General features: G+C 38.9%; 54 protein-coding genes and 1 tRNA gene (1 of these 55 only partly in view). 27 read left to right on the top strand and 28 right to left on the bottom strand.

Annotated elements, in window-relative coordinates:
• The 6 genes from HLV59_RS03655 to HLV59_RS03630 all read left to right on the top strand — a co-directional run.
• Positions 1 to 345 carry the 3' portion of a phosphatase PAP2 family protein gene (locus HLV59_RS03655; RefSeq protein WP_061874892.1) on the top strand. 282 nt of this gene lie to the left of the window's left edge, so the window shows 345 of its 627 coding nt (coding positions 283–627); its start codon lies beyond the left edge, outside the window; its stop codon occupies positions 343 to 345.
• A 24-nt stretch (positions 346 to 369) separates the two neighbouring features.
• Positions 370 to 1,620, top strand: a complete 1,251-nt coding sequence (gene adeI / locus HLV59_RS03650) for a multidrug efflux RND transporter periplasmic adaptor subunit AdeI (RefSeq protein WP_057106116.1) — start codon at positions 370 to 372, stop codon at positions 1,618 to 1,620.
• Between the two features lie 12 nt (positions 1,621 to 1,632).
• On the top strand, positions 1,633 to 4,809 hold the full coding sequence (gene adeJ, locus HLV59_RS03645; protein ID WP_031949160.1) for a multidrug efflux RND transporter permease subunit AdeJ: 3,177 nt from the start codon (positions 1,633 to 1,635) through the stop codon (positions 4,807 to 4,809).
• Complete coding sequence (adeK, locus tag HLV59_RS03640; RefSeq protein WP_016143337.1) at positions 4,809 to 6,260, top strand: multidrug efflux RND transporter outer membrane channel subunit AdeK; 1,452 nt, start codon at positions 4,809 to 4,811, stop codon at positions 6,258 to 6,260. The genes adeJ and adeK overlap by 1 nt, the downstream gene beginning before the upstream one ends.
• Positions 6,261 to 6,368: 108 nt before the next feature.
• Positions 6,369 to 6,719 (top strand): YbjQ family protein, encoded by a 351-nt coding sequence (locus tag HLV59_RS03635; RefSeq protein ID WP_000927245.1) that lies wholly within the window; start codon positions 6,369 to 6,371, stop codon positions 6,717 to 6,719.
• Positions 6,720 to 6,726: 7 nt separating this feature from the next.
• Positions 6,727 to 7,161 carry a YbjQ family protein gene (locus HLV59_RS03630; RefSeq protein ID WP_016143339.1) on the top strand — a complete coding sequence of 145 codons (435 nt, stop codon included), beginning with the start codon at positions 6,727 to 6,729 and terminating at the stop codon, positions 7,159 to 7,161.
• Here HLV59_RS03630 and HLV59_RS03625 read toward each other — a convergent pair.
• Genes HLV59_RS03625 through HLV59_RS03615 form a run of 3 tightly spaced genes read right to left on the bottom strand, consistent with a single transcriptional unit; the run spans position 7,158 to position 9,149 of the window.
• The gene (locus HLV59_RS03625) at positions 7,158 to 7,592 is read right to left on the bottom strand and encodes a nuclear transport factor 2 family protein (protein WP_016143340.1); all 435 of its coding nucleotides are present in this window, start codon (positions 7,590 to 7,592) and stop codon (positions 7,158 to 7,160) included. The genes HLV59_RS03630 and HLV59_RS03625 overlap by 4 nt on opposite strands.
• 53 nt (positions 7,593 to 7,645) lie before the next feature.
• Positions 7,646 to 8,452: an SDR family NAD(P)-dependent oxidoreductase gene (locus tag HLV59_RS03620; protein ID WP_171429359.1), complete on the bottom strand. Its 807-nt coding sequence runs from the start codon at positions 8,450 to 8,452 to the stop codon at positions 7,646 to 7,648.
• Positions 8,453 to 8,477: 25 nt separating this feature from the next.
• A complete protein-coding gene (locus tag HLV59_RS03615; RefSeq protein WP_061874888.1) occupies positions 8,478 to 9,149 on the bottom strand; it encodes a hypothetical protein in 672 nt (223 codons plus the stop codon).
• Positions 9,150 to 9,345: 196 nt separating this feature from the next.
• On the opposite strand from HLV59_RS03615, the gene HLV59_RS03610 reads away from it, so the two are divergent.
• Positions 9,346 to 12,243, top strand: a complete 2,898-nt coding sequence (locus HLV59_RS03610; RefSeq protein WP_171429358.1) for a valine--tRNA ligase — start codon at positions 9,346 to 9,348, stop codon at positions 12,241 to 12,243.
• 103 nt (positions 12,244 to 12,346) lie between these two features.
• Positions 12,347 to 13,726 carry a DUF4062 domain-containing protein gene (locus HLV59_RS03605; RefSeq protein WP_171429357.1) on the top strand — a complete coding sequence of 460 codons (1,380 nt, stop codon included), beginning with the start codon at positions 12,347 to 12,349 and terminating at the stop codon, positions 13,724 to 13,726.
• Positions 13,727 to 13,872: 146 nt separating this feature from the next.
• Here the strand turns inward: HLV59_RS03605 and HLV59_RS03600 are convergent, their stop codons facing one another.
• Positions 13,873 to 14,895, bottom strand: coding sequence for a molecular chaperone DnaJ (locus HLV59_RS03600; RefSeq protein ID WP_171429356.1), 1,023 nt, complete (start codon positions 14,893 to 14,895; stop codon positions 13,873 to 13,875).
• A gap of 95 nt (positions 14,896 to 14,990) precedes the next feature.
• Entirely contained in the window at positions 14,991 to 15,896 is a 906-nt protein-coding gene (locus tag HLV59_RS03595; protein WP_171429355.1) for an AEC family transporter, read from the bottom strand.
• A 116-nt stretch (positions 15,897 to 16,012) separates the two neighbouring features.
• Here HLV59_RS03595 and HLV59_RS03590 point away from each other — a divergent pair, with 116 nt between their 5' ends.
• The 3 genes from HLV59_RS03590 to HLV59_RS03580 all read left to right on the top strand — a co-directional run bounded on the left by HLV59_RS03590 (position 16,013) and on the right by HLV59_RS03580 (position 19,239).
• The gene (locus HLV59_RS03590) at positions 16,013 to 16,897 is read left to right on the top strand and encodes a LysR family transcriptional regulator (RefSeq protein ID WP_171429354.1); all 885 of its coding nucleotides are present in this window, start codon (positions 16,013 to 16,015) and stop codon (positions 16,895 to 16,897) included.
• Between the two features lie 302 nt (positions 16,898 to 17,199).
• Positions 17,200 to 18,387 carry an ammonium transporter gene (locus HLV59_RS03585; RefSeq protein ID WP_016143347.1) on the top strand — a complete coding sequence of 396 codons (1,188 nt, stop codon included), beginning with the start codon at positions 17,200 to 17,202 and terminating at the stop codon, positions 18,385 to 18,387.
• Between the two features lie 153 nt (positions 18,388 to 18,540).
• The gene (locus tag HLV59_RS03580; protein WP_171429353.1) at positions 18,541 to 19,239 is read left to right on the top strand and encodes a phosphatase PAP2 family protein; all 699 of its coding nucleotides are present in this window, start codon (positions 18,541 to 18,543) and stop codon (positions 19,237 to 19,239) included.
• 1 nt (position 19,240) lies between these two features.
• On the opposite strand, the gene HLV59_RS03575 is transcribed toward HLV59_RS03580, so the two are convergent.
• From HLV59_RS03575 to HLV59_RS03550, 6 genes are all read right to left on the bottom strand, one after another.
• A complete protein-coding gene (locus HLV59_RS03575; protein ID WP_016143349.1) occupies positions 19,241 to 20,575 on the bottom strand; it encodes a two-component system sensor histidine kinase PmrB in 1,335 nt (444 codons plus the stop codon).
• Between the two features lie 24 nt (positions 20,576 to 20,599).
• Positions 20,600 to 21,274, bottom strand: coding sequence for a DNA-binding response regulator PmrA (locus tag HLV59_RS03570; protein ID WP_003655381.1), 675 nt, complete (start codon positions 21,272 to 21,274; stop codon positions 20,600 to 20,602).
• 14 nt (positions 21,275 to 21,288) lie between these two features.
• Complete coding sequence (locus tag HLV59_RS03565) at positions 21,289 to 22,938, bottom strand: phosphoethanolamine transferase (protein ID WP_171429352.1); 1,650 nt, start codon at positions 22,936 to 22,938, stop codon at positions 21,289 to 21,291.
• Between the two features lie 178 nt (positions 22,939 to 23,116).
• Positions 23,117 to 24,433, bottom strand: a complete 1,317-nt coding sequence (locus tag HLV59_RS03560) for a DcaP family trimeric outer membrane transporter (RefSeq protein WP_163118687.1) — start codon at positions 24,431 to 24,433, stop codon at positions 23,117 to 23,119.
• A gap of 273 nt (positions 24,434 to 24,706) precedes the next feature.
• Complete coding sequence (locus tag HLV59_RS03555; protein WP_171429351.1) at positions 24,707 to 24,898, bottom strand: hypothetical protein; 192 nt, start codon at positions 24,896 to 24,898, stop codon at positions 24,707 to 24,709.
• Between the two features lie 73 nt (positions 24,899 to 24,971).
• A complete protein-coding gene (locus HLV59_RS03550) occupies positions 24,972 to 26,231 on the bottom strand; it encodes an MFS transporter (protein WP_171429350.1) in 1,260 nt (419 codons plus the stop codon).
• Between the two features lie 128 nt (positions 26,232 to 26,359).
• Between HLV59_RS03550 and HLV59_RS03545 the strand changes: the two genes are divergently transcribed.
• The 4 genes from HLV59_RS03545 to HLV59_RS03530 all read left to right on the top strand — a co-directional run bounded on the left by HLV59_RS03545 (position 26,360) and on the right by HLV59_RS03530 (position 29,421).
• Entirely contained in the window at positions 26,360 to 26,986 is a 627-nt protein-coding gene (locus tag HLV59_RS03545) for a lysophospholipid acyltransferase family protein (RefSeq protein WP_171429349.1), read from the top strand.
• A gap of 67 nt (positions 26,987 to 27,053) precedes the next feature.
• Positions 27,054 to 27,971 carry a patatin-like phospholipase family protein gene (locus HLV59_RS03540; RefSeq protein ID WP_171429348.1) on the top strand — a complete coding sequence of 306 codons (918 nt, stop codon included), beginning with the start codon at positions 27,054 to 27,056 and terminating at the stop codon, positions 27,969 to 27,971.
• 105 nt (positions 27,972 to 28,076) lie between these two features.
• Complete coding sequence (locus HLV59_RS03535) at positions 28,077 to 28,538, top strand: NfeD family protein (protein WP_016143355.1); 462 nt, start codon at positions 28,077 to 28,079, stop codon at positions 28,536 to 28,538.
• Between the two features lie 28 nt (positions 28,539 to 28,566).
• Positions 28,567 to 29,421 (top strand): SPFH domain-containing protein, encoded by an 855-nt coding sequence (locus tag HLV59_RS03530; RefSeq protein ID WP_002116544.1) that lies wholly within the window; start codon positions 28,567 to 28,569, stop codon positions 29,419 to 29,421.
• A gap of 70 nt (positions 29,422 to 29,491) precedes the next feature.
• On the opposite strand, the gene HLV59_RS03525 is transcribed toward HLV59_RS03530, so the two are convergent.
• The 3 genes from HLV59_RS03525 to prpF form a co-directional block, all read right to left on the bottom strand.
• On the bottom strand, positions 29,492 to 29,860 hold the full coding sequence (locus HLV59_RS03525; protein ID WP_125739301.1) for an MmcQ/YjbR family DNA-binding protein: 369 nt from the start codon (positions 29,858 to 29,860) through the stop codon (positions 29,492 to 29,494).
• A gap of 57 nt (positions 29,861 to 29,917) precedes the next feature.
• On the bottom strand, positions 29,918 to 30,829 hold the full coding sequence (locus HLV59_RS03520; RefSeq protein WP_062850049.1) for a polyprenyl synthetase family protein: 912 nt from the start codon (positions 30,827 to 30,829) through the stop codon (positions 29,918 to 29,920).
• Between the two features lie 161 nt (positions 30,830 to 30,990).
• Positions 30,991 to 32,178, bottom strand: coding sequence for a 2-methylaconitate cis-trans isomerase PrpF (gene prpF, locus HLV59_RS03515; RefSeq protein WP_125739302.1), 1,188 nt, complete (start codon positions 32,176 to 32,178; stop codon positions 30,991 to 30,993).
• A 378-nt stretch (positions 32,179 to 32,556) separates the two neighbouring features.
• Here prpF and HLV59_RS03510 point away from each other — a divergent pair, with 378 nt between their 5' ends.
• Positions 32,557 to 33,936 (top strand): amino acid permease, encoded by a 1,380-nt coding sequence (locus HLV59_RS03510; protein WP_016143359.1) that lies wholly within the window; start codon positions 32,557 to 32,559, stop codon positions 33,934 to 33,936.
• 55 nt (positions 33,937 to 33,991) lie between these two features.
• Here the strand turns inward: HLV59_RS03510 and HLV59_RS03505 are convergent, their stop codons facing one another.
• On the bottom strand, positions 33,992 to 34,246 hold the full coding sequence (locus tag HLV59_RS03505) for a TIGR03643 family protein (protein ID WP_171429347.1): 255 nt from the start codon (positions 34,244 to 34,246) through the stop codon (positions 33,992 to 33,994).
• Positions 34,247 to 34,556: 310 nt separating this feature from the next.
• Between HLV59_RS03505 and HLV59_RS03500 the strand changes: the two genes are divergently transcribed.
• A tRNA-Arg gene (locus tag HLV59_RS03500) sits at positions 34,557 to 34,629 on the top strand.
• Positions 34,630 to 34,642: 13 nt separating this feature from the next.
• On the opposite strand, the gene hchA is transcribed toward HLV59_RS03500, so the two are convergent.
• From hchA to HLV59_RS03480, 4 genes are all read right to left on the bottom strand, one after another.
• Positions 34,643 to 35,518 (bottom strand): glyoxalase III HchA, encoded by an 876-nt coding sequence (gene hchA, locus HLV59_RS03495; RefSeq protein ID WP_125739303.1) that lies wholly within the window; start codon positions 35,516 to 35,518, stop codon positions 34,643 to 34,645.
• Between the two features lie 208 nt (positions 35,519 to 35,726).
• Positions 35,727 to 36,737, bottom strand: coding sequence for an NAD(P)H-quinone oxidoreductase (locus HLV59_RS03490; protein WP_171429346.1), 1,011 nt, complete (start codon positions 36,735 to 36,737; stop codon positions 35,727 to 35,729).
• A gap of 32 nt (positions 36,738 to 36,769) precedes the next feature.
• On the bottom strand, positions 36,770 to 37,666 hold the full coding sequence (locus HLV59_RS03485) for an AraC family transcriptional regulator (protein WP_171429345.1): 897 nt from the start codon (positions 37,664 to 37,666) through the stop codon (positions 36,770 to 36,772).
• A gap of 158 nt (positions 37,667 to 37,824) precedes the next feature.
• Positions 37,825 to 38,643 carry an undecaprenyl-diphosphate phosphatase gene (locus tag HLV59_RS03480; protein ID WP_002116515.1) on the bottom strand — a complete coding sequence of 273 codons (819 nt, stop codon included), beginning with the start codon at positions 38,641 to 38,643 and terminating at the stop codon, positions 37,825 to 37,827.
• Positions 38,644 to 38,996: 353 nt separating this feature from the next.
• Here HLV59_RS03480 and HLV59_RS03475 point away from each other — a divergent pair, with 353 nt between their 5' ends.
• Both HLV59_RS03475 and HLV59_RS03470 read left to right on the top strand, forming a co-directional pair.
• Complete coding sequence (locus tag HLV59_RS03475; protein ID WP_081172848.1) at positions 38,997 to 39,797, top strand: PaaX family transcriptional regulator C-terminal domain-containing protein; 801 nt, start codon at positions 38,997 to 38,999, stop codon at positions 39,795 to 39,797.
• 105 nt (positions 39,798 to 39,902) lie between these two features.
• Complete coding sequence (locus HLV59_RS03470; RefSeq protein WP_081172846.1) at positions 39,903 to 40,895, top strand: fatty acid desaturase family protein; 993 nt, start codon at positions 39,903 to 39,905, stop codon at positions 40,893 to 40,895.
• A 48-nt stretch (positions 40,896 to 40,943) separates the two neighbouring features.
• Here the strand turns inward: HLV59_RS03470 and HLV59_RS03465 are convergent, their stop codons facing one another.
• Positions 40,944 to 41,969: an AraC family transcriptional regulator gene (locus HLV59_RS03465; protein ID WP_171429344.1), complete on the bottom strand. Its 1,026-nt coding sequence runs from the start codon at positions 41,967 to 41,969 to the stop codon at positions 40,944 to 40,946.
• Positions 41,970 to 42,125: 156 nt separating this feature from the next.
• Here HLV59_RS03465 and HLV59_RS03460 point away from each other — a divergent pair, with 156 nt between their 5' ends.
• Together HLV59_RS03460 and HLV59_RS03455 are read left to right on the top strand one after the other, a co-directional pair.
• Positions 42,126 to 42,824, top strand: a complete 699-nt coding sequence (locus HLV59_RS03460; protein ID WP_081172842.1) for an NAD(P)H-dependent oxidoreductase — start codon at positions 42,126 to 42,128, stop codon at positions 42,822 to 42,824.
• 599 nt (positions 42,825 to 43,423) lie between these two features.
• Positions 43,424 to 44,788: an outer membrane protein transport protein gene (locus tag HLV59_RS03455; protein ID WP_061874866.1), complete on the top strand. Its 1,365-nt coding sequence runs from the start codon at positions 43,424 to 43,426 to the stop codon at positions 44,786 to 44,788.
• Between the two features lie 71 nt (positions 44,789 to 44,859).
• On the opposite strand, the gene thrH is transcribed toward HLV59_RS03455, so the two are convergent.
• Positions 44,860 to 45,477 carry a bifunctional phosphoserine phosphatase/homoserine phosphotransferase ThrH gene (gene thrH / locus HLV59_RS03450; protein ID WP_016143158.1) on the bottom strand — a complete coding sequence of 206 codons (618 nt, stop codon included), beginning with the start codon at positions 45,475 to 45,477 and terminating at the stop codon, positions 44,860 to 44,862.
• A 184-nt stretch (positions 45,478 to 45,661) separates the two neighbouring features.
• Here thrH and HLV59_RS03445 point away from each other — a divergent pair, with 184 nt between their 5' ends.
• Together HLV59_RS03445 and HLV59_RS03440 are read left to right on the top strand one after the other, a co-directional pair.
• Positions 45,662 to 46,396, top strand: coding sequence for a phosphoadenylyl-sulfate reductase (locus tag HLV59_RS03445; RefSeq protein ID WP_005064416.1), 735 nt, complete (start codon positions 45,662 to 45,664; stop codon positions 46,394 to 46,396).
• 171 nt (positions 46,397 to 46,567) lie between these two features.
• Positions 46,568 to 47,953, top strand: coding sequence for a WS/DGAT/MGAT family O-acyltransferase (locus tag HLV59_RS03440; RefSeq protein ID WP_016143371.1), 1,386 nt, complete (start codon positions 46,568 to 46,570; stop codon positions 47,951 to 47,953).
• Positions 47,954 to 47,983: 30 nt separating this feature from the next.
• Here HLV59_RS03440 and HLV59_RS03435 read toward each other — a convergent pair whose 3' ends face one another.
• The 6 genes from HLV59_RS03435 to HLV59_RS03410 form a co-directional block, all read right to left on the bottom strand.
• Complete coding sequence (locus tag HLV59_RS03435) at positions 47,984 to 48,157, bottom strand: PA1571 family protein (RefSeq protein ID WP_125738708.1); 174 nt, start codon at positions 48,155 to 48,157, stop codon at positions 47,984 to 47,986.
• 139 nt (positions 48,158 to 48,296) lie between these two features.
• Complete coding sequence (rng, locus tag HLV59_RS03430; protein WP_016143372.1) at positions 48,297 to 49,751, bottom strand: ribonuclease G; 1,455 nt, start codon at positions 49,749 to 49,751, stop codon at positions 48,297 to 48,299.
• 113 nt (positions 49,752 to 49,864) lie between these two features.
• Complete coding sequence (locus HLV59_RS03425) at positions 49,865 to 50,425, bottom strand: Maf-like protein (RefSeq protein WP_171430573.1); 561 nt, start codon at positions 50,423 to 50,425, stop codon at positions 49,865 to 49,867.
• Positions 50,413 to 50,904 carry a rod shape-determining protein MreD gene (gene mreD, locus HLV59_RS03420; protein WP_002116279.1) on the bottom strand — a complete coding sequence of 164 codons (492 nt, stop codon included), beginning with the start codon at positions 50,902 to 50,904 and terminating at the stop codon, positions 50,413 to 50,415. Before mreD ends, HLV59_RS03425 begins: the two co-directional genes overlap by 13 nt.
• A complete protein-coding gene (mreC, locus tag HLV59_RS03415) occupies positions 50,891 to 51,748 on the bottom strand; it encodes a rod shape-determining protein MreC (protein WP_016143153.1) in 858 nt (285 codons plus the stop codon). Before mreC ends, mreD begins: the two co-directional genes overlap by 14 nt.
• 16 nt (positions 51,749 to 51,764) lie before the next feature.
• Positions 51,765 to 52,805: a rod shape-determining protein gene (locus HLV59_RS03410; RefSeq protein ID WP_000601379.1), complete on the bottom strand. Its 1,041-nt coding sequence runs from the start codon at positions 52,803 to 52,805 to the stop codon at positions 51,765 to 51,767.
• Between the two features lie 133 nt (positions 52,806 to 52,938).
• On the opposite strand from HLV59_RS03410, the gene gatC reads away from it, so the two are divergent.
• The 4 genes from gatC to HLV59_RS03390 all read left to right on the top strand — a co-directional run bounded on the left by gatC (position 52,939) and on the right by HLV59_RS03390 (position 57,002).
• Positions 52,939 to 53,253 (top strand): Asp-tRNA(Asn)/Glu-tRNA(Gln) amidotransferase subunit GatC, encoded by a 315-nt coding sequence (gene gatC, locus HLV59_RS03405; protein WP_000107699.1) that lies wholly within the window; start codon positions 52,939 to 52,941, stop codon positions 53,251 to 53,253.
• A 53-nt stretch (positions 53,254 to 53,306) separates the two neighbouring features.
• Positions 53,307 to 54,785, top strand: coding sequence for an Asp-tRNA(Asn)/Glu-tRNA(Gln) amidotransferase subunit GatA (gene gatA, locus HLV59_RS03400; RefSeq protein ID WP_171429343.1), 1,479 nt, complete (start codon positions 53,307 to 53,309; stop codon positions 54,783 to 54,785).
• The gene (gene gatB, locus HLV59_RS03395; protein ID WP_000796643.1) at positions 54,785 to 56,254 is read left to right on the top strand and encodes an Asp-tRNA(Asn)/Glu-tRNA(Gln) amidotransferase subunit GatB; all 1,470 of its coding nucleotides are present in this window, start codon (positions 54,785 to 54,787) and stop codon (positions 56,252 to 56,254) included. Before gatA ends, gatB begins: the two co-directional genes overlap by 1 nt.
• Positions 56,255 to 56,423: 169 nt before the next feature.
• The gene (locus tag HLV59_RS03390; RefSeq protein ID WP_171429342.1) at positions 56,424 to 57,002 is read left to right on the top strand and encodes a DJ-1/PfpI family protein; all 579 of its coding nucleotides are present in this window, start codon (positions 56,424 to 56,426) and stop codon (positions 57,000 to 57,002) included.
• Between the two features lie 78 nt (positions 57,003 to 57,080).
• Here the strand turns inward: HLV59_RS03390 and HLV59_RS03385 are convergent, their stop codons facing one another.
• On the bottom strand, positions 57,081 to 57,599 hold the full coding sequence (locus tag HLV59_RS03385) for a hypothetical protein (protein ID WP_171429341.1): 519 nt from the start codon (positions 57,597 to 57,599) through the stop codon (positions 57,081 to 57,083).
• Between the last annotated feature and the right edge of the window lie 72 nt (positions 57,600 to 57,671).

The following is a 57,671-nucleotide window of genomic DNA, read 5'->3' as shown; positions in this document are numbered from 1 at the left end:
TGGCTGCTCAAGTGGTGTGTTGACCGCCCAAGACCTCCACTGGCATATCATATTGTCGAAAGTTATGGTGCATCGTTCCCAAGTGCACATAGTGTTTATGCATCAACACTAGCTTGTATGGCAATCTTAATGTTATGTCATAAACCCAACATTAACTCTCCTTATATCATTTTGATCTCCTGTTTTTGGTTTATCTGCATGGGGCTTTCAAGAATATATGCTGGAGTTCATTTTCCAACAGATGTACTCGCCGGTTGGGGCATAGGTTTTATTTGGATTGCACTGCTTTGGCTCTGGTTATTACAAACACAAAGTAGGTTAAGTAGAAAACAAATATATTTTTAGATTTTATCTAAACGAGGTGGAACAATGATGTCGGCTAAGCTTTGGGCTCCTGCCCTTACTGCTTGCGCATTAGCAACAAGTATCGCACTTGTTGGTTGTAGCAAAGGCTCCGATGAGAAACAGCAAGCTGCTGCTGCTCAAAAAATGCCGCCTACAGAAGTAGGTGTTATTGTTGCTCAACCACAAAGTGTTGAACAAAGCGTTGAGCTTTCCGGCCGTACTTCAGCATATCAAATTTCTGAAGTTCGTCCTCAAACGAGTGGTGTGATTTTAAAACGCTTGTTTGCTGAAGGAAGTTACGTTCGTGAAGGACAGGCTCTTTATGAACTGGACTCTCGAACTAACCGTGCAACGCTTGAAAATGCAAAGGCTACCCTTTTACAACAACAGGCAAATCTAGCTTCACTACGTACTAAGTTAAACCGTTATAAGCAGCTTGTTTCGAGTAATGCTGTATCTAAACAAGAATATGACGACTTACTTGGTCAGGTTAATGTTGCCGAAGCACAAGTTTCTGCTGCAAAAGCTCAAGTAACGAATGCAAATGTTGATCTTGGCTACTCTACAATTCGCTCACCAATTTCTGGTCAGTCTGGACGTTCGTCTGTAACAGCTGGTGCTTTAGTTACTGCAAACCAAACTGATCCTTTAGTGACGATTCAACAGTTAGATCCGATCTATGTTGACATTAACCAGTCTAGTGCCGAGTTATTACGTTTACGTCAACAACTTAGCAAAGGCAGTTTAAACAACAGTAACAATACGAAAGTGAAATTGAAGCTCGAAGACGGTTCAACTTACCCAATCGAAGGACAACTTGCTTTCTCTGATGCTTCTGTAAATCAGGATACAGGAACGATTACTTTACGTGCTGTATTCTCGAACCCGAATCATCTGTTACTTCCAGGCATGTATACAACTGCACAAATTGTTCAAGGTGTAGTTCCTAATGCTTACCTGATTCCTCAGGCTGCAATTACGCGTTTACCTACAGGACAAGCTGTAGCAATGCTTGTTAATGCCAAAGGTGCTGTTGAGAGTCGTCCTGTTGTAACCTCTGGTGTTCAAGGACAAAACTGGATTGTGACTAACGGTCTTAAAGCTGGTGATAAAGTGATTGTTGACGGTGTTGCCAAAGTTAAAGAAGGGCAAGAAGTTTCAGCAAAGCCTTACCAAGCTCAACCAGCGAATCCACAAGGTGCAGCTCCAAATGCGACAAAACCGGCTCAATCAGGTAAACCTCAAGCAGAACAGAAAGCATCTTCAAATGCATAAGGGGTAGATTGAATGGCACAATTTTTTATTCATCGCCCCATTTTTGCGTGGGTGATTGCATTAGTCATTATGTTGGCGGGTATTCTCACGCTAACAAAAATGCCTATTGCACAGTATCCGACGATTGCACCACCGACAGTTACGATTTCTGCAACTTATCCTGGTGCATCGGCTGAAACTGTTGAAAACACCGTAACCCAGATCATTGAACAACAAATGAATGGTCTAGATGGTTTACGTTATATCTCTTCTAACAGTGCTGGTAACGGTCAGGCCTCTATTGAATTAAACTTTCAACAAGGTATTGATCCAGATATTGCACAGGTTCAGGTTCAAAACAAACTGCAATCTGCAACTGCACTTTTACCAGAAGATGTACAACGTCAAGGTGTAACAGTAACTAAATCTGGTGCAAGCTTCCTGCAAGTTATTGCATTTTACTCACCAGATAACAGTCTTTCTGACTCAGACATTAAAGACTATGTAAACTCATCAATTAAAGAACCACTGAGCCGTGTTGCTGGTGTGGGTGAGGTAACTGTCTTTGGTGGTTCATACGCGATGCGTATTTGGCTTGATCCAGCTAAGTTAACCAGTTATCAGCTTACCCCTAGTGATATTGCGACAGCTTTACAAGCGCAAAACTCACAAGTAGCGGTAGGTCAATTAGGTGGTGCACCAGCTGTACAAGGTCAAGTGCTTAACGCAACAGTGAATGCTCAAAGTTTGTTGCAAACACCTGAACAGTTTAAAAATATCTTTTTAAAGAACACAGCATCTGGTGCTGAGGTTCGTTTAAAAGATGTTGCACGTGTAGAGTTAGGTTCTGATAACTATCAGTTCGATTCGAAGTTTAATGGTAAACCTGCTGGTGGTCTTGCAATTAAAATTGCAACCGGTGCCAATGCACTCGACACAGCAGAAGCTGTTGAACAACGTTTATCTGAACTACGCAAGAACTATCCAGCGGGTCTTGAAGACAAACTGGCTTATGACACGACTCCATTTATTCGTCTTTCAATTGAAAGTGTTGTACACACATTAATTGAAGCAGTAATTTTGGTATTCATTGTCATGTTCTTGTTCTTACAGAACTGGCGTGCAACGATTATTCCAACACTTGCTGTACCTGTTGTTGTGTTAGGTACATTCGCTGTTATTAATATCTTTGGTTTCTCAATTAACACCTTAACCATGTTCGCCATGGTATTGGCAATTGGTCTTCTGGTCGATGACGCTATTGTTGTAGTCGAGAACGTCGAACGTGTTATGAGTGAAGAGCATACCGATCCGGTTACGGCGACTTCACGATCAATGCAACAGATTTCTGGCGCGTTAGTTGGTATTACGAGTGTATTAACAGCTGTATTCGTACCAATGGCATTCTTTGGTGGTACAACTGGTGTAATTTACCGTCAGTTTTCGATTACCCTTGTAACAGCAATGGTTCTATCGTTAATTGTAGCATTAACATTTACACCGGCACTTTGTGCAACCATTTTAAAACAGCATGACCCTAACAAAGCACCAAGCAATAATATTTTTGCTCGGTTCTTTAGAGGCTTTAACAATGGTTTTGACCGCATGTCGCATAGCTACCAAAATGGTGTTAGCCGCATGCTTAAGGGCAAAATCTTCTCTGGCGTACTTTACGCTGTAGTGATTGCTTTATTAGTGTTCTTGTTCCAAAAACTCCCATCTTCATTCTTACCAGAAGAAGATCAGGGTGTGGTCATGACACTTGTTCAATTACCGCCAAATGCAACGCTTGACCGTACCGGTAAAGTGATTGACACCATGACCAACTTCTTCATGAATGAAAAAGATACTGTGCAATCTATTTTCACCGTTTCAGGTTTCTCATTCACAGGTGTTGGTCAAAATGCTGGTATTGGCTTCGTTAAATTGAAAGATTGGAGTGAACGTACCTCACCAGAATCTCAAATTGGCGCATTGATTCAACGTGGTATGGCATTGAACATGATCGTTAAAGACGCATCTTACATCATGCCATTACAGCTTCCAGCAATGCCTGAACTTGGTGTAACAGCCGGTTTTAACTTGCAGCTTAAAGATTCAAGTGGTCAAGGCCATGAGAAACTTATTGCCGCACGTAACGCAATTTTAGGTTTGGCTTCACAAGATAAACGTCTTGTCGGTGTTCGCCCTAATGGTCAAGAAGATACACCTCAATATCAAATTAATGTAGATCAGGCTCAAGCTGGTGCCATGGGCGTGAGCATTGCCGACATTAACAATACAATGCGTATTGCGTGGGGTGGCTCATACATCAACGATTTCGTTGACCGTGGACGTGTGAAAAAAGTTTATGTTCAAGGTGATTCGAATAGCCGTATGATGCCTGAAGACTTAAACAAGTGGTATGTACGTAATAACAAAGGCGAAATGGTTCCGTTCTCTGCATTTGCTACTGGCGAATGGACATACGGTTCTCCACGTCTTGAACGTTATAACGGCGTTTCATCGGTTAATATTCAAGGTACACCTGCACCTGGCGTAAGCTCTGGTGACTCAATGAAGGCGATGGAAGAAATTATTGCTAAGTTACCTTCTATGGGCTTACAAGGTTTCGACTATGAATGGACAGGTTTATCACTTGAAGAACGTGAATCTGGTGCTCAAGCTCCATTCTTATATGCGCTTTCATTGTTAATCGTTTTCCTCTGCTTGGCTGCATTGTACGAAAGCTGGTCTATTCCATTCTCGGTTTTACTTGTGGTACCACTCGGTATTATTGGTGCAATCGTATTAACTTACTTGGGTATGATTATTAAAGGAGATCCAAATCTCTCAAATAACATTTACTTCCAAGTAGCGATGATTGCGGTAATCGGTCTTTCTGCAAAAAATGCGATCTTGATTGTTGAGTTCGCGAAAGAGCTGCAGGAAAAAGGTGAAGACCTCATTGATGCAACTTTACATGCTGCAAAAATGCGTTTACGCCCAATTATCATGACTACCCTTGCCTTCGGTTTCGGTGTACTTCCACTTGCCCTTTCAACAGGTGCAGGCGCAGGAAGTCAGCATTCCGTAGGTTACGGTGTACTCGGCGGCGTAATCAGCGCAACGTTCTTAGGTATCTTCTTTATCCCTGTATTCTATGTATGGATTCGTAGTATCTTTAAGTACAAACCAAAAACCATAAACACTCAGGAGCATAAATCGTGATGCAAACAGTATGGTCTATTTCAGGTCGTAGCATTGCGGTATCTGCACTTGCGCTTGCTTTGACAGCTTGTCAAAGCATGCGCGGCCCAGAACCAGTCGTGAAAACCGATATTCCACAAAGCTATGCATATAGCGCTTCTGGTACGTCTATTGCTGAACAAGGTTACAAAGAATTCTTTGCTGACCCTCGTTTGCTCGGAGTGATTGATTTGGCACTTGCCAACAACCGCGACTTACGTACAGCAACGCTTAATATCGAACGTGCTCAACAGCAATATCGAATTACGCAAAACAACCAGCTTCCAACTATCGGAGCAAGTGGTAGTGCAATTCGTCAGGTTTCTCAAAGCCGTGATCCAAATAACCCCTACTCTACTTATCAAGTAGGTTTGGGTGTAACTGCCTATGAGCTTGATTTTTGGGGCCGCGTACGTAGCTTAAAAGATGCTGCACTAGATAGTTACCTTTCAACGCAAAGCGCACGTGATTCGACTCAAATCAGTCTAATTAGTCAAGTGGCTCAAGCGTGGTTGAACTATTCTTTCGCAACTGCCAACTTAAGACTTGCAGAGCAAACACTTAAAGCACAGCAAGATTCTTACAATCTCAACAAAAAACGTTTTGATGTGGGCATCGACAGTGAAGTTCCACTACGTCAGGCACAGATTTCTGTAGAAACTGCGCGTAATGATGTAGCGAACTACAAAACACAGATTGCTCAAGCACAAAACTTGTTGAACTTGTTAGTAGGTCAATCAGTTCCACAAAACTTGTTGCCAACCCAACCTGTAAAACGCATTACGCAACAAAATGTATTTACAGCGGGTTTACCAAGCGACTTGCTTAACAACCGTCCAGATGTAAAAGCTGCTGAATATAACTTAAGCGCTGCTGGTGCGAATATTGGTGCTGCAAAAGCACGTTTATTCCCAACGATTAGCTTAACGGGTTCTGCAGGTTATGCATCAACTGACTTAAGTGATCTATTTAAGTCTGGTGGTTTTGTATGGTCAATTGGACCAAGCTTAGACTTGCCAATCTTTGACTGGGGCACTCGTCGTGCCAATGTAAAAATTTCTGAAACTGATCAGAAAATTGCATTGTCTGATTATGAAAAATCAGTTCAGTCTGCGTTCCGCGAAGTTAATGATGCGCTTGCAACTCGTGCCAACATTGGTGAGCGTTTAACAGCTCAACAACGTCTAGTAGAAGCAACTAACCGCAACTACACACTTTCAAATGCCCGCTTCCGTGCTGGTATTGATAGTTACTTGACGGTTCTTGATGCACAGCGTTCATCTTATTCAGCAGAACAAGGTTTGTTATTGCTTCAACAAGCAAACTTAAATAACCAAATCGAGTTATACAAAACTCTAGGTGGTGGTTTAAAAGCAAATACTTCAGATACAGTGGTTAATCAACCATCTAGTGCTGAACTTAAAAAGCAATAAGTTTTAAATAACTTATTCATAAAAGCTCACTTCGGTGGGCTTTTTTATTGCAACTCAACTGAATATTTTTTATCTTGAAACCTTAATAATTTAGATTGATAAAAAACAATGTTACTGAGTAATTTAGAAAGCGTTCCAGGCCACCAAATTTTAAAGCAGCTGGATGTTGTTTACGGAAGTACCGTTCGTAGCAAGCATGTTGGCCGTGACTTGATGGCAAGTTTAAAAAATATTGTTGGTGGTGAACTTACAGGGTATACCGAATTATTAGAAGAATCTCGCCAAGAAGCCATGCAGCGTATGATTGTAAAAGCTCAGCAACTTGGTGCGAATGCAATTGTCGGTATTCGTTTTTCAACTTCAAATATTGCTCAAGGTGCTTCTGAATTATTTGTATATGGCACAGCAGTGGTTGTGCAGCCTCAAGCCCCTCATCTACCCGATCCATTTAATGCATAGGTAGAAAATGGACAATCTTATTTTTCAGCTTGTTATTTTTCTCATTCTTTTCAGTATTGGTTGGGCTTTTGGCCGCCATATTGAACGAAAACATTTGAATGAACTTCTAGAAAAAGAGCAACAATTTGCCCATATCCGAATTGATACCAATCGTTTTGCAACAAGTGATCAACTGGGCCATTTTATTAGCAGTAATGTCGTGATTTCTCATGACTACTTTAAATATGTATTGGCATCTATAAAAAACATTTTGGGCGGACGACTAAACAGTTATGAAAGTATTGTTGAGCGTGCTCGCCGTGAAGCGATTGTACGTTTAAAACAACAAGCTCAAAGTGTCGGTGCTACTCATATTATGGGAGTTCGGCTGAGTACAACCGAACTCGGAATGCAAGGCGGAATGGTTGAAGTATTTGCATATGGTACAGCAGTAAAAGATTAATACTGCCCAACTTCAGAAAAATGAATGCGAGGATTGCCAATATTTTTAGTTAAATGTTGGCAAATTCGAGTAATTTTCCAATGGTCTTGTTGTTTCGCCAAAGTAAAATAATAACGACCAAAGGAATGGAAATAATCATTTTCTGAAAAACGATAAATTTGATAATTACATTCTAGCCATGCTTGATCTTGTTCAATCCGAACTAGAGGATTACTCAAATTGTGCTGTAGTCGTAAATGGGATAATGCTTGCTGCCGAGAACCTTTATATTCATGACAAGACACGACACATAAAGGCTCTCCTCTAAATTGGAAATAGTCCACCTCAAGTTGATCTGCCAACAACTCATCAAAAGCATCCCAATTTTTCTGGTCAAAGACCAATTGAAAACGCGTGACGACTTCTAAAATACGGTGATAATCCTGATCCATGGCGAACCTTCTATGCGGGTTTTTCACCAATTTAGCACGGCGAAATCACTTTTTTATTTTACTTTTGTTTTCCGAATCATTTTATAAAGAAGTTTTGGTGACATCCGAGAAACCATCACACCTATTTTTTCTTTGGTTCCCCCCACAACAATATATTCTTGCCCCTGTACTAACGCTTTTACAGCTTGCTCTGCAAAAACATCTGCCTCTAAACCATTCTCGATTGCTTCGTCTTGGTGACCTTGAGGTTCCCCTGCACCATTGAGTGCATTGAAAGAAACATTGGTTTTTACGAAACCAGGGAAAATAACTGAAACTTCCACCCCTTGATCTGAGACTTCAGCACGTAAACTATTTGCCCACATATGAATTGCTGCTTTAGCAGCGGAGTAACTTGCACGATACTGTGTACCCAACAAACCCGCTACACTCGACACAAATACAACTCGGCCAGACTTTTGTTTTAGCATCGTTGGTAGGACGGTTTTGGTGAGTGCGACTTGTGAGAAATAATCGACTTCCATAATGGCGCGTTCAGTTGCCATGGTCGTGTCTTTAATTAAAGCACGTTGGCTTAAACCCGCATTATTGATGAGCCAGTCAATACGACCTTTCGCCTTTAAAATCTGCTTATAAGCCTCTTGAACCTGCTTTTCATCAGTAATATCTGCGACCACAGACAAATGATGATCGGGATTTAATAAACCAACCCGAACCTCTTCTAATTCTTCAAAACGACGCGAGGTCAAAATCAGCTTTGCGCCTTGTAAAGCCAATTCCCCTGCTAAGGCCTTACCCAAACCAGAAGATGCGCCCGTAATCCATACCACTTTATTTTGCAAAGTATCAAGTTTGGCCATGTAATGTTCCTATTATCTTTTTAAATTATGCTGCTTGATGCATGAAGGCCAAAAAGTGGTTGATATAATGAGTGGCTGTGGTCTGATCGACCTGTGTACCTAACTTTTCCAAACGTTTATAGCCCAAATGCGTCGTCATGTTGATGACTCCGTTAAGAGTTTTATCGACAACCAAATTAAATTTTAAACGCTTTTTAGGCTCACGTACTAGGCTTGTTACGCCTAAATCCACAATTTGTATGAGGGTCTCAAATGCAGCCGTAATACTTTGCATATTACCGTCACGAATTTGCTGCGTAAGGGTTTCGGCTTGTTGCACGAGTTGAAGTGTGACCGGATAAGTAATATAAACTTGCTGCCCTTGCTCTTTCATGAGAGATGTCATGTAGTCAACTAAAGGTAAAAGACGTTCATTTCCAAAGAATGAAACTGACCAAGGCATGTATTTTCGAAAAGTCTCTAAAACTTGCTGAATAACTTTTTCAGACTCAGCTTGTTGTTTTGGAGACATGGTTGCATTTCCTGACTGTAAAAGCACAGAAAAAACCTGTTCAATAATTTCACAAGAAAGGTCAGACAATACATCCCCCAAAATTTTTGCCTGACTTTGACTTACCCCATTATGCAGTTTTTGCCGAATGGCCTCGAACTGGGTATAAGTCGAATCGGAAATTTTCAAAAAAACTTCATAACTCATCAGCAGCATCCTTTTTCAATTCTTTTGTAATTTTTGTGCCGTGTGCCTACACGATTAAATTGTGATCCATCTTTCATAAATCTACCGTTTTTTGAAAAAAATACAAAACCGTTTATCTGTTTTCAGCACATTAATTTCGAGGCATTTTTTTGCTACAATAGATGCAATTTTTTATGCATATTCGATCTAAGCTACTATGACTGACGCTCAAACCGCTCAAAATATTGCCACCACATACGATCCAACCGAGATCGAAAAGAAGTGGTACAAAACGTGGGAAGAACAAGGTTACTTCAAACCTTCTGGTCACGGTGAATCATTCTGTATCATGATTCCACCACCAAACGTCACTGGTAGTTTGCACATGGGCCATGGTTTTAACAATGCCATTATGGATGCCCTCACCCGTTATAACCGTATGATGGGTAAAAACACGTTGTGGCAACCAGGTACTGACCACGCTGGTATTGCAACGCAAATGGTTGTTGAGCGTCAACTTGGCTTACAAGGTGTAACTCGTCACGACTTAGGCCGTGAAAAGTTCATCGACAAAGTTTGGGAATGGAAAGAACAATCTGGCGGCACAATTACGAAACAAATTCGTCGTTTAGGTTCGTCTGTAGACTGGTCACGTGAACGCTTCACGATGGACGAAGGTTTATCAAACGCTGTTAAAGAAGTATTCGTTCGTTTGCACGAAGACGGTTTAATTTACCGTGGTAAGCGCCTTGTAAACTGGGACCCTAAACTTCAAACAGCACTTTCTGACCTTGAAGTAGAAAGCAAAGAAGAAAAAGGCTCACTTTGGCATTTTAAATATTTCTTTGAAGACAAATCAGTTAAAACTCAAGACGGCAAAGACTATTTAGTTGTTGCAACAACTCGTCCTGAAACATTACTGGGCGATACTGCGGTTGCTGTTCATCCTGAAGATGAGCGTTATGCACACCTTGTTGGTAAAAATATTGTATTGCCAATTACTGGTCGTTTAATCCCGATCGTTGCCGACGACTACGTTGAAAAAGACTTCGGTACTGGCTGTGTAAAAATCACGCCTGCTCACGACTTCAACGACTATGACCTAGGTAAACGCAATAGCTTGCCAATCATCAATATCTTCAACAAAAATGCCGAAGTTTTAGGCGAGTTTGAATATATTGCAAAAGCTGGCGAACAAATTTCTAAAACCATTACGGCACCTGCGGACTATGCTGGTTTAGAGCGTTTTGAAGCACGTAAAAAATTAGTTGCTCAAGCTGAAGCTGAAGGCTGGTTAGATCAAATCCAACCATATGACTTAAAAGCGCCACGCGGTGACCGTTCAGGTGTGATCATTGAGCCATTATTGACTGACCAATGGTATGTAAAAATTGCTCCTCTTGCTGAGCCTGCAATTGAAGCAGTTCAAGATGGCCGCATTAAGTTTGTTCCAGAGCAGTACAGCAACATGTACATGGCATGGATGCGTGACATTCAAGACTGGTGTATTTCACGTCAGCTTTGGTGGGGTCACCGTATTCCAGCTTGGTACGATGCAAATGGCAATATCTATGTTGGCCGTAACGAAGAAGAAGTACGCGCGAAAAATAACATCGCGGCTGACGTTGAACTTAAACAAGACGAAGACGTTCTTGATACATGGTTCTCATCTGCACTTTGGACATTCTCAACTTTAGGTTGGACTGGCGACGCACAAAAAGACGCAGCAAATGATTTCTTAAAAACCTTCCACCCAACAGACGTGTTGGTGACTGGTTTTGACATCATTTTCTTCTGGGTTGCCCGCATGATCATGATGACCCTACACTTCATGAAAAATGAAGATGGTTCATCTCAAGTTCCATTTAAGACTGTTTACGTTCACGGCTTGGTACGTGATGGTGAAGGTCAAAAAATGTCGAAGTCTAAAGGTAACGTACTTGACCCATTAGACTTGATTGACGGTATTGATTTAGAAAGCTTAGTTGCAAAGCGTACGACTGGCCTCATGAACCCGAAAGATGCAGCGAAGATTGAAAAATCAACGCGCAAAGAGTTCCCAGAAGGCATCAATGCTTATGGTACTGACGCAGTTCGTTTCACGTTCTGTGCACTTGCAAACACTGGTCGTGACATCAAGTTCGATTTAAAACGTGTTGAAGGCTACCGTAACTTCTGTAACAAAATCTGGAACGCAACCCGTTTCGTTCTCATGAATGTTGAAGGTCAAACTGTTGGTCAAGAGGCCCGCCCTGATCTTTGGGAACTTCCAGAACAATGGATTATGAGCCGTCTGCAAAAAGCGGAAGCTGCTGTACATCAAGCGTTTGCAACTTACCGTTTAGACCTTGCTGCTCAAGCGATTTACGACTTTATCTGGAATGAATACTGTGACTGGTACGTTGAGTTAACTAAACCAGTTCTAAACGATGCAGAAGTTTCAGAAGAGCGTAAAGCTGAAGTACGCCGTGTATTGCTTGCTGTGATGGAAGCTTCATTACGTTTGGCTCATCCATTAATGCCGTATTTAACAGAAGAAATCTGGCAGACGCTTGCACCAATGCTTGGTCAAGGTGGTCCAACGATTATGACTGCTCAGTACCCTATTCCTGAGCAAGCAAAAATCAATGAACAAGCTGAAGCAGATATGCAATGGCTTCAAGGTTTGATTGGTGCAGTACGTAACATTCGTGGTGAGTTAGGCTTAGGTAATGCGCGCTTGTTGCCAGTATTACTTCAAAATACGTCTGATGCTGAACGTGAACAAATTATTCGTATTGAAGCGTTGTTCAAAGCATTGGCTAAAGTTGAAAGCATTGAGTTCTTGAATAAAGATCAAGAGCCACCTTTGTCTTGCTCTAGTGTTGTTAGTCATGCATCGGTATTTGTACCAATGAAAGGCTTAATTGACCCTAAAGCTGAGCTTGCTCGTTTGCAAAAAGACTTGGATAAAATCCAGAAGCAACACGACCAAATTGCGGGCAAACTTGCAAACGAAGGCTTTGTCTCTAAAGCACCAGCAGCAGTTGTTGAAGGTGAAAAAGCGAAGCTTGCTGAGTTTGCTGCTCAGTTAGAGAAAGTTAAAGCGAATATGGAACAAATTGCTGCGCTTTAATGCAGTAATTTGATTCAAAAAATCCCCTCAAATGAGGGGATTTTTATATCAAATTTAAATAGTTATCAATATAATTAATAAAAAACTAAATGAGTCAAACTTAATGTCTGGTTTAAAAATATTTATTTCCTCTACTTGCTATGATTTATTCGAAGAGCGTGCACAAGTCCGTAATTTACTCCTTAATTTAGGCCACGATCCGATTCTAAGTGATCACAATGATGTTCATTATGATCATCATGAACATACTCATGTAAGTTGCATCAGACAAATATCAAATGCTGATATGGTAATATTATTAGTAGGAAGTAGATATGGAGGAGTTGCCATAGATGATGCTTTAAAAGAAATTAATTTAGATATTATTCAAGATCGTTTAAATAGCAAAATTAAATTAAAAGATCTAATTGAAGAAATGCAGGAACGGACTCAAAAATCGGCAAAAGCTTCTGAAGCCGATAGCACTATAAAAAAAATACGTTATGGATTTTCCATTACTCATTTTGAAATCTTGAGAGCTATTCAAGAAGATATTCCTATTTATGCATTTGTAAAAGATAAGGTATGGAATTTTAACGAACTTTACACCTTTAATAAGGATAAAATTGAAGATCTTACAATACCATCAATTGAAAAAAATCATTCAAAGTATTTATTTGAATTTATTGAAATTTTAAAAAATAGAAAATATGGTAACTCTATTCAATCATACTCAAATTATTTGGATATTGAGCAAGCTTTAAAAAAACAACTCGCCGAAAAATTAAAAACATTGATGGATGAGAGAAAAAATCTTAGAAAAGAAAGTGCTGCTCAACAAGATTATATTAATAAATTAACTGATCGATTTGATGATCTTAAAGAAGCTATACTTTCTGTGCTTCCAAAAGGTAATGAAAGAGTAGTAGCTAAAGGCGTTATTAAATTTAGGAAACTTATTTCTTCACTATCATATATGATAAGTAAAGTAGAAACTGATATAGCTAATATAAATGAGGTAATAATAACAAGTAACTTTTCATTAGAAGAAATTATTACAACCAATTTAAATATTTCTAAAATCATATCTACCGATATCAACGATAACTTCAAAGATTTATTTAATATTATTTTCAGATCCAGACATCCTTTACATCGTAATGCTATAAAAAATATTTTAATTAGTGAAAACTATTTTTTTATAATAGAAAATTCAAGAATTTATGAAGATTTAAAAGATGACTGGAATGATTTCATCAAAATAGATGAACCAACAAGAAGAACTATTGTTGAGGCTTTAAATGAAAATAATATACCTGAAATAATTAGCTATATAAGATACATTAAACAAGATATGTATTCATATGCGGAAGAGAGAATTAAAGAAGCTATCAACTCACAAGAAATAAGTGAATCTACAATAGAGCTTATAAATTCAATTCTACTTAATATACGAAAGGATTCAGATGATGACACCTTAAATATCTTTAGAAAATCATCTTAATTCTTTAAAAGTATTGAATCATATATAACCCTATTTGTTTAAACGAATAGAGTTATTTACAAATTTGCTTATTATTCAACAAATATTGATAGTTCCCTCTTCCCATGGGTGAGGGATGTTATTCTCTAAAGGAGTGAAATAAATTCTTAAGATAATAAAACCCCATGCCCCAATAACATCTCTACCCCACTCACCTTTTTCATATGCTTTAAATGCTCTTTTTCCCACTTTAACTGCTGTTTTAACTCAGCACAATCAGCATCTATAGCTTTATAAACATCACTAATATGCACATTCTCTGCTTTTACGTTTTTTGCTAACTGAAAAGAATCCAAAATCTCAGCAATTTGGCTTTCAAGCTGCTGACTTTGTGCATCCAAAGCCAGTTTATAAAATCGCAACTGCTCAGCAGATAATTCTTTAGCGCCTAGCCCCTTATTCTGTTCAAGCTGTAACTGAAGTTTGAGTAAATAAAATAAATCCTGTTTTTCATAGGCCTGACTTGCTTGTTGGAATAACTCAGTTTTTTCTTCTTTCTTTGTTTCATCTTGCTCACGGTCTGGGTGAATCATCGCAGCAATTTTTAAATAGACTGTTTTGAGTGACTGAGTTGCCATTTGCTCGGCTTGTTCACGTTTCTGTTGCTGTCTTTGCTGTTTGGCTTGTTCCCGCGCTTGTTGTTGCTCGGCAGCGTACTTTTCAAAGTCATCTTCTAACTCTGCACTTTGATGAAAGCTTTCTTGGTATTCAGATTTTATTGAATGAGCTTTTTTATTCTTTTTTACCGACTCTTGTGCATGTTGCTGATAAAAGGTATCGATCTGCTTTACCAGCTCCAACTGTTGAGCAGACAGCATTTTAGAGCACGTCAACATTTGCGCAAGCTGGGCATTTTTTTCATCGAGTTGTTGCATGTCTGCTTTAGAAAAATCATGGCTATGTAACATATTCCAAAGTTGATCCAACTGCTGAAATAGCACGGCATGTAAATCGCTATACACAGGCATCAGTTTTTGCCGTATGTGTTGTTGAATTTCAGCTTGTGCATTTTGCCATGTGCTCAGGCTAACTTTTTGCTGCTCTATTTTATCAATCAGGCGATTCAGTTTTTTCTGCTGTGCAGACGGTTCAGACCTTTGCTGCAAGCTCACTTTGAGATCAAAGGACATATTCATCCACCTGAAAAAGAAAAAAGTGTAGCAATAATCAGATGAGGAAGGTAGCAAAGCATTCTTTAAGTGTTAAGAGGCCAAAAATTTATATCTTAAGAAATCCACCAAATCACTAATGGCAAGGTTACGGCGGCACATAGAGTTTGAAAGCTAATCACGGCTGCCATAAGCTGACTATCCCCACCCAAAACTTTGGTTAAAATGTATGAAGCTGAAGCAGTCGGTAGCGCAAAGAAAATGACTAAAATTTGCGTTTGTAAGCTTGATAAACTAAACCACATGCAGACAGCGTAAGCCAAAGCAGGCAGTGCTAAAAGTCGCGCAAATGTATCTGCAGCCAATACCCCAATGTCTTTTTTAATTTGCAAAAACTGTAAAGCTGCGCCAACACATAACAAACCTAGTGGCAAACTCGACACTGAAAAAAGCTTAATAAACTGAGTAAAGCCTTCCCAAATTGGGATATGAAGTGCATTGACTATTGCCCCAATCACACACGATGCAATTAAAGGGTTTTTGAGAAGTGCAATCAAAACAGGTTTAATTGCCATGTGTTCTTTAGAGGTTAAAGCAAGCACCGAAATAACGTTCACAAGTGGAATACAAAGCGCCAATAAAATTGCCAGTATTGCCATTCCTTCACTTTTAAAAAGCGAAGTGACTAAAGCCAAACCAATATAAGTATTAAAACGAACCATACTTTGTACGTGTACACCAAAACGTGCAGGCGGTATGTGCCAAAACATTCGGAGTATGTACAAAAAGGTGGTCACAGCTAAGACCACAATCAACATCGCAATAATGGCTGTACTCAAGCTTTGTAAGTCAATTTTTGCAGTCGATAGCGTACTGAAAAGCAAAGCGGGAAATAGAATATAGTAATTCAGCTTCTCTGCCCCAACCCAAAACTCATCGCTAAAAAAACGATATTTTTTAAATAAGTATCCCGATGCAATTAATGCAACTAAGGGAAAAAGAGATAAAACAATACTATTCATTTCTTTACTCGAGTTTTGTTATGGCTTTCTGTTTTGGCAATTAGCTTGGCTTACTCATATATTAAAGATAATGAAAACTCATGATAAAATGAGTTTTTACTCATAATAAGTACAATATGACATTTACTCAGCTTGAAATTTTTGCACTCATTGCTGAACTAAAAAGCTTTACTGCTACAGCAGAAAAGCTGGGAATTTCACAGTCGGCAGTTTCCCATGCGCTTAAATCATTAGAACAACAATGGGGCATTAACCTGATTTCAAGAACTCAAAGTGATATTGAGCTCACCCCCACAGGTCAACAGCTTCTTACGCATGTAAAAGAGTTATTGAGTATTTCCGATACCTTAGAAAAAGAAGTGGCTGCGATTCATGGTTTAAATGAAGGAACATTACGTATTGGATCTTTTGGGGCTTCATCCTCTATTTATCTACTACCTGAAATTTTAGAAACCTTTCGGCAGCGCTATCCTAAAATCGAAATTTATATCGATGAAGGCGAAGATAAAGAAGTTGCTCAGTGGTTATTAGAACGGCGCATTGAGGTTGGTTTTTTAATTATGCCCGATGAGCGCTTCGATACATTCCCCTTAATTGAAGACCGTTTTGTTGCCCTAATTCCAAATGGTTACCCACTCGCAGAGCAGCTCTATATTGATCCAGCACAACTAGAAAACAGCCCTTTTATTATGACAATGGCAGGTAGTCGACATCAGGTCGAATTAATTTTAAAAAACTTTAATGTGAAACCAGACATCAAATTTTATGTTTCACAAATTTTAAGTATCGTGAGTATGGTTCACAATCAATTAGGAGTTTCGATTGTCTCTGATATGGTCATCACCAAAGAGTTGCTCGCGCTCTATCCAAACGTAGTCAAACGCCCGTTTAAACCAAACCTTAAACGTTCTATTGGTCTCGCAGTCAAGAATAAAAAGCACATGAGCCCCGCTGCGAAAGCATTTATTGAGGTTGCCCAATCAGTTTGGTCAGATCATTAAATGATTACAGATAATTTTTAGGAATTTTATAACGAACTTTTTCAGGTCAATTTTCAAGCACATTAGATGACTTTTAACGTAAAAAGCGCCATTACTGCCCCATCCTGACCAAATCAGCGCACCATTTATCGCCAAAAACTATTTATTTAATCCAAATTGGTGCGCTTATTGCATATTCACTTTTATGCAATTGAGTTTGTTTCGACAAACTTAGGTTTTTAGATTCCTTAAATCTATTTTGGTGCAATTTACAGTCCCAGATTTGTTCCAAAATGGAATTTAGCACTTTTTTCGAGCATGCTATGCAAAATGTAGATCTATTTTTCTTATTACTTGGTGCAGTTTTGGTTCTTGCCATGCACGCAGGTTTTGCATTCTTGGAACTTGGTACGGTTCGCCATAAAAATCAGGTGAACGCACTGAGTAAAATTCTGACTGACTTTGCCCTCTCTGCAATCGCATATTTTTTTGTTGGCTATTACATTTCCTATGGTCAGCACTTCTTCCATGATGGTACGGTTTTATCAAGTGATCATGGCTACAACCTGATGCGTTGCTTCTTTTTGCTCACTTTTGCTGCGGCAATTCCCGCCATTATTTCGGGTGGTATTGCAGAACGCGCAAAAATGCGTTCACAAGCAATTGCGACACTTGCTTTAGTGGCGCTGGTTTATCCGTTTTTTGAAGGCATGGTCTGGAATGGCAACTACGGTTTGCAAAAGTGGTTAGAAACAACCTTCGGTGCAGCTTTTCATGATTTTGCCGGTTCAGTCGTAGTACATGCTATGGGCGGTTGGATTGCACTTGCAGCGGTCATTTTATTGGGTGCACGTTCTGGTCGTTATAAGAAAGATGGTCGTGTAAGTGCTCATCCACCTTCTTCTATTCCCTTTTTGGCGCTTGGTTCATGGATTTTAATTGTTGGCTGGTTTGGCTTTAACGTGATGAGTGCGCAGCGTGTTGATGCTATTTCTGGTCTGGTTGCCATTAACTCGCTCATGGCAATGGTCGGTGGAACAATTACAGCCAATGCGATTGGTAAAAATGACCCAGGCTTCTTACACAATGGGCCACTTGCTGGTTTAGTCGCAATCTGTGCCGGCTCAGACATTGTTCATCCAATCAGTGCACTTGTTATTGGTGGTGCAGCTGGGGCTATGTTTGTTTATCTATTCACTTATACTCAAAACAAACTCAAAGTTGACGATGTGTTAGGTGTATGGCCTTTACACGGCGTATGCGGCGCATTTGGTGGTATTGCTGTAGGTTTATTTGGTCAACAATGGCTTGGTGGTTTAGGCGGTGTGTCATTCATCTCTCAACTCATCGGGACAGCGCTCGCGATTGCCATTGCACTTGCTGGTGGCTTTATTGTTTATGGCTTACTGAAAGCGACCATTGGTATTCGTCTATCTCAAGAAGATGAGTTCCGTGGTGCAGATTTGTCTATTCATAAAATTTCGGCAAACTCTGAAGAAGGTATGTTTTAATACTTTCTAATGTGCCCAAAGCGATGATACTTCTCGTCGCTTTTTTTATTTTTTAAGGAAAATTGGTCCCCTTTCTTCTGTATGGTTTAAGATCAATTTAAGCCTAATTTTATGTAATTAGCCGTATCCATTGTCGATTGATGTTGCATCAGAATGACTACTCAAAAACAATTTTTCCAAATTAATATCATTTTTCTTTTTCTCAGTTTTCTTCTACTTTTAATCATTTTTCCAGTGGGTGGGAAAATTGATATGTACCTCATCCAGCCTTGGATCGATTCAACGGGTCATTTTTTCAATCGAGACAATTGGTATCTGGAAAGACTTAATCATGAGATTGTAAAGCAGATCATTACTGGCATTTATGTCATATTTTTCGGTCTATGGCTTGCATCATTTAAAGTTGAGAAATTAAAGCTTTATCGCTGGCAATATGGTTATATGTTTTTTGTGAGCATGATTGGTAGCGCACTGGTTGGTCTCTTAAAATCACAATCTGCTCATGCGTGTCCTTGGAATATGATTCATCCTAACAGCTTAGGTGGCTATATTTGGGACTTTACTGCGAAACATGGACATTGTTTTCCGGGTGGGCATGCAAGCGCTGGTTTTATTTTAATGACAGGTTATTTTGTTTATCGCCTTGAGCAGCCTAAACGTGCCTATTTTTATCTCATTGCGGGCATTCTATTAGGCTTTATGATGGGATGGGCACAAATGATGCGTGGAGCACATTTCCTGAGTCATAACTTATGGACAGGTTGGGTGGTTTGGGCGGTAAATATCTTATTTTATGCAGTTTGTATTCACCGCTTTGAATTTGAAAAACAAATTAAACAAGAACGGGTCTAAATTAAATTCTAGTTTCATGAACATGTAAAATCTTTGGAAGTTTGACCAAGACCGAAAGTCCTCCAAGCTCTAAACTTCTGTCTAGTGTCAAAGTTCCACCTAAACGTTGAGTTGCTCGGTCAACAATGGATAGGCCTAAACCACTCCCCACTTCAAGATGGTGATGTACACGATAAAACCGCTTTAGAACTTTGTCATAATGTTCTGGGTCAATCCCCGCGCCGCTATCTTCAATTTGTATACATGCATCGCCATCTGTAGCAGTGAAAACAGAGATATTAATCATCCCTTCATGAGGCGTATATTTGATTGCGTTATCAATTAAGTTAAAAATGATTGAATGAACTGTTGGCTCAACACTATGCATTTCGATTGGTTCATTACGAACAAATCCCAAGTCGATTTCTTTTTGCATAGCTAAATTCACAAGCTGTTCAACACAATTTAAAGCGACATCATTAAGCTGAAAAGCCCTCGTTGGTTCAATCACACTTAAAGAAACATCCTGCTTAGCCAGCGCTAAAAGCTGTGTCACCAAGTGCTGAATACGCGCTAATCCTTTACTTAAATTTTGTAGCGATTCCTGCTCAGGAAATTGACTAATTAAAATCTTGGTTTGTAAATTCAGAGCTGTAACAGGAGTTCGGAGCTCATGGGCTGCATCTGCAATAAACTGTTTCTGCTCATTTTGTGCCTTAGAAATACGCTCAAACAGTCGGTTCATTTCATCAATTGTGGGTAACAATTCTTGAGGATAATCTACAACTTCAATGGGCGTGAGCTCTTCTGAATCACGATGAGTCAATTCATTTTTAAAGTCATCGATCGGCTTTAGGCCCCGACGAATAATTGCAGCTAAAGCAAAAATCGCAAATGGTAAGATAATCAAATATGGAATGAACATGCTACCTGCAAGTTCCCAAGCAAAAGCCTCACGAACCTTTTCTTGCTGGCTAATCTGAATTTGATAATCCTTTAACGGCAAAACATAGGTACGGATTAAGCCGTTACTGGTTTTATGTGAGTAAAAGCCAGCTTGTTTAACAGGTGGAACCAATAAATGGAGATGGTGAGATAAATGGGCTTGATCTTTATATGCCCAAATATCTACAAATAAATCTTCTTCATGATAAGTTTTATGAAAATCAAACTTACTTGTTACTGTTTTCAATGGATATTCAGCTGTTCGCTCAGCTAAATAACGCATTTGCGTATCTAAAATTTCGTCAACTTCTTGCAGTGCAACCTTATAAGCACTAAAAATTAATATACAACCTAAGATTACACTGAAAATTGAGGTGCCCCAAATCAGTCGTTTTTTTAATGAATAGTGCACTGTGATGAAGTTCCAAAATTTAAGTTACGATTGCCCTAAACGGTAACCCAATCCTCGAATCGTTCGGATAAAGTCTTTCCCGAGTTTAGCTCGCAAGTGATGCACATATACTTCAATCGTATTACTGGTCACATCACTATCAAAATCATATAACTTATCTTCAAGATTTGCTTTAGAAAAGATTTTATTTGGATGGCTCATTAAAGGAATCAGGATTGCCCATTCACGATTAGACAAATCAATACGCTGACCTTTGAAGGTAGCAATGTGTTGTTCAACATTTAAAACTAGATCGCCACTTTGTAATAGCTGCTCATGATTTGCAAGCTGAGCCTCTACCCCGCTACGGCGTAATAGCGCGTGAATACGAGCAAGTAACTCATCAAACTCGTATGGTTTGATCAAGTAATCATCTGCACCGTTGTTTAAGCCATCAACACGGTTTTGTAACTGATCTCGCGCAGAAATGATTAAGACTGGAGTTGCTGCTCTTTGGCGAATTTGCTTTAAGACCTGCATGCCATCCATCATCGGTAGCCCTAGGTCTAAAAGAATTAAATCGAATTTATTTTTAGCTAACTGAGCCAGACCATCTAGGCCATTATTAACCCACTCCACTTCAAATTGATGATATTGCAGCAACGTTATTGTTGATTCTGCAATCATAAAATCATCTTCAATCATCAAGATTTTTGTCATGTTCTAGGCTCGCTTTAATTCACATGTGCACATGAGTGCAGCATATCCAGTTGAGGGTTGATGACCTGAGTTTTTACGCCTAATAAACTCAGTAAGCTTGGGAATAAATTATCCTGACTTAACTTCTCTTTAGTTTGTTGGCTTAAACAACTTACTTGTGCAAAATTGTTCTGTTTCCAGCGATCTGAAAACCACATCATCATGGGTACATGTGTTTGTTGGGTCGGTGCGATTGCATACGGTGAACCATGTAAATATAAACCATGTTCACCCGTTGATTCACCATGATCAGATAAATACCATAAACCTGTTTGATATTTCGATAATTCTTTTAGATTATTAATGATCTGACTTAAAACATGATCTGTGTATACAATGGTGTCATCATAACTATTTAATAACTCTGTTTGAGAGCAACCCTGTATCGCATTAGTATCGCAAGTCGGTTTAAACAGTTGATATTGAGCTGGTGCGCGCTTGTAATAGGCTGGACCATGACTTCCGACTTGATGTAAAACAATCAGTCGTGGACGGGTATCTTCTTTAGGAATAGTCGCTAAATATTCATTTAAGCTATCAATTAAAATATCATCATAGCATTCGCCGTCTTTACACCATTTTTGCTTTAACTTTTCTGGTATTTTGTACTGGTCAACACGATCACAAGTGCCCTTACACCCAGAGTTATTATCAATCCAAGTCACTTGGTAACCCGCACGCTTTGCAATGTCCAATAGATCTTCACGATGACTCGCAAGTTGTTCATCATAGTCAACGCGAGGCATTCCAGAGAACATACATGGAACAGACACAGCAGTTGCTGTACCACATGAGGTGACTTGGGAAAAATTCAAAATATCTTGTTTAGAAAGTTCCGGATTCGTATTTTTCGAATAACCATTTAATGCAAAACTTTCTGCACGAGCTGTCTCGCCAACAACGAGTACCATTAATTTAGGTAGGTTCGTTTGCACTTGCTGAACTTGATGAGCATCTTCACCATAATGTATGAGTGGTAAGTTCTTCTTAGGCGCCATTTTGTGATAATAAGACATTAAAGATGAAATACTATTTTGTGGAGAAATCATACCTTTTAGATCACGATGCTCACGAAAAATAGATGCAAAATCAACATAATAAACAAATAGCAAAATACCCACGATTGCACACGAGGCAATAATTGATCCGATTTTTTTAACCACTAAATGAGATACTTTTTCTTTTTTAAGATTTATTTGAAAAATTAAAAAGACAGGTAAAACAACAAAGAAAACTGTCCAAAGCCCGAAACGTAATGAAATTAAATCAGAAACTTCAGATAAATCAGTTTGTATCATATTTTGAATCTGATCGGGTGAGATGATTACCCCCAATGTATTGACGAAATAAGAGCTAAAACCGCCAATGAAGACCAATAAAATTGCAATAATTTTAGCAGTCCATTTCCAGTTTAAAATCTGTAAAATTGCATAATAGGCAGCAACCACAATAACTACAGTAGCAGCTAAGAATAGAATAGCTTTTATTCCAACATATGGAGTTAAAAGATGTACTTCATGATAAAAACCAACATTTAGAATTACCCCTAACCAAATGGCTATAATTAAATTAAACATAAACAGTGAAATCTGTTTATGTTTTAAAGTAGAAAAAAAATTCAGCATCCCGGACGACTACAATCTTTTTATGATGCTTCACTGTAGAAATTAAAACTTAAAAATCACTTAAATAAAAATGATCTAATCCAGAAGCCTTATCACATACTTATTTTTTAAATTTTAAACAACAAAAAGGCGAGATTGATTAATCTCGCCTTTTTTAATTTTTAACTAAATATTGTTCTTAGAAACTATATTTAGCCATTAAACCAACACGGTTATCTTTGTAAGACTTACCGTCAAAAGTATCACGCTTACCGTTAACGTACTCAACACCTAAATCAATTGGTTTAACTGGCGTATAAATCACGTTAAGCCATGCTTGTTGAACTTTTTCATTCCCTGCTGCATATGCTTTTGCATAATCAGTACCGTCATCAGAGAACTGAGCACCATACGCTAGAGTAGAACGTAAGTTAGGTAAAATCTTATAAGTTCCACCCACTTGTACTGCTACAAATTCATTTTGCTCAATATCACCATTTACGATTGTATAGGCCTTATTACTACCATATAGATAGTTGCTATTACCTACTACATATGATGCATCAGCAAATAGTTTTAAAGGATCAGATACTTTAAAGTCTGTACCAACTGCTACACCCCAACCAGTTTGGTTGTCACCGCCAGCTTTTGATTTATAGTTTTCAACTAATGCACGAGCTGAAGCCGACCCCTTGCCATCTGCATAACCTTGAGTGATTTTAGCAGTTAAGACTGGTAGACTATATTTGATACTGTCATTTACCCAAGCACCATCTTCATCCTTTGTACCCGTAAGACCAGCACTATCGCCCTCTTCAGCTGCTACAAACAATTGAGTCGTTGGTCCAAGTTTATAGTTATAACGCACTTGCGGAACACGTGTTGTACCACCACCAATGTTTGTCGAGAAATCGATCATTTCTGGTGCATGATTAGACAAGAAGTTAGACGTTGTTTGACCGAACAACCAGTTGTTATAAGTTAAGTAAGCATGACGAATACGCAATCCATCATTTGTACCTGCAAAGTCAACTTCGATTTTACCCCCAACTTTGGCATTACTTACAGGAGCAGTAAAATCTAAACCTAAACGAGTCGTTTTAGGTGTTGCACGAATTTTGTCTTTTGCTTCACCTTTTGATTCAGCTACTTTGTTAAAGTCGTTATCCGCACCTTCGATAATGTAGTTAGCATCACCACGAACATAACCATATAGGTTCACATCAGCGCCAGCTTTAGATTTAAATCCTGCTAAAGGAGAAGCTGGTGCAGCAGCTTGAGGTTGTGCTTTAACTTCAGCTAACTGTACTTGCTGTTGTTGCTGTACTTGCTGTTGTTGTTGCTGAACTTGTTGCTGCTGTTGAATTAAAGCTTTCAGCGCTTCAACTTCTTTACGAAGCTGTTGAATTTCCGCTTTGTCGGAAGTCGCAGCATGTGCCCCACTCATCATTAAAGCTGTAACTGTAAGAGCCAAGCTTTTAATAACAAAAGATTTACGATTAAGGAATAGATCCATCAAAAACTCCTAAAAATATATTTTATGTTGCCTATCCATGCCAAGTTGATTTATGCCATTAAATTAGGGGCTAAAAAATCAACTATCTTCCACTTTGGCTACATTAATTTTATTACCGCAACCAAAACCAATTTCAACGTTATGCAAGACCAAAAGCCCATAACCAAAGACATAAAAAACATACTTTGGTTTACAGATTTTTACCTTAACTTCATGTTGTAACGAATCCTACACAACTCTCTTATCTTATAGAATGATTAAATCGTTATTTCATTATTCTTTTTTAGACTTTAGGCTAATAACCAATCTAATTGAACATTTTTCTGCCCATCTCGATTGATTCACATGATTTTTCTTGTTATCCAAATCCATTTTTTCTCCATTTAGCTTCCATTTGCTATCTACACAAGATGGCACAATTAATTGAGCATTTAAATAGCTAAAAATATACATTTTTAAAAACATAGACGAAGGTATGAGTTAAAGCTTAGATCACGGCTTAAGCAACATTAAAATTCTTTATTTCATTTAGTTAACATTATTTTTCCTGCAGTTTCGCATGTTTCCAGAGAAAAATAGGCAGTAAACTGATCACTCCAATAATGACAATAGCTATCAAATAATGGAAATAACCCAGTACATCTCCAATCACACCACTAAAACTATAAAGAAGACCGCTAACAGTCGCCATGACTGATACCTGAAACGTAAAATCTGTTCCCGCATATTCTTTTCGACTGTAATGCATGACCAGAGTCAACATAACCACTAACAACATTGCCGAGAATGCATCTTCTAAAGCATTGACTGAATAGATAGCCCAGACATTCAACTGAATTTTTTGTTCATGGGCATAGGCTAAATAAGCATAGCCTCCTAGGCTCATAATTTTAAAAATTGAAAAAACAATTAGTGCTGTTGGTCTGGAAAAATATTTAAGAACTCCTCCCGCTATTGCCGCCCCAGTGAGTGCCGCTACTGTACCGAGCATCGTGATATAAACACCAATTTGAGTAAAACTTAGCCCCATATCCACCATTAAAGGTTTAAGTAATGGCCCAGCTAAGCCGTCTGCTACTTTAAAAGTGATCAGTACCACTAACCAAGAGCGGATTTCTTTATTCTGAGAGAAATATCTTAAGTACGCTTTAATCTTTAGGACTAAATTTTGTTGGTCAAGTTTGAGTTCATGATTTGAATTGGAAGTGTGTTGAGGCTCTTTAAATAATAAAACGGGTAAAGTATTTAAAAATACTAATGTTACTAATAGAAAAAAAGTAGGTTGCCATGTCAGCCAGTCTAAACACCAAAGTACGGCTCCTCCACCGACAATAAAACCTAACCGCGAACCAATGACCTGAAATGTATTCCCCCAATGCTGTTGATCATGTTTCAACAAATTGACGGCCAAAGCATCGGTCGCAATATCTTGGGTTGCTCCTGTTAAATTCATAAAAAGAAGTGAAATAAAAAAGGCAAATAAATAAATGGGCTGGTCTAAAGCTTGAACGGGGAAAAAAGACAAAATACAAAGTACAGCTACCATCAAAAACTGAGTAGGTAGAATCCAACTACGATAGTGTCCTAAACGGGAAAGTGCGTGTCGGTCGACCCACGGCGCCCAAAAGATCTTAATTGACCACGGCAACATTAGTAGACCAAAACCGCCAATATGGGCAAGGGATACTCCTTCTGCTCTTAAAATCACGGGTAAAGCATGCGTCATAAACCCGACAGGCAGTCCTTGTGCCCAATATAAAGAAAATAGCAGAAGATAGAGATTTTGCTGCCGCAACATAGAAACCTACTTTTTATTTGTTTAATAAGGAATAACATCAAATGTCATTTTGTTCTTACATTTTGCCAATGAAGCATATATTTCAAAAGATTAAGATAAAACTAGGACAAGTTAAAATTTAAAAAAATATGGATCAACATTTCCCTAATTTACCTGATTTGGTACCCCAACGTGGCACTGCGTTAAGCCGAGCGCTATTTAAAAAACTTTTTTTAGCGCAAGGTTGGACAATTGAAGGCGAAGTTTCTAATTTTCCAAAAGCAGTGGCGATTATTTCCCCCCATACTTCCAATATTGATGGATGGTATGGCTTTCTAGCGATTTTCGGATTAGGTATTCAAATTACCGTATTAGGTAAAGACGCTCTTTTTAAACCACCGTTTAAACGAGCTTTAGATTGGGCTGGGGTCATTCCTGTTAAACGTGACACAGCCAATGGACTTACTGAGCAAGTCGTTGCAACCATTCAAAAATATGACAAGATCTGGATTGGAATGGCACCCGAAGGCACACGTAAAAAAGCAAAAAAAATGAAAAGTGGTTTTTACCATATTGCCGCAAAAGCTAATATTCCAATTGTGATGTTTTCTTTTGATTATGACCACAAGACGATTCACTGCTTAGGGCACCTAAACCCAAGTGGCAACTACGACGAAGATCTCACCAAGATTTTTGAGCGTTATGAAGGAAAAATTTCACCAAAAAATCGTAATTGGCTTGCTGAACCTTTACAAAATCTAGTGAAAAAAACCTAGCAAAAATTGAGCAAATCTGGTCTCATGAGCCCTCTTAATTTATCTCGACGTAGATTATTTTTTAAAGATGAAAATTGCTCAATTTGCCAGTATTGGATTTATCTCTCTAGCACTATTTGGCTGTGATAAATTTAGCAAAACACCAACACCGACAACCTTAATGAAAGCCCGTGAACCTGTGATTGCACTTGCTTTAGGTGGCGGTGGAGCAAAAGGATTTTCACATATTGGTGTAATCAAGGTTTTAGAGTCTCACGGAATTAAACCTAAAATTGTGACGGGTACCAGTGCCGGTAGCTTTGTTGGAAGTATCTACGCAAGTGGACAAACGCCTTATCAATTGCAAAGTCTAGCGCTAAAGTTACAAGAGTCAGATATCCGCGATTTAACACTTAATCGTCAGGGCATTATTCTTGGACAAAAGTTACAGGACTACGTTAACCGTAACGTAGGCAATAAACCGATTGAGAAGTTCCCAATCCGTTTTGCGGCCGTGGCAACTCGCCTTGATAATGGTCAAAAAGCAGACTTTATTAAAGGTAATGCAGGCCAAGCAGTACGTGCATCTTGCAGTATTCCAAATGTATTTGTACCAGCAACCATTGGCAAGCAGAAGTATGTAGATGGCGGATTGGTTAGCCCAATTCCAGTTAAAACAGCTCGTGACATGGGTGCAGATATTGTCATTGCAGTCGATATTTCTGCTCGTCCAGCAGGAAATCGCCCAGCCAATATGTGGGGACTACTGGATCAAACCATTAATATTATGGGCCAACAAAGTATTAATGAAGAGCTCAAGCAAGCAAATGTAGTGATTCAACCTAAAGTTGGCCACTTAGGTACGCTTGATCTCAAATCAAGTAACCAAGCAATTTTGGAAGGCGAAAAAGCTGCTCAAGCGCAAATACGCCAAGTTGAAACCGCAATTGCAAACTTCAAAAAATCTCCAGCCGCATTTAAGCCTGCACCACGTCCTAAATTCTAATTGAGTTGGTTTTTTTCTATCCACACTCTGCATCATCTGCTACAGTGGTAAAAGTGATATTGAGTCACTTTTACCCATCATAAAGATATATAAAAGAGCAGATCTATGGAGTTTGTTATACAACCTTGGCACTGGTTTGTATTGGGTATCTTACTTATTCTTTCTGAACTGATTCTACCCGCCTTTGCCGCACTTTGGTTTGGTATTGCCGCCATTATGGTGTGCTTTCTCTACTGGTTATTTCCAGATATTAGCCTCACTACGCAAGTTGTGCTGTGGATAGTTCTGTCAGTGCTGTGCACCATTCTTTGGTTCAAATTTATTAAACCATTATCAATTGATAAAACTAAAGCGGGATTACCTCGCGAAGCAACCATTGGTCAAATTGGCATGGTGATTCAAACTGGTCTCGACCACGAACAAATTATTGTTCGCTTTCCAATGCCAATTTTAGGGGCCGATGAATGGAACTGTCGAAGCACCACACCAGTTAAAGTCGGTGATCGTGTCAGAGTTATTGATATTTCGGGTAATGACTTAATTGTTCAATCCCACGGTACTTCATAAACATTAAAGATAAAGAGAGGGTATTTTCATGCCAGTCGGTACTATTATTGTTTTAGCCTTTTTGGCTTTTGTGGCTGTCACCATTTTTAAAGGGGTTCGTATTGTTCCTCAGGGTTATAAGTGGATTGTTCAACGTTTAGGTAAATATCACTCTACCCTAAATCCGGGGCTTAATTTTGTGATTCCCTATGTTGATGAAGTGGCTTATAAAGTTACCACCAAAGATATTGTGCTAGATATTCCGTCGCAAGAAGTGATTACACGTGACAATGCCGTATTGCTCATGAATGCGGTAGCCTATATTAATTTAACCACACCAGAAAAAGCAGTTTACGGTATTGAAAACTATACATGGGCGATTCAAAACCTTGTACAAACCTCATTACGTTCTATTGTCGGTGAAATGGATCTAGATGATGCTTTGTCTTCACGAGACCATATTAAAGCGAAGTTAAAAGCTGCTATTTCTGATGATATTTCAGATTGGGGTATCACATTAAAAACTGTTGAAATTCAAGATATTCAACCCTCTTCAACCATGCAAGCTGCCATGGAAGCTCAAGCTGCAGCAGAACGTCAACGCCGTGCGACAGTAACAAGAGCTGATGGTGAAAAACAAGCTGCAATTTTAGAGGCTGACGGTCGCTTGGAAGCCTCTCGCCGTGATGCAGAAGCACAAGTTGTTTTGGCTGAAGCTTCACAAAAAGCGATTGAAATGGTCACAAGTGCAGTGGGTGATAAAGAAACACCTGTTGCTTATCTGTTAGGCGAGCAGTATGTCAAAGCAATGCAAGATATGGCGAAATCAAGCAATGCTAAAACCGTGGTTTTACCTGCCGATGTTTTAAATACAATTCGCGGCATTATGGGAAAGCATAATTAATTTAGTTACTTTAAATAAGTACTTGAAATAAAACGGTGGCTATCACGCCACCGTTTTTTTATCCTTTATATTATTGGTTTTTTAATTTTTTCTGATCTTTCAAAGGAAGTTTTTTTACAACTAAATCATAAGAATCATGAATCAAATCTTGAAGTAAATCACTTGTTAAGTTCTTATGCGGTGTAATCGAAATCCAGTGCTTTTTATTCATATGATAGCCCGGAATAATAAATGAATAGAGCTCCTGATATTCCTGACTTTTATAGGGATCACATTTGACGTTAATCATTTTGACACCCGCGACTTCTGTAGTCAGCATGAATATTTTTTCTAATATTTTAAAAACTTCATATTCAGGCCCAAATGGATGAGTCTGTTGACTAAAAGGAAGATTTCTTGCAATTTCAATTGCATTTTGATGGAGTTGCGTACCATTCATTCTTTTCTCCTTTATTCATTGAATATGAATAGAAGTATGAATATTGATTTAATCTTATTAATTGGTACGAGCTAAAAGAAATTGTGAGATATCTATTAATTCTTTTGCATCGTCACCAAAATGAGCTAAGGCTTCAAAAGCTTGATCATGCAATTCTTTAGCATAGGCCTTTGCTTGTTCGAGCCCCATTAAGGCTGGGTATGTCGATTTTTGTACTTGCTCATCCTTACCCGCAGTTTTACCCAAGGTTTCAGTACTCGAAGTAATATCAAGAATATCGTCTAACACCTGAAAAGCCAGTCCAATGGTCTGTCCATATTGACGTAACTTTGGAATTGCTTGATCAGTTCCAGAGAAAATGGTCACTGCACCCATCATAATGGCTGCTTGAATGAGCGCACCAGTTTTATTGCGATGGATATTTTCAAGTTCGTCTTGAGTAATTTGCTTGCCTTCAGCTTGCAAATCTAAAACCTGTCCAGAGACCATTTTAGAGCTGGCAGTTGCTAAAATCTGCATTTGTTTTAATACAATCGCGGCATCGGTACCCTGCCCTTGTTCATCAAACAAACGGCTACCTAAAATCTCAAAAGCCATTGATTGTAAAATATCGCCTGCAAGCAAAGCAGTATCTTCACCAAACGCAACATGACAAGTCGGTTGACCACGACGCAGTAAATCATTATCCATACAAGGCAAGTCATCATGCGCTAGTGAGTAACAATGAATAAGTTCAACCGCAACCGCAGCACGACGAGCCGCAGCAAAATTCGGATTTGGCTGTAAAGATGCAGTGGCATAACATAAAGCTGGACGCACACGCTTTCCACCAAGCATGACTGCATGGTGAACTGCACTTTTCAAAGGCTCTGGAATTGAGAATGCGGACAATGTCGTCAATAAATCTTGTTGAATACGTTGTTGAGCTTGTTTTAAAACATCCGCATTAACTTGAGAGAGTGATGACACAGTCGCCTCGATAAAATCAGTAGAGAAATTTTATTGAATGTTATGAAGCATTCATGCGCTACATCATACACGATTCACTGTGAAAAGTGCGTGATGAGTTTTCGAAGGCCTATGTAAAAAAGCCTCTACAAAATGGAGAGGCTTTTTCATTCTTAACTGTTTTAGAAACTGTCACCCGGAACGCGTACCCAACCTTCCATTAACACACGCGCACTACGGCTCATAATCGCCTTTTTAACGACCCACTGGCCATTTGTAAGTTCAGCTTGAGCGCCAACACGTAATGTTCCAGATGGATGACCAAAGCGTACTGCCTCACGCTCACCACCGCCAGCTGCAAGGTTTACTAATGTGCCCGGAATGGCGGCTGCCGTACCAATCGCCACTGCTGCTGTTCCCATCATAGCATGATGTAATTTCCCCATCGACAAAGCACGAACCAGTAAATCGACATCGTTCTCTGCAACGTTTTTACCACTTGATGCCGTATAGTTCTTCGGTTTAGAAACAAATGCAATTTTGGGTGTGTGCTGACGCGCTGCTGCTTCTGAAATATCTTTAATTAAGCCCATCTGAACTGCGCCATAGGCACGAATTTTTTCAAAACGTGCCAATGCAGTTGCGTCACTATTAATATGATCTTGTAACTCAGTACCTTGGTAGCCTAAATCTTCTGCATTTAAGAAAATGGTTGGAATACCAGCATTAATAAATGTGGCTTGAAAACTACCAATCTCTGGAACATCTAATTGGTCAACAACATTCCCTGTCGGGAACATATCACCGCCTTCTTCACCATCATCGGCCGGATCTAAAAACTCAATTTGAACTTCAGCGGCAGGGAAAGTCACTCCATCGAGTTCGAAATCACCAGTTTCTTGAACTTGACCATTGGTGATAGGCACATGCGCGATAATGGTTTTTTGAATATTTTTTTGCCAGATTCGAACCGTGCATAGACCATTTTCTGGAATACGATCTGCATCTACCAAGCCATTTGAAATCGCAAAAGAACCAACAGCCGCAGTCAAATTACCGCAGTTACCGCTCCAATCTACGAAAGCTTGATCTATTGAAACCTGACCAAATAAATAATCGACATCATGCTCTGGCTGAGTACTTTTAGCGAGAATAACAGTTTTGCTAGTACTCGAAGTGGCTCCCCCCATCCCATCAATTTGTTTTCCATAGGGGTCTGGGCTACCAATGACACGTAGTAAGAGCTGATCTCTTGCTTGTCCTGCAACTTGGGCTTTTTCCGGCAAATCATCAAGCTTAAAAAAGACACCTTTACTGGTTCCACCACGCATATAAGTTGCTGGAATTTTAATTTGCGGTACTGAGCTCATATCAACTGTTATCCTTACTATTATGTTCTTCTATATCAAAACAAGCATTCTTGTTTACCCTTCTCTGCATCTTAAATTGTTTTAAGGCCAAGAGATAGCGATCTGCTTTATACATCAATCGTATTGACGCGAGCATATTTTGAGAATTTAGCAATATGCTTGCAATGACTTAATCTAAGCAAAATCTATGAAAAAAAGTCTATATGAAATTATATTTTTTAGAGTACTTTTCACCCGATATAGGAATATTAAAAGCAACATCATGATTTTAAATAATTTTTACAATTACTTTTCAGTCACTCCTTATTAATTTGTAGTCTAGGCTAAAATAACTCCATCTATTAGAATAATTTACTTATTCATTGTGAGTGAAGACCTTTGACCAACGAATCTTCTACACTGCAACGAGGACTAAAAAATCGACACATCCAATTAATTGCTATGGGTGGAGCAATTGGTACCGGATTATTTTTAGGCTCGGCGCAAGTGATTCAATCTGCGGGACCATCCATTATTTTAGGATATGCCATTGGCGGCTTAATCGCGTTTTTGATTATGCGTCACTTGGGAGAAATGATTGTTGAAGAACCTGTTGCAGGATCGTTCAGCCATTTTGCGTATAAATATTGGGGGAAATTTCCCGGATTTTTAACCGGATGGAACTATTGGATACTCTATGTTCTGGTGGCGATGAGTGAGCTCACCGCGGTAGCCAAATATATTAATTATTGGTGGCCTCATATTCCAGCGTGGACGTCTGTCTTATTTTTCTTTGTCGTGATTACGGCAATTAACTTAACCAACGTCAAATTTTATGGTGAGTCCGAATTCTGGCTCGCTATTATTAAAGTTGCTGCGGTTATCTCTATGATCGTATTTGGACTTTATTTGCTATTTACAGCAGACGTAGGTTCAAACATTTCATTTAGTAACCTTTGGTCTCATGGTGGATTTTTTCCAAATGGCTTTAGCGGCCTCTTCTATATGTTGGCTTTCTTGATGTTCGCTTTTGGTGGTATTGAACTGATTGGTATGGCCGCAGCGGAAGCAAAAGATCCGAAAAAAACCATTCCAAAAGCAATTAACCAAGTCGTTTTCCGTATCTTGATTTTCTATATCGGTTCATTGGCAATCTTACTTTCATTAGTACCATGGAACCAATTAGATCTTGGCGGTCTCGACAAAAGTCCATTTGTTATGATTTTTAGCCAAATGGGAATTGGTTGGGCTGCACACTTACTTAACTTTATTATTTTAACTGCTGCCCTCTCTGTTTATAACAGTGGGATGTTTGCAAATAGCCGTATGCTCTACAGTCTCGCTCAACAAGGCAATGCACCAAAAGTTTTTGCAAAAACCAATAAACAGGGGGTTCCTATTCCCGCTGTTCTGCTTTCTGCTTTATTAATCTTTGGTTGCGTTCTTTTAAATTACTTTGTACCTGAAGATGCTCTTGGACATCTTATGTACGTTGTAGTTGGTGCACTTGTTCTAAACTGGGCAATGATATCAATTACACATTTGAAGTATAGACGCTTTGTTAAGCACGCGAATGTTAAGACATCTTTTCCAGCGTTATGGTCGCCATTTAGTAATTATTTAGTTTTAGCGTTTATTGCTGTTGTTCTCTATATTATGTGGACTCAAGGTTTCAAAGAGTCAGTAATGATGATCCCTATTTGGATTACAGCAATGCTCGTACTTTTTGACTATTTAAATCCTAAAAAACTCGATTCGGTTGAGAATCCTGAACAATAAATAAATCTAAAAAGCCATTGTTTAGACAATGGCTTTTTTATTTATGATCAGAAAATTATGCATATTTATACTGACGCGAACAGTAAGCTCGTTCAACCTCTGGTGAACGTAATTGCTGATGCTTAGTTTTACGCCCTGCCATACGTTTACGCCAAAGTTTAAAACTATGGGTTGTGAGGTTGTATCTCATTAAACGAATAACTTCACTTTCACGTAAGCCATACTCTCGCTCAATTGCTTCAAATGGGGTTCGATCTTCCCATGCCATTTCAATAATTCTAGATAAGTCCTGTTCATCAATTTTTTTCATGTTATGCCCTTTTGAATTATAGATAGTCAAATCTGATTTTTAACAAATAACCTTCTAGAAATAACTTCATCTATCCAATTGCTCGTCTTAAACCTTTTCGTGTTTTGCTTCAGATCATAGAAAGTTCGACATGAAGTTTTTGTGATTTTTTAGCTTTATAAAATGTTTTTCTAAAAGAAATAAGCGGCTGGAAATGGTTGAGTGGTACAGGTTTATTTTTATTAGTCACTATGGCAAAAGTTTTAATACTTAAAACATGAAAAAGCCATTGCCTTAGCATTAGCTTTTTTGTTTATAATCATAAAATTATGCGCCCTTAGCTTAACTGGATAGAGCAGTTGCCTCCTAAGCGACCGACGTGGGTTCGAGTCCCGCAGGGCGCACATACTTCTAAACTTAATCCTTCACTTCAGCCAACAACGTTTCAGCTGCAAGTTTTCCTAAATTATTAGAAGCAAGTGGACTATCCCCAGTTAGCAATTTACGGTCTCTATGACATTGACCTGTAATGCCCTTATTTAAAATTTCGACACCGAGCTTTTCAAGGTTTTCCCCTACTAGCCAAGGTAAAGCCCCCGGCATATAACCGATATCAATATTTGCTCCTTTATCTAATGAATCAGGGAATACACAAATTTGATAACCTTTAAAAATATAGTTTTCTGGCTTTTCATCTACTGCTGCAGCCAGTAATGAAGCAGGACCATGACATAATGTAATAATAAATTTATCTTGTTCAACTGCCCATTTAAGGACTTTTTTGACATCTAAGCTATGTGGAATTTTAGCTAAAACACCATGCCCACCGGGAATAAATACAGCTGCATATGGTGAGTTTTCTTCCACTACATTTTCTAAAATATCAGTCAACTTTAATGGATTTTTTAATTTATCTGCGTATTTTTGAAAAGTATCTAACACCACTTGTTCTTGCTTTGGCATCGCCCACATTTCAAGTTTGGCTGGATTACCTGAAAGTGTCGCAACATCAATTTCAAAACCTGCATTATCTAAATGAAACATCGGTAAAAGCATTTCTACAGGATGGTTACCTGTTGAAAAGAACTTACCGTTTTGCATTTGGATGTAACGCTCATCAGTTGCAATCATTAAAACTTTTTTATTGCCCGCATACGGCGTTGAATAAGTCGTGCCGTCGTAATCGGTTTTAGGAGCAGTATATTGGCTCAGTGAGTATGGTGATGGGAAAAAGGCATTATCTTCAGCCAAATCTGGAGTAGGATTTTTATCATCAATATTTGCGGTATTCATTGTTACTATCCTTTTTCATCAGTATGGAAAGAAATAATAAGGTAAGAACCAATTTTTATTTCTTACTTAATTTATAGGTGAAGTTATGGAACTGGTGCAATCTGCCAATAGAATTTGGCAATTTTTATAGAGAAATAGGCAGAATCTAGAATTATAAAATTCAGTTTAGGCGAACCTGTCGTTCGCCCAAACTTCAATGATTACAGTGTTACGCATTCATTTCTAAAACGATCTTTCCAATATGATCACCTTGTTCCATACATGCGTGAGCACTTTGTACATCTGAAAAAGCATACGTTTTATAGATTTGAGGTAAACATTTACCTTGAGCCAATAATGGCCATACATGCTCATGCAAAGATTGTGTAATTTCTGCTTTTTCTTGGCTATTACGTGCTCGCATCGTTGAACCCGTAATTGTGGCACGTTTTAAAATCAGTTTTTGTAAATCAAATTCTTTTGCGATTCGACCACCCATAAAACCAATAATGACAAGTCGGCCATCACGTTTTAATAGATTTAAATTTTTTGTGAAATAAGAACCACCCACAATGTCTAAAATAACATCAACACCTTGGTCTTGAGTATGTTTCAAAACCTCTTGCTCAAAATCTTGGGTTTTATAGTTAATTGCTGTGGTGAAACTAGAGAGTGCTTCAACTTTATCTTCACTACCAACGGTCGCAAAAGTTTTAATTCCTAAAGCTTGGCAAATCGCTAAAGCTGTGGTTCCAATACCACTTGCCCCACCATGAATCAATGCGGTTTCATCTTTCTTTAAACGGCCAATATCAAATAGGTTTGCCCAAACCGTAAAAAATGTTTCTGGAATTGCAGCAGCTTGCGTAAAAGATAAATTTTCAGGTATTGGCAATATTTGAGTTGCAGTTACGGCACAATATTCTGCATAACCACCGCCATTTGTTAGAGCACAAACTTTATCACCAACCTTGAATTGATCTACTTGCTCACCCACAGCAACCACGACACCAGCGACTTCAAGTCCTGGTATTTGAGTAACACCTTTAGGCATTGGATATAATCCCATACGCTGCAAAACGTCAGGACGGTTAATTCCAGCAGCCTTTACCTCAATTAAGACTTCATCTGCTTGAGGTACTGGAAGACTAGCATCTTGAACTTTTAGAACCTCAGGTCCACCAGGAGCCGTAATTTCAATAATTTTCATGGTTGTTGGAAGGGTCATATAATGCTCCATGTTTGATTTATATTTCAAAATACTAATCTACGTTAAATAATTGAGGACTTGGGTGGAACGCCAAACAGTCGCTTAAATTCTCGGCTAAATTGTGAAGCACTGACATAACCTACTTCATAGGCTGCTTCTGCTACACCCATTTTATTGTTCATGATCAATTCACGAGCCTTATGTAACCGAGTAATTTTGATGTACTGTAAGGGCGAATAATTCGTCACCTTTTTAAAAGTCTGATGAAAAAGCGAGATGCTCATGCCTGCTTGTTTCGCCAACTCTTGAACCGTTAAGTTATGATAATAATCACGCTGAATAATTTCACAAATGGTGTAAATCACGCCATTACGACTTGCTATAGCCGATAAACTCTCGACTAGATTGCCACCTGAGGCCTGCACCACACGATAAACTAATTCTCTTTTAACTTGCTCACCTAATATAAAAGTATCTTGTTTAGAGCGAAGTAAATTGAGCAATCTGAGAGCAACCTCTGAAATGGTGGCATTCATGTCGATCACTCTAAGTCCACAGCTTAATTTTAAATCTTCCGAATGAGCATCTTCAGTAATCACTTGTTGCTGTTTATCCATTTTAGTAATGAGATCAGCCATCATTTGTGGTTCAAACTTTATTGCGATTGCCAACATGGGTTCATTATTTTCAACTACAGTATCGCAATCAAACGGTATTGCAATTGAGATAAATAAGCACTGTCCTTTTTGAAACTGAAAGATTTCTTTACCAATATATCCACGCTTTAATCCCTGTATCACTAAAACAATTGAGGGTTCTTGCAGCACGGCAATAGGTGGTGTGGAATGATCTACCCGCATTAAGGTGATGTTAGAGATAAAAGTAGGATAGAGACCTTCTGCTGGAGCCAAGTGCAAAAATGCATCGACCAAATGTTCTGTAAGATGATTTTTCGGCATAGTTTTATTGTGAGAGGTAATCTAATAATCAATATAACAATGAACCTAAAATGAAAACATCTGTCTTACGTTTACTTTGTATAAATAGGCAATTCAAATCAATTTTTAGGCATAAAAAAACCTAGAGCATTCTAGGTTTTTTCACTTTATTAGGCTATTTAAGCCGATAAATTAAAGAACATTGCTGCAATCAAAATAATTACACCAAGTACAATTCGGTACCAAGCAAATACACGTAACGTATGACGTTCTACAAACAGTACCAATGCTTTTACAACAAACAGCGCGGCAATAAAAGCAGCAACGAAACCTACCCCAATATTAACCATATTGTCTGAGGTAAGTACGTCAGCATTTTTAATTAAGTCAAAAGTTGCAGCGCCCAACATGGTTGGCATTGCAAGGAAGAAAGAAAATTCTGTAGCAGCTTTACGTGATAAACCTGCAAACATTCCGCCTACAATTGTTGCGCCTGAACGTGAAGTTCCCGGAATCATCGCCACACACTGAGCAAGACCTACTAAAAGCGCTTGTTTAAAAGTAATTTTCGTTGCATCTAGGGTCTTATGTTCAAACTGTCTAGATTCCACCCAGAAAATAATAAGAGCACCGACAATCAAAGCAATCGCAACCACAATTGGGCTAAATAGAACACTTTTAATAAAGTCGACAGCTAGAACACCAATAATGACTGCTGGAAAGAATGCAATAAGCACACTGATCGCAAAATGACGTGATTCCACATCACCACTAAAGAATCCTTTAATCAAGTTAATAATTTTTTGTCGGTATAACCAGCACACTGCCAAAATAGCACCTAACTGGATTACGACCTCAAATACACGACCGCCGTCTGAGTGGAAATCGATAATATGACCAAATAAAATTAAATGGCCTGTACTCGAGATGGGTAAAAATTCAGTTAAGCCTTCGACAAAGCCTAAAAACAGTGCTTTTATAACTTCAAAATTTTCCATAACTTGCTCAAAGAAAGTTAATCATTAGAACGATCTAAAATTTGTTTTATCGAAACTGATAAGCCTAAAATTAGACTTAACACATGTTCAATATCAGATCATTTCTAACGTTTGTGGTTATTGCCCCTAGTTAAAGGCAGTTTATTTAAAGTGCGATAATGTATCACAACATGATGACAAACTTGGGTTAACTATCGTAAAAAGATAAAACTTGGTTAAGAACTGCCAAAATTTTTCTTGTTATAGATAAAGCTTTTCGCCCTTACTTACTCTACAAAATGATCTTAAAATGTCCTTAAAGAAACATGATATTATTCTGTTCAAATGCAACTCATATCAAAAATTCTATCTGAATGAAAAATACCAAAATTAATGCACGTCATCTTATTATCGATTTATTTCTTTCCTCAGCTTATCCTCAGCTCACCATTAAACAAATATTGATTGCCGCTAAACTCTTTAATATGAGTGACAACGGTATTCGTGTTGCGACGACTCGGCTATTAAATGAAGGCATGATTGAAAGCGTCGAGCGCGGTATTTATCAACTTTCGCCTTCAACCAAAGAATGGGCAAAAGTCATTTTGAATCGTAAAAATGGCATTAAGCAGACTAAAGAATGGCAACAGCACTATCTGGCAGTATTTACTGGAACTTTAGGCCGTATAGATAGGACCGCTTTAAAAAAGAGAGAGCACGCCCTACATCAATTTGGTTTTAGAGAGCTCGAAACTGGTATTTACATACGTCCAGACAATTTAGCGTATAACTTTGAAAAAACATGTGAAGAGCTCGTTTTAGCGGGTCTTGAAAATGAAGCTAAAATTTCTATTATTCAAAAATTTGACTCAAAAACAGTTTCGTTAATTCCTTCTTTATGGGATACAAAGCAGCTTGAAGAAAATTATGAGATGTATAGCCAAGATATCCAAGAATGGCTTTTGAATTATAAAAATTTATCCTTAAACGAGGCCGCCACTCAAGCTTTGTTATTAGGACGTGAAACAATTACCTTACTCATGAATGATCCGCTGCTGCCCCCTCCATTTGTTAACGAATATGCCCGTAATCAGTTTGCTCAAAATGTACAGCAGCTCGATTCGATTGGGCAAAAGCTGTGGCAGAAAATTTATGAAAATGAATTAGCCCATTAAAGGGCGATTTATTTTTTTACAAACAAATATTACAATTTTTTAAATTTTATGATTATATTGGTAATATAAAATATGGATACCAAAATCTGATTTGGGAGAATAAAAATGAATGCACAAGTGAGTGTGACCGATCTATTTAGCAGAGAAGAAATACAGGAGCTCACACAACCCTCAGATGCATATGGTGCTTGGGCTGTTGCAAGTACATGGGCTGTTATTGGCGGAACATTTGCCAGTTTAATCATGATGTGGGATTACTTACCTAGTTGGGGCAAATTACTTGCTTGTATGCTTGCCTTAGCAATATTGGCGGGTCGCCAGTTATGCCTAGCGATTTTGATGCATGATGCATCGCATAAAAGCTTGTTCAAAAATAAAAAAATAAATGACTTTGTCGGTGAGTGGCTATGCGCCCGTCCAATCTGGAATGATCTACAAAAATACCGCGTACATCATGTCCGCCATCATGCAAAAACATCTACTCCAGATGACCCAGACCTATCTTTAGTTTCTGGTTTTCCAGTAAGCAAAAAATCTCTTACTCGTAAATTCTTACGCGACTTAACGGGTATGACCGGATTAAAGTTTAGCTTTGGCCGAGTGTTAATGGATCTAGATCTAATGAAATGGACTGTTGCAAATGATCAAGTCTGGCTAGATCGAAGTAATAAAGACTTCGTTGACTACGCTAAAAGTCTTATAAAAAACAGTAGCGGAGCCATTGCAACCAATGTAGCTCTTTATGGTGTTCTAAAAGCTTTTGGTCAACAACGGTTTTATTGGTTATGGCCTTTAGCGTATTTAACACCCTTCCCATTATTTTTAAGAATTCGCTCAATGGCCGAACATGCAGGGATGCAAACGAGTAATACCGCTTTAACCAATACCCGTACAACACGTGCAGGTTGGATTGCTAGAAGCTTCGTGGCCCCTATTCATGTCAATTACCACATGGAACACCATTTAATGGCTTCGGTGCCCTACTTCAAATTACCACGCATGCATCGTTTGTTGAGAGATCGCGGCCATGTTCCAGCACCACCTAGCTATTTTGAAGTAATTGAATCACTCTCATCTAAGCCAGAAAAATCTATTTAAGGAATTCAATTGATAAATGAAAGGCCATGAATTTAAATTTATGGCCTTTTAACTTAAATCACCCATCTTATGTTTAGTTTGGAAATATTTAGGCGTAACACCCATCCACCGCTTAAATGCACGGGTAAAGTGGGAAGTCTCGGCATAACCCAGCATTAAAGCCACTTTTTCAATCGATATGTTATTTTGAGCTAAAAGTTTCTGGGCATGCTCTTTTTTGAGAGAGTCTACCAAGATTGTAAAACTAGTATGATCAAGGGCTAAATAGCGTTGTAAGGTTCGCTCTGACATATTCATGATTTGAGCCACTTGCCCAACTTTTAATGCGTCAATATTCCCATTTAAAAGCAATTTTTCGGCAACTTGTTTGACTCTCCCTTTCCAACCACTTTTTAAGTTTAACTTCTCTATATCCCGCTTACATTGCGCATTTAACAACGGCGCTAGCATTGGGTCTGCCGTTAATACTGGTTGTGCTAAATACTCTTTTGGAAATATCCAACAATTACGCTTTTGGTTAAATAAACAAGTCACAGCCAGTTGATGACTGATTTGGTCAAAACCTATCGGCTCTGGCATTTGTAATTCAACTTTTCCCAAATGAGAAAGCCCTGTTAATTTTTTCGCAATTTGAACAAAACCGACTAACAAAAAAATGTTGGCATTTGGGCTCAGCTGAAATGCATTGATGGGCTGATGAATTGACCAACATGCATCATTATTTTCTTGTTTTAATTCTGGTTTAAAAACCTTACAACGTGAACCAATGAATTGTTCAAGTATTTTCAACGCTTCTCCTAAATTTGGAGAAACTATGGCAGCCATTCCGACTGAACCATAACATGAAGCCGTCATGCTTAAAGCTAAATACCCAGCTAATGCTGGCTCTTTGCATAATTTGATCGCCCGTTCAATAAGCTGATTTAAGATGTTGAACTCAACATACCAATATGGCTTTTTTAATTGGTCTAAAGTTATTCCACTTCCATCTAAAAGCTGCTCACTAGAGACGCCCAACTGCTTAACAGTCTCGACAATTAAATTAATATAAGTTCCGGGTAATTCTGGATTCATGAGCAACCCATAAAGCAAAATAAAATGGCGCGAAATGGTAAAAACTGTCAGTTTATGAACTATGCCATGCTTTTAAATTGATGCATAGTTATTCAAAACAAAATCCGCTGAATTGCACTAGACAGCACAATTTCTGAAAAGAATACAGGTCGCCTTATGAACATTCTGATTGTCCATGCTCATCCAGAACCACAGTCTTTTACTACTGCTCTAAAAAGTACAGCCAAGCGAACCTTAGAAAAATTGGGGCACAGCGTAGAAATTTCAGATTTATATATGATGCAATTTAACCCTATTGCATCCAAAGAAGATTTTTTAGAGCTTAATCAGCCTGATTATTTTAACTATGCTCTAGAGCAAAGGAATGCCAGCAAAAATCAACTTCTAGCTCCAGATATTCAAGCAGAAATAGAAAAAGTAAAAAAAGCTGATTTAGTTATTTTAAATTTCCCGCTTTATTGGACATCTGTGCCAGCAATTTTAAAAGGCTGGATTGATCGTGTGTTTGTTTCAGGACTCTTTTACGGTGGCAAACGCTTTTATAACCATGGCGGCATGGCAGGTAAAAAAGCGATGTTGTGTTTAACACTCGGTGGTAGAACCCATATGTTTGGAGAAAACGCTATTCATGGCCCAATTGAAAATTATTTATCACCAATTCAGCGTGGTACATTGGCATATGCGGGTTTTGAGGTTTTACCACCATTTATTGCTTATCATGTACCATATATTAGCCAAGAAGCACGAGAAGTCCTTCTGGAAGATTATGGAACTTATCTCACTTATCTGGACCAGCTCGAGTCATTAAAATTTCCCAAACTTGAGCAATTTGATGAAAAACTATATCCATTTTAATGGTATGTTTTAGCTCTAAAAATTAAATAACTGAATCTAGATTATTATTTTCGGTTATTTTCTTACTTCTAACTTTAAAATATAGAGGCCAAATTTGCTCAAAAAATAGATCAAATGGTAAAAAAATTAAGGTAAACTTTTTTATAAAATTAAGAATATAAAACTGAATCAATAATATACAGATGTAGAGAAACTAGACTTATCAACTAAAAATGACGACCAATACTCATTTCATAATCACTTAATTCATATTTTTACAAAAAAATCTTTGACCATTTTTCTTGGATTTGTGACAAAAATGTCATAAAAACAAAGGCTACTACTAATAGATAAAAAATATAAATATCAATTAATTAAAATAAATTAACAATGAAAATATTCCTTCATTTTTCATCCATTATTGACACTATTTGTATAAAAAGTGAGTACTCTTCAGTTCATATAACAGATTTACTCTTATTGTAATTATGCTATTTTTGTTACATGGAGTTATCAAAGCTTCTATTAGTTGTAATTAGGAGCTTTGAAGGCAACACAGTTTAAACGGTTTAACTCTGTTACTTTTAAAAAAATGTCTTGAAGTTCAAGGAAAGATTAAAATGAAATTAAAACATCTGAGCACTGCAATGATTTTAGCAACGCTGCCTGCAACTGGGGTTTTTGCAGCAGCATTGGATCGCTCTGGACAATCTATCTCTGCATTTTTGCAGCCTGGTAACTACTTTGAAGCTGGTATTTCTGTTTTAGACCCAGATGTAGCAGGTAAAGAAGCTGGTACAATTAAAACGGGTCGTAATATTGGCGATATGGGAGACGATTACTATTTTCCAAGTGCAGCCTTAAAACTACAACTTACTGATAAATTTTCTTTTGGTTTACTTTACGATCAACCATTTGGAGCCGATGCACAATATTCTGGTAATAATGCCTTTGTAGCGAGCCCATCAGATCCAATTCTCGGTACTTTACCAATTACAACAGGCGCTTTAGGCGGAACTCAGGGCGCAACTTCAGTTGAAGTCGATAGTCAAAATATTTCGATGATTTTTGGTTTCCAACCTACTGAAAATTTTAATTTCTATGGTGGTGGCGTATATCAAACAATTAAAGGAAATGTTCATTTAAGAGGTTCTGCATATAGCTTGTATAATGGCTATGATGCTTCGATTCCTGAAGATGGAGCAGCTGGTTGGTTAGCAGGTGCCGCTTTCCAAATTCCAGAAATTGCACTTAAAGCTTCTATCACATATCGTTCAGAAATTGATCACAAAATTAATGCAGATGAAACAATTGCACTTGCAGATTCAATTACAGCGAATGCTGGAGCACTTGGATCAACTATTGGGCAATTAGTTGCAGCTGGTCAGTTAACTCCTGCACAAGCTGGAGCGATCCAACAAACAATTGGTAAAGCTATTGCTGCTAACCAATTAGAAGGAAGAACTACAATTACCACCCCTCAATCTGTAAACCTTGATTTCCAAACAGGTATCATGGCAAATACAGTTGCTTTCGCAAATGTACGTTGGGTGAACTGGAAGGATTTCGCGATTCGTCCATATAAATTTGGCAAGGTATCAGAAGCTGTAGGCCCAATAGCAACTCCTAGCCGCCCAAATGGTTTTAATCTAGTTGAATATTCTGATGATCAGTGGTCTGTTAATGCGGGTGTGGGCCGTAAACTGAACGATAAATGGGCAGGTAACGTTTCTGTAGGTTGGGATTCTGGTGCAGGTAACCCTGTAACAACCTTAGGCCCAACTGAAGGTTACTGGAACGTAGGCTTAGGTCTTCAATATAGCCCTACTCCACAAACGTTTATTGCTGGTGGTGTAAAATATTTCTGGTTGGGTGATGCTAAAGCACAAACTGGTGCGCAAGCTGGTAGCGATGACTATTATGTTGCAGAATTCTCTGACAACAATGCAATCGCTTATGGTTTAAAACTTGGTTATAAATTCTAAGTTTCAAAATTCATTCATAAAAAAGGCGCTTAAAGCGCCTTTTTTTATTCTTTATTCTTTATTCTTTATTCTTAAGCTGGGATTGTACGCTGTGAAACTGAACGGATTGCTTCTTTTAATGCATCATATCCGCGGATAGCTGGAAACTGTGGAAACTCAGCAATCACATTTTCTGGCGCATCAAACAAGAAACCATGGTCAGCTTCACCAAGCATCGTTGTATCATTATATGAATCACCAGCTGCGATTACACGGAAATTTAAGCCATGTAGCGCCTTAACCGACTCACGTTTTTGATCTGGTTGGCGTAATTTATAAGCTGTAATCATGCCTTCTTCATCTGTCTCTAACTTGTGACAGAAAATTGTTGGCCATCCTAATTGCTTCATTAAAGGATGTGCAAATTCATAGAAGGTATCTGACAAAATCACGAGTTGGAAATGTGTGCTCACCCATTCAACAAATTCTTTTGCGCCTGGTAATGGCCCCATCTCGGCAATGACTTCTTGAATATCATTTAAGCCTAAACCGTGTTGTTTTAAGATATTCAGACGTTGAGTCATTAAAACATCATAATCCGGAATATCACGAGTAGTTGCTTCGAGTTCTTTAATCCCTGTTTTTTTAGCGAAATTGATCCAGATTTCAGGAACTAAAACCCCTTCAAGATCTAGGCATACGATTTCCATGAATGCTTCCAACGTTGGTTAAAAATTGCTGTATCATACCATTAAGATTTTCAGTTTTGCGTTGTTATTGATCAAATCAATTTTATTCATAAGGATCGAAATTAAAGTGCTAAGCACTTTATCAACTATCCTTTAGAATATTTTTCATAACTCAATGCGCCCAAGCCTTTTGCCAGGAACACACATGACCGTTATTCCGACTATTGATATCGTAGATGCTCTTGCTGCTGAGTATGCAACCAAAAGCCCACGAGAAATTTTAGAACTTGCCTTAAGCCAACAAGGTGAAATCGCAATTTCTTTTTCGGGAGCAGAAGATGTTGTTTTAATTGATATTGCTTCACGTTTGGGTAAGCCGTTCCGTGTCTTTAGTCTCGACACTGGTCGCCTACATGCTGAAACGTATCAATTTATTGAAACTGTCCGTAAACACTACAATATCAATATCGAAATTTGTTTCCCTGAATCTGAAGCTGTCCAAAACATGGTCAATGAAAAAGGTTTATTCAGCTTTTTCACAGATGGGCATCAAGAATGTTGCGGTATTCGAAAAGTTCAGCCTTTACGTAAAAAACTTGCGACTTTAGATGGCTGGATTACAGGTCAACGTAAAGATCAAAGCCCTGGTACACGTACAGAAATTCCAGTAGTACAAGCTGACGCAGGTTTCTCTGGTCCAGGTAAGCAACTTATTAAATATAATCCTTTAGCGAACTGGACAAGTGCTGAAGTATGGAGTTATATCCGTATGATGGAGATTCCATATAACCCTCTTCACGAACGTGGCTTTGTTTCTATTGGCTGTGAACCATGTACTCGACCTGTATTACCAAACCAACATGAGCGTGAAGGTCGCTGGTGGTGGGAAGAAGCCACTCAAAAAGAATGTGGATTACATGCAGGTAATATGAAAAAGTAATTTTTTATCAAAAAACCACTGGTAAATCAGTGGTTTTTTTTGTGTCATGTTGCGTACACAAAGTCATATTTTCTCTACTCTAAACGCTATATACTTAATTTTACGGTTCTATAATTCTAACAAGAGCTCAGATAAGGGCTTCTTAGAAAAATGCATGAGGCACGATGATTTATGCGTCCATTACACCCAATTGATTTCATTTTTCTGTCACTCGAAAAAAGACAGCAACCCATGCATGTCGGTGGGTTATTTTTATTTGAAATTCCTGAAAATGCACCTGAAACCTTTGTACATGATTTAGTAGAAGATATTAGACGCTCAAAAAGTATTCCTATTCCTCCCTTCAATAACCGTTTAAATGGCTTATTTTGGGATGAAGATGAAGAATTCGATATCGATCATCACTTTCGCCATATTGCTTTGCCTCACCCGGGCCGTATTCGTGAATTATTGGTTTATATTTCACAGCAGCATAGCTCATTAATTGATCGTGCAAAGCCACTTTGGACTTGTGACATTATTGAAGGAATCGAAGGCAATCGTTTTGCCATGTATTTTAAAATACATCATGCAATGGTTGACGGTGTTGCTGGCATGCGTTTGATCGAGAAATCTCTATCAAAAACACCAGAAGAGAAACATGTTGTTCCTTTATGGTGTGTTGAGAGCAAAAGAGCGAAACGTCTAAAAGTACCAACTCCAAGTACAAGTAAAATTAAGAGTATTTTAGGCGGTATTAAGTCTCAACTCGACATCGCTCCAAAAGTCATGCATGAGCTATCTCAAACAATATTCAAGGAAATGGGTAAAAATCCTGATTATGTTTCTACTTTTCAGGCGCCAGTTTCTATTTTGAACCAAAGAGTCAGTGCTTCACGTCGTTTTGCAGCCCAATCATTTGAACTCAGCCGCCTCAGAAAAATTTCAAAAGCATTAGGCGTGACGATTAATGATGTTGTGCTGGCTGTATGTTCAGGCGCTTTACGTGAATATTTGATTAGTCAAAATAGCTTACCTAAAAAGCCACTTATTGCGATGGTTCCAGCTTCATTACGTACAGATGATTCTGACATGAGTAACCGAATTACCATGATTTTGGCAAATTTAGGGACGCATAAAGATCAACCGTTAGAGCGTCTAGAAATCATTCGCCGTAGCATGCAGAATTCAAAGCAACGCTTTAGCCGCATGACTGCGAATGAAATTTTAAACTATAGTGCGGTTGTTTATGGTCCGGCAGGATTAAACATCATGTCAGGAATGCTTCCTAAGCGTCAGGCGTTCAATTTAGTGATTTCCAATGTACCAGGACCACGTGAGCCGCTTTATTGGAATGGCGCGAAATTAGATGCACTCTACCCTGCTTCGATTGTCATGGATGGACAAGCTCTAAACATTACCATGACTAGTTATTTAGATAAGCTTGAAGTTGGCTTAACAGCTTGTCGAAATGCTTTGCCGAAAATGCAAAACCTTTTGACTCATTTAGAAGATGAGATTCAACGTTTTGAAGAAATTATTGCAGAGAAACAGCTGAAACATCATTCAGCAAGTTAGAAAAGAACTAAGGGGCTTTAAATTGGCCCCTTATTTTTTGATTGTGCGGCACTGGTTAAGCAACTGATGACATACTGAACGAATCATTGCAGTTGTGATCGGTACTTCTTTACCTTGGTCATTCAACATATAGCAGCTATTTACTGGCTTGCTTTCTAAAACATGTTTAAGACCGTTGCTAATTAAGTTTTCACTTACATTCATGGGTTATACCTCTTATTGTTTGCTAAGACGTTTAATAGGGAGAACGTCTACGGCTACTGTATGTAAGTAGTATTTAAAATTCATGAATGAAAGTAAAATTTCAGTTGTAACAAGGATTAAGCGATATCTTGTTACAACTTTAACTTAAAATGATATCGTATTGCTCTTGCGTATATAAATTTTCGACCTGAAATTTAATAACACGGTTAATAAAATGCTCTAAATCGGCTACTGCTGGTGCTTCTGCTGTTAATAATCGGTCAATCACAGAAGGATGGGCAACAACAGTAAAGCCACTCGTTGACTCGAATGCGCGGGTATAACGTAATATCTCACGAAATATTTCGTAACACACTGTCTCTGCCGTTTTGACAAAACCACGCCCTTGACATGTTGGACACGATTCACATAACAAGTGTTCTAATGATTCACGAGTTCGTTTACGCGTCATTTCGACCAGACCAAGTTCTGAGACTTGAGTAATTTTGGTCTTAGCGTGATCTCGCTCAAGCATTTTCTCAAACTGACGCATCACCTCTTCACGGTGAGTTGCTTCTTGCATGTCAATAAAATCAATAATGAGAATACCACCCAAATTACGCAGTCTAAGTTGACGTGCAATAACTTGAGTCGCTTCCATATTGGTTTTAAAAACCGTGTCTTCAAGACTACGACCACCGACATATGAACCCGTATTAACATCAATCGTTGTCATGGCTTCAGTCTGATCAATCATCAGATAGCCACCCGACTTCAAAGCTACGCGGGTTTGCAAGGCTTTTTGAATATCTTCTTCAACATTATAAAGATCAAAGAGTGGTCGCTCACCCGGATAATGGATAAGACGACTCTTCATATTCGGAACGAACTCTTCTACAAATTCAAGCAACTTGGCATGAATTTCTCGCGAATCGACATAAATCTTTGCCGTTTCTTCACTCGCCAAATCTCGAATAATACGTTGAGGTAATGGGAGCTCTTCAAAAATTAGAGAAGGAACAGCAACGTCAGTTTGTTTACGCTGAATGTATTCCCACAACTTACTCAGATAGCACATGTCCTGGGCAATTTCTGCCTCATCGACACCTTCAGCGGCTGTGCGGACAATCACGCTACCAGGTAAATTATGCTCAGTTTGAATACCTTCAATAATATTGCGCAGTCGCTCTCTCTCTTCTTCTGACTCAATACGCTGAGAAACACCAATGTGATTTCCATATGGCATTAAAACTAAATAGCGAGAAGGAATTGAAAGATCTGTACTTAGACGTGCGCCTTTTGTACCCAACATGTCTTTCATTACTTGGACAGTAAGGGTTTGCCCAGGATGTAATAGCTCAAAGACATTTGGTGTAGGCTGTGAACGAGGCCAAACCATATCATTGATATGTAAAAAGGCTGTTCGAGACAAACCAATATCCACAAAAGCAGCTTGCATGCCCGGAAGCACTCGTACTACTTTACCTTTGTAAATATTGCCGACTAGACCGCGCTTGACTGTACGTTCGACATACAGCTCATTAACAGTTCCATTTTCGATTAATGCCACCCGACACTCCATAGGCGTGACATTAATAAGTAGTTCTTCTGACATACATAAACTCAAAGCATTATAAAATTTTTATTAAAGAGTCAGAGAAGCTGTTAACTTTAACTTTGTCTAGTGTTCGTCGACAATGCTATTCACTTAAGAATGATAACAACCCCTTATGTCTTTACTCTTTTTAATAACTGTGCAAATTCGTATAAAGGAAGTCCTACCACATTACTATAACTTCCTTGAATTTGGGGAATATATTGCGAGGCAATTCCTTGAATTGCATATCCACCCGCTTTTCCAACAGGCTCACCCGTGGTCCAATAATCTTCCATATCTTGTGTAGTCAGGTGCTGAAACTCAACTTGTGTTTGCACTACCTGACTTAGCATTTCTTGTTGAGTCGCAACGCACAGTCCAGAAAACACATCATGCCAACGTCCAGATAATTGTTTCCAGATTTCAAAGGCATGATTTTTCGATTCAGGCTTACCAATAATTTGACCATCAAGTCCAAGACTTGTATCGGCAGCAATAACAATTGCTTCTGGAAAAAGCTTCAATACAGTTTGAGCTTTTTCTCTAGCCAATCGTTCAACATAATGATGAACCAGCTCATTTTCATGAACAGACTCATCAATTTCAGGACTATAGATTTCAAAATCTAAGCCTAGCTGTTGTAACAGCTCTTTCCGACGAGGAGAGCTAGATGCTAAAACTATATGCGCCATTTTGCCAAACAATAATAGACGACTGGCCACGTGATGATACTTGTCATCAAAGGTTGCCAATGTCTAGCAATCGAAAAATGAATTCCACCCATGGTCTGAGTTACCCACATAAATGCTAAATGGGCAATAATGACCAGCGTTGCTATCGTCCATAAATTAACAAAAGTTAAAATACGGCGTTCCCGAATTAAAAAACGGGTAAGAAAAGTCACAATTACAAAGCTTAAGGCATTGAGACCTAAAGGCGCGTCAAGCAATAAGTCTGTAAAAATCCCCATCCCGAATGCGAACCAAACCCCACACCATGTTGGCTGACATACTACCCAAAATAGCATAATCATCAACATGAACAGTGGTCGCCAGCCTGAAATATCATAGGATAGCGGGTAAACCATGAGTACAGAACCCACAATAACAGAGAGAATAATTCCCCATAATGGATCTTTACGCTTTTCTCGTTTCAGTTTAGCGATCGGCATAAGGTTGCTCCTTCGCTAAGGACTCAGAGAAAAGTACAACTACATGGTGCCCTGTGGCTAATTGCGCTGCTGGTGTAACATCAATTTCAGCAAACTCGCCTGAATTATGACGTCTTATTTTGGCAACTGTACCCACAGCGTAACCTGCTGGGAAATGTTCACCCAAGCCTGAGCTAAACACTTTATCACCCACCAGAATATTAGCGCTGGTCGGAACATATTCCATTTTTAAACGGCCTAAATCACCTGTACCAGAAACAATCGCTCGCATTCCTGTACGCTCAAGTCGTACCGACAGTGAATGCTCTTTATCTGATAACAACATTACACGTGAGCTATGAGGATATACATTAATGATCTGCCCCATAATCCCCTTATCATCCAAAACCGTTTGCCCGACCTTGATATGGTCCATAGAACCTCGGTTAATAATGATGATATGACGCAATGGGTCTGCATCTGTCCCAATCACTTCGGCAATTTCCATACGACCATCAATAATTAACGGTGTATCAAGAAGTCCTCGTAAACGGGTATTTTCAGCAGATAATTCAGAAAGCTTCTGTAAGCGGACTTGAGCTTGTAAAAGCTCAGCCTGCATCGCGGTATTTTCACGACGCAGTTGTGCTTCAGATTTTGTTTGTTGATTCAGCCATTCTCTCGACAGTACTGGATAACTGGCCAATGCATAAATTGGGTTATATGCAGCGTACAAGACATCCCTTGCTGGCTGAATTACATAAGGCATGCGCCAATCAAAGAACAGCACAACCAAGCATGTAATGACCGCAATAATGAACGAGCGGAAAGATGGCGGCTGTCTTGAAAAAATATTCGGTTGCACCGCCTAATCCTTAAACTTAACCGACGAAAAGCATGTCATGGTTCGGATTGTCGAAGAATTCCAATACTTTACCACCACCACGGGTTACACAAGTAAGAGGATCTTCAGCAACAACAACCGGTAAACCAGTTTCTTGAGCTAATAATTTATCAAGGTTACGAAGTAACGCACCACCACCTGTCAATACAATACCGCGCTCAGCAATATCAGAAGAAAGTTCAGGAGGAGTTTGCTCAAGTGCCGATTTAACAGCGCTTACAATACTTTGTAACGGATCAGAGATTGCTTGAGTAATTTCGTCAGAAGTTACAGTAATTGCACGAGGTACACCTTCTGCAAGGTTACGACCACGAACTTCGATTTCTAATGTCGTACCATCAGAAACAGCCATACCGACTTCTTTTTTAATAATCTCAGCAGTGGTTTCACCAATTACACAACCGTGAGCTTTACGTACATAATTGATGATTTGCTCATCAAAAACATCGCCGCCGATGCGTAAAGAGTCAGCATAAACACAACCTTGCAATGAAATAATTGCAATTTCAGTTGTACCGCCACCAACATCCACAACCATAGAACCACATGCTTGCTCAACTGGCATACCTGCGCCAATTGCAGCCGCCATAGGCTCTTCAATCAAACGAACATCACGGGCACCAGCATTAAATACTGCTTCGCGAATCGCACGACGCTCGACCAAAGTTGATTTACATGGTACACATACAACTACACGAGGTGCTGGTGGGAACAAACGTTTTTCGTGAACTTTACCAATAAACTGATTCAACATGGTTTCAGTCACTTCAAAATCCGCAATTACACCGTCTTTCATTGGACGAATTGCAGAAATATTCGCAGGCGTACGGCCCAGCATTTGCTTAGCATCTAGACCTACAGCAGCAACAATTTTTTGTGAACCACTGTGACGAATTGCCACAACTGTTGGTTCATTTAATATAATGCCGCGGCCTGGTGCATAAATAAGTGTATTTGCTGTACCTAAATCAATGGCTAGATCCGGCGAAAACAAGCCAATTAGTCGTTTTAGAATCACGGTTCGTTCTCAGTTAAACTTTCATGTGGATGCAAGGTGGCAACTTTAAACTAAATGTGATGATTTGAACAAGTCAATCGCTTATTATAACGCACGATATTTTGAAAATTTTTAATACTGATTAGGTGATGTTATGTCTACATCGGATGCACAGCATTCAGCAGATTTAAATGCACAAACAGTTTCAGCAATCGCCAATCTTGCTCGATTGTCGCTCAATGATACGCAATCTGCTGAATATGCTCAAAGTCTAAATAAAATTTTAGGCATGATGGAAACCTTAAAAGGCATTGATACGGAAGGCGTAGAACCTTTGAAAAGTCCTTTTGACAATCCTCAACCTTTACGTGCTGATGTGGTAACGGAAAGCAATCATCGAGATGAATACCAAGCAGTTGCACCTGCAACTCAAGATGGTTTGTATCTTGTTCCTCGCGTGATTGAATAACTTTTACTCAATTAACCCATCTTCCCTATTTTGAATGTAAAGAAATTTTACTCATGACTGATTTACATCGCTTATCAATTCGTGAACTTGCTGAGGGCTTAAGCCAAGCGAAGTTTTCATCTCGCGAACTGACTGAACACTATTTAAAACGTATTGCTAAAATTGACCCACTGGTAAAAAGCTATGTGACGGTTACACCTGAACAGGCGCTCGCGGAAGCAGACGCTGCCGATGCTGCTTTAAAAGCAGGTAATGCAACTGCTCTAACGGGTATTCCTCTGGCACACAAAGATATCTTTTGTACCAAAGGCATTAAAACGACTGCTGGTTCAAAAATACTAGACAACTTCATTTCTCCTTACGATGCAACTGTTGTTGAAAAAACTAAAGCAGCTGGTCTTGTCACTTTAGGTAAAGTGAACATGGATGAGTTTGCGATGGGCTCAACATCTGAAAGCTCATATGTTGGCGCAACAAGTAACCCATGGGCACTTGACCATGTTCCGGGTGGTTCATCAGGTGGTTCTGCTGCGGCTGTAGCGGCTGATTTAGCACCATTTGCTACAGGTACTGATACAGGTGGTTCAATTCGCCAACCAGCTTCTTTCTGTGGTTTAACAGGCCTAAAACCAACCTACGGTCGTGTATCTCGTTTCGGTATCATTGCTTATGCATCATCTTTAGACCAAGCGGGTCCAATGGCACGTTCTGCTGAAGACTGTGCTTACCTCATGAATGTAATTGCAGGTCACGATGCTAAAGACTCAACCTCTGTTAAAAAAGAAGTTGATGACTATGTTGCAAACTTAAATGGCACATCTGTAAAAGGTTTACGCATTGGTATTCCTAAACAATACTTTAACGTTGCAGGTTTAGATGCAGACGTTAAAGCACGTGTTGAAGAGTCTTTGAAAAAGCTTGAAGAAATGGGTGCGACTCTAGTTGAGATTGACCTCAACATGACCGAAGCTTATGTACCAACCTATTACCTCATCGCGCCAGCAGAAGCATCATCTAACTTGTCTCGCTACGATGGCGTTCGTTACGGCTACCGCTGTGAAAATCCAACTGACTTGATGGATCTTTACAAACGTTCTCGCTCGGAAGGTTTTGGTCCAGAAGTTCAGCGCCGTATCCTTATTGGTACATACGCGCTTTCTGCGGGTTATTACGATGCCTACTATGTAAAAGCTCAAAAAGTACGTCGTCTAATTCAACAAGACTTCTTAAAAGCATTTGAAAGTGTAGATGTAATCGCTGCTCCTGCTGCTCCAACAACTGCATATAAAATTGGTGCAAACTTAAGTCCAACTGAAATGTATTTAGGCGATATCTATACACTTGCAGTGAACTTAGCAGGCTTACCAGCCATTAATGCTCCTGTTGGTTTTGATAAAGACAGCTTGCCTGTAGGCTTACAGTTGATTGGTAACTATTGGTCAGAATCACAATTATTGTCGATTGTTCATCAATACCAACAAAACACCGATTTCCATACTCAACGTGCGGCAATTGCTGAGGAGAATGCATAATGGCTGAAGCTCAAAAGTTGAAATTGATTGACGGTTGGGAAGTCGTTATTGGTATCGAGATTCACACTCAGCTTGCAACCAATTCTAAAATTTTCTCTGGTTCATCGACTGAATTTGGTCAAGACCCAAATACACAAGCGAGCCTTGTCGACTTGGCTATGCCGGGTGTACTCCCTGTTTTGAATGAAAAAGTGGTTGATCTTGCAATTCGTTTTGGTCTTGGAATTGATGCTTACATCGACCAAGCATCTGTGTTTGCACGTAAAAACTACTTCTACCCTGACTCACCAAAAGGCTATCAAATTAGCCAAATGGACAACCCGATTGTGGGCTTGGGTCATATTGATATCCAACTTGAAGATGGCACGACTAAACGCATTGGTGTAACTCGTGCTCACCTTGAAGAAGATGCTGGTAAATCTGTTCATGACCAATTTGAAGGTATGTCTGGCATTGACTTAAACCGTGCTGGTACACCTTTGCTTGAAATCGTTTCTGAACCTGACATGCGTTCGGTTGAAGAAGCTGTTGCTTACATTAAAGCGATTCATACACTGGTACGCTGGTTAGGTATTTCTGACGGTAACATGGCTGAAGGTTCATTCCGTGCCGACTGTAACGTGTCTTTACGCCGTCCGGGCCAACCATTTGGTACACGCTGTGAGCTTAAAAACCTCAACTCATTCCGTTTCATTGAGCAAGCGATCAATGTTGAAATTGAACGCCAAATGGAAATTTTGGAATACGGTGGAAGTATCGACCAAGAAACTCGTTTGTTCGATCCAAACAAAATGGAAACGCGCTCTATGCGTTCTAAAGAAGAAGCGAATGACTACCGCTACTTCCCAGATCCAGACTTGTTACCAGTGATTATTGCAGATGAGCAAATCGAAGCTGCTCGCGCTGCACTTCCAGAGTTACCTGCTGCTCGCCGTGCACGTTTTATTGCAGACTTTGGTGTAACTGAATACGATGCTCATGTACTTACGCTTTCACGCGAAATGGCTGACTTCTATGAAGCTGTTGTTGCCGCTGCTGGCGGTGCGAAGCAAGGTAAAGTGTCTGCAAACTGGGTAATGGGCGAATTCTCAGGTGCTTTAAACAAAGCAGGCCTAGATTTGGCTGACTCACCTGTTTCTGCGGAACAGCTTGGCGGCATGATTGCACGTATTGTTGATAACACCATTAGCGGTAAGATTGCTAAACAAGTCTTTGGCTTTATGTGGGAATCGGAAGGTAAATCTGCCGATGACATTATTGCGGAAAAAGGCTTAAAGCAAGAAACTGACACAGGTGCAATTGAAGCGATCATCAAAGAAGTACTTGCAGCCAATGAAAAAATGGTTGAAGAGTACAAGTCTGGTAAAGAAAAAGCTTTTAACGGTCTTGTTGGTCAAGTCATGAAAGCGTCTAAGGGTAAAGCTAACCCTGCTCAAGTCAATGAATTAATGAAAAAATTGATTGGTTAATTTTCTTAACCTGCTCAATAAAAAGCCTCGATTTATCGGGGCTTTTTTATATCATTTATGAAATATTCTTCGACTAAAGAATGCGCTTTTTTCTGAAAAATGACATAACGACTATGCTAATTTAAATTAAGAATTTAGATAACTTAAATTTTAAAAAGAGAGATAAAACATGACTAAAAAGATTTTAATGTTAGTCGGCGACTATGCTGAAGATTATGAAACCATGGTCCCTTTCCAGTTTTTAACTGGTTTAGGTTATACCATGCATGCTGTTTGCCCAAATAAAAAAAACGGCGACCATATTGCTACTGCTATTCATGACTTTGAAGGTGACCAAACCTATAGTGAGAAACGAGGTCACAACTTTGCCATTAACTATGATTTTGATGCTGTTAATACTGAAGACTATGTAGGTCTAGTTATTCCAGGTGGTCGTGCACCAGAGTATTTACGTATGAATGAACGTGTTATCGAAATTGTACGTGAATTCGATAGAGTAAAAAAACCAATTGCAGCTGTATGCCACGGTGCTCAGTTACTCGCTGCAGCAGACGTACTAAAAGACCGATTGTGTTCGGCTTATCCAGCATGTGCTGCCGAAGTAAAATTTGCTGGTGGACAATACGCAGATATTGCCGTGACTGAAGCCGTTACAGATGGACATTTGGTGACTGCCCCTGCTTGGCCTGCACATCCGGCTTGGTTAGCACAGTTTGTGAAAGTTTTAGGGGCTACGATTACGATCTAAAGAGATTTTTTTATCCCAAATACAATAAAGCCTGCTCTTAGAGAGCAGGCTTTATTACTAAAATAGAAAACTAGATTTTTATCTTGTGATTCCTAATTTATTCCAAATTTCGGGTGTTAAAAACGTTGTTACCAATTTATTTAAGTCAATATAACGCAACGTGCCCTGCAACTGCTGTTTAACTGCGGGGTCTTTAACAATATCTTCACCAGCACTTTGACCTAACTGCTGGAAAGCCTCCCCAACTGCCTTCACACCTTCAGCTTGAATCACAGCTTTAGTTTGGGTAGAACATTCCTCCACAATCACACGTTGTAAAACCTGTGCTAGTTTTTGATCTAACTGATCCTTTTGCTCAGGTGTTACATTACTAAATGCTTTTAAATCGGGATGGGCAGCTAAAGCCGTAAATGTCCATTGGAGCACCGTGGTTTTATCCGAAGCAGTCGTTGCTTTAACTAAACAATCACTGAGCTGATCAACTGTTGGACCAGCCATTGTAATTTGTGTTGCACCCAGTACAGCCGCCGCCACACATATTGAACGACTCAGGTGTGAAAACTTACGGCGAGCAATAGTGTAAAAATGACGTGACATAGGTCTAGCTCCAATAAACAATCTGTTCTTTTTATCACAGAGTCACTAAAGTTACCTGTTATGACTCTGTAA

The sequence above is a fragment of the Acinetobacter lactucae genome (assembly GCF_013122135.1).
In the GTDB taxonomy this organism is placed as follows: domain Bacteria; phylum Pseudomonadota; class Gammaproteobacteria; order Pseudomonadales; family Moraxellaceae; genus Acinetobacter; species Acinetobacter lactucae.
Note: the sequence above shows the minus strand (reverse complement) of the source record. Positions and strands in the feature narration are given on the sequence as shown.

What these genes read in the sequence shown, in the direction of transcription:
- adeI (WP_057106116.1), top strand. Translation starts at nt 370, where the DNA reads ATGATGTCGGCTAAGCTTTGGGCTCCTGCCCTTACTGCTTGCGCATTA.
- adeJ (WP_031949160.1), top strand. Translation starts at nt 1,633, where the DNA reads ATGGCACAATTTTTTATTCATCGCCCCATTTTTGCGTGGGTGATTGCA.
- adeK (WP_016143337.1), top strand. Translation starts at nt 4,809, where the DNA reads ATGCAAACAGTATGGTCTATTTCAGGTCGTAGCATTGCGGTATCTGCA.
- HLV59_RS03635 (WP_000927245.1), top strand. Translation starts at nt 6,369, where the DNA reads ATGTTACTGAGTAATTTAGAAAGCGTTCCAGGCCACCAAATTTTAAAG.
- HLV59_RS03630 (WP_016143339.1), top strand. Translation starts at nt 6,727, where the DNA reads ATGGACAATCTTATTTTTCAGCTTGTTATTTTTCTCATTCTTTTCAGT.
- HLV59_RS03625 (WP_016143340.1), bottom strand. Translation starts at nt 7,592, where the DNA reads ATGGATCAGGATTATCACCGTATTTTAGAAGTCGTCACGCGTTTTCAA.
- HLV59_RS03620 (WP_171429359.1), bottom strand. Translation starts at nt 8,452, where the DNA reads ATGGCCAAACTTGATACTTTGCAAAATAAAGTGGTATGGATTACGGGC.
- HLV59_RS03615 (WP_061874888.1), bottom strand. Translation starts at nt 9,149, where the DNA reads ATGAGTTATGAAGTTTTTTTGAAAATTTCCGATTCGACTTATACCCAG.
- HLV59_RS03610 (WP_171429358.1), top strand. Translation starts at nt 9,346, where the DNA reads ATGACTGACGCTCAAACCGCTCAAAATATTGCCACCACATACGATCCA.
- HLV59_RS03605 (WP_171429357.1), top strand. Translation starts at nt 12,347, where the DNA reads ATGTCTGGTTTAAAAATATTTATTTCCTCTACTTGCTATGATTTATTC.
- HLV59_RS03600 (WP_171429356.1), bottom strand. Translation starts at nt 14,895, where the DNA reads ATGTCCTTTGATCTCAAAGTGAGCTTGCAGCAAAGGTCTGAACCGTCT.
- HLV59_RS03595 (WP_171429355.1), bottom strand. Translation starts at nt 15,896, where the DNA reads ATGAATAGTATTGTTTTATCTCTTTTTCCCTTAGTTGCATTAATTGCA.
- HLV59_RS03590 (WP_171429354.1), top strand. Translation starts at nt 16,013, where the DNA reads ATGACATTTACTCAGCTTGAAATTTTTGCACTCATTGCTGAACTAAAA.
- HLV59_RS03585 (WP_016143347.1), top strand. Translation starts at nt 17,200, where the DNA reads ATGCAAAATGTAGATCTATTTTTCTTATTACTTGGTGCAGTTTTGGTT.
- HLV59_RS03580 (WP_171429353.1), top strand. Translation starts at nt 18,541, where the DNA reads ATGACTACTCAAAAACAATTTTTCCAAATTAATATCATTTTTCTTTTT.
- HLV59_RS03570 (WP_003655381.1), bottom strand. Translation starts at nt 21,274, where the DNA reads ATGACAAAAATCTTGATGATTGAAGATGATTTTATGATTGCAGAATCA.
- HLV59_RS03565 (WP_171429352.1), bottom strand. Translation starts at nt 22,938, where the DNA reads ATGCTGAATTTTTTTTCTACTTTAAAACATAAACAGATTTCACTGTTT.
- HLV59_RS03560 (WP_163118687.1), bottom strand. Translation starts at nt 24,433, where the DNA reads ATGGATCTATTCCTTAATCGTAAATCTTTTGTTATTAAAAGCTTGGCT.
- HLV59_RS03555 (WP_171429351.1), bottom strand. Translation starts at nt 24,898, where the DNA reads ATGTTTTTAAAAATGTATATTTTTAGCTATTTAAATGCTCAATTAATT.
- HLV59_RS03550 (WP_171429350.1), bottom strand. Translation starts at nt 26,231, where the DNA reads ATGTTGCGGCAGCAAAATCTCTATCTTCTGCTATTTTCTTTATATTGG.
- HLV59_RS03545 (WP_171429349.1), top strand. Translation starts at nt 26,360, where the DNA reads ATGGATCAACATTTCCCTAATTTACCTGATTTGGTACCCCAACGTGGC.
- HLV59_RS03540 (WP_171429348.1), top strand. Translation starts at nt 27,054, where the DNA reads ATGAAAATTGCTCAATTTGCCAGTATTGGATTTATCTCTCTAGCACTA.
- HLV59_RS03535 (WP_016143355.1), top strand. Translation starts at nt 28,077, where the DNA reads ATGGAGTTTGTTATACAACCTTGGCACTGGTTTGTATTGGGTATCTTA.
- HLV59_RS03530 (WP_002116544.1), top strand. Translation starts at nt 28,567, where the DNA reads ATGCCAGTCGGTACTATTATTGTTTTAGCCTTTTTGGCTTTTGTGGCT.
- HLV59_RS03525 (WP_125739301.1), bottom strand. Translation starts at nt 29,860, where the DNA reads ATGAATGGTACGCAACTCCATCAAAATGCAATTGAAATTGCAAGAAAT.
- prpF (WP_125739302.1), bottom strand. Translation starts at nt 32,178, where the DNA reads ATGAGCTCAGTACCGCAAATTAAAATTCCAGCAACTTATATGCGTGGT.
- HLV59_RS03505 (WP_171429347.1), bottom strand. Translation starts at nt 34,246, where the DNA reads ATGAAAAAAATTGATGAACAGGACTTATCTAGAATTATTGAAATGGCA.
- hchA (WP_125739303.1), bottom strand. Translation starts at nt 35,518, where the DNA reads ATGAATACCGCAAATATTGATGATAAAAATCCTACTCCAGATTTGGCT.
- HLV59_RS03490 (WP_171429346.1), bottom strand. Translation starts at nt 36,737, where the DNA reads ATGGAGCATTATATGACCCTTCCAACAACCATGAAAATTATTGAAATT.
- HLV59_RS03485 (WP_171429345.1), bottom strand. Translation starts at nt 37,666, where the DNA reads ATGCCGAAAAATCATCTTACAGAACATTTGGTCGATGCATTTTTGCAC.
- HLV59_RS03480 (WP_002116515.1), bottom strand. Translation starts at nt 38,643, where the DNA reads ATGGAAAATTTTGAAGTTATAAAAGCACTGTTTTTAGGCTTTGTCGAA.
- HLV59_RS03475 (WP_081172848.1), top strand. Translation starts at nt 38,997, where the DNA reads ATGAAAAATACCAAAATTAATGCACGTCATCTTATTATCGATTTATTT.
- HLV59_RS03470 (WP_081172846.1), top strand. Translation starts at nt 39,903, where the DNA reads ATGAATGCACAAGTGAGTGTGACCGATCTATTTAGCAGAGAAGAAATA.
- HLV59_RS03465 (WP_171429344.1), bottom strand. Translation starts at nt 41,969, where the DNA reads ATGAATCCAGAATTACCCGGAACTTATATTAATTTAATTGTCGAGACT.
- HLV59_RS03460 (WP_081172842.1), top strand. Translation starts at nt 42,126, where the DNA reads ATGAACATTCTGATTGTCCATGCTCATCCAGAACCACAGTCTTTTACT.
- HLV59_RS03455 (WP_061874866.1), top strand. Translation starts at nt 43,424, where the DNA reads ATGAAATTAAAACATCTGAGCACTGCAATGATTTTAGCAACGCTGCCT.
- thrH (WP_016143158.1), bottom strand. Translation starts at nt 45,477, where the DNA reads ATGGAAATCGTATGCCTAGATCTTGAAGGGGTTTTAGTTCCTGAAATC.
- HLV59_RS03445 (WP_005064416.1), top strand. Translation starts at nt 45,662, where the DNA reads ATGACCGTTATTCCGACTATTGATATCGTAGATGCTCTTGCTGCTGAG.
- HLV59_RS03440 (WP_016143371.1), top strand. Translation starts at nt 46,568, where the DNA reads ATGCGTCCATTACACCCAATTGATTTCATTTTTCTGTCACTCGAAAAA.
- HLV59_RS03435 (WP_125738708.1), bottom strand. Translation starts at nt 48,157, where the DNA reads ATGAATGTAAGTGAAAACTTAATTAGCAACGGTCTTAAACATGTTTTA.
- rng (WP_016143372.1), bottom strand. Translation starts at nt 49,751, where the DNA reads ATGTCAGAAGAACTACTTATTAATGTCACGCCTATGGAGTGTCGGGTG.
- HLV59_RS03425 (WP_171430573.1), bottom strand. Translation starts at nt 50,425, where the DNA reads ATGGCGCATATAGTTTTAGCATCTAGCTCTCCTCGTCGGAAAGAGCTG.
- mreD (WP_002116279.1), bottom strand. Translation starts at nt 50,904, where the DNA reads ATGCCGATCGCTAAACTGAAACGAGAAAAGCGTAAAGATCCATTATGG.
- gatC (WP_000107699.1), top strand. Translation starts at nt 52,939, where the DNA reads ATGTCTACATCGGATGCACAGCATTCAGCAGATTTAAATGCACAAACA.
- gatA (WP_171429343.1), top strand. Translation starts at nt 53,307, where the DNA reads ATGACTGATTTACATCGCTTATCAATTCGTGAACTTGCTGAGGGCTTA.
- gatB (WP_000796643.1), top strand. Translation starts at nt 54,785, where the DNA reads ATGGCTGAAGCTCAAAAGTTGAAATTGATTGACGGTTGGGAAGTCGTT.
- HLV59_RS03390 (WP_171429342.1), top strand. Translation starts at nt 56,424, where the DNA reads ATGACTAAAAAGATTTTAATGTTAGTCGGCGACTATGCTGAAGATTAT.
- HLV59_RS03385 (WP_171429341.1), bottom strand. Translation starts at nt 57,599, where the DNA reads ATGTCACGTCATTTTTACACTATTGCTCGCCGTAAGTTTTCACACCTG.